We start from the raw sequence: 57,671 nt of genomic DNA, 5'->3' as shown, positions 1-57,671 counted from the left end.
CGCAGCGCCGAATGCTCGCGCTTGGAGTGGACCAGCGGGTAGAACATCTGCGTCGTCCAGCGCTCCGGGCCAAACAGGATGTCGTCCTGCAGGCCGGTCTTGGCCGGATATTTGCGTGTGATATGCGCGGTGCCGAACAGCACGTCCCAGAAGAACAGCAGGTTGCCGAAGTTGCCCTTGTAGTGGCCGATGCCATCTTCGTTGGTGAGCGCGTGGTGCGCCCAGTGCGTGGCCGGCGTCGAGATGGTGCGCTCCAGCACCCACATCAGCGGATGCAGCGCGCGGATGCGGTACAGCGGCGCGTCCCACGCCCAGGCGCAGTGCGCGCCCAGGATGACCGCCAGCTTGATCACCAGGTACGCCGCGTAGACCGGGCCGAAACCAAGATACACCGCCACGCCGCCGATCCACAGGCCGGGCATCATCAGGTAGTAGAAGAAGTTGTTGCGGTAGGTAATGCGCACGCTCATGTAGGCCGCGCTGTGGTGCGCTCGGTGCAGCGGCCATAGCAGCGGCGAGTGCGAGGCGCGGTGCCAGAGGTACTGCGTGAGGTCATCGCCAATCAGCAGCAGGCCGGCCATGGCCCACCACGGCAGGTTGGCCCAGGCATTGTGCTGCGCGGGCATGAGCCAGTTGCACAGCGCGTTGCTGCCCAGCAGTGCGATCGGCTGGGTGATGGCGATCAGGCTGACGAACATCAGCACCTCCAGCCAGGTGTCGTTGGCTGTCGCGTTGTCTCGCACGGTGGTTTGATACCGCCGGGTGATAATCTCCATGGCGGCAAAGCCCAGGATGCAGGCGCCGATCAGGAGGTATTGCAGTTGCGAGCTCATGTGGGGTGTCTCCTCTCGCTCACATGTTTTTATCGTGAGAACGATTTAGGAGTGCCAACATAATGCGTCCAATGCATAATTCTCATTATCTTGATGCATGGAGCGCAATGCAATGGATTTGCACCGCCTGAGCCACGTCGTCGCCCTTGCCGACACCCTGCACTTCGCCCGCGCCGCAGAAGCCGTCCACCGGAGCCAGCCGGCCTTCAGCCGCAGCATCCAGGCCATCGAGAGCGACCTGGGTATCCGCCTGTTCGACCGCGACGTTGGCGATGTCCGCCCCACCCCGGCCGGCGAATTCGTCATCGAGCGGGCGCGCAAGCTGCTGTTCGAGGCACGTTGTCTGCAGCGCGACGTGGATCTTTACCGCGACAGCCAGCTCGGCGACACGGCCTTCGGTGTCGGGCCGCTGCTAACGGCCACCCTGATGCCACGCGCGCTTGTGGCGCTGCGCCGCGAGCACCCGCAGGTGGCGCTGCGCATGGAGGTCGGCAACTCGGTGCAGTTGCTGGAGAGCCTGCGTACCGAGAACATCGAGTTCTTTGCCGCCGATGTGAGCGACATGCCCAGGGATGCCGCGCTGGACATCCAGCTGATCGGGGGGCAACCGGCCAACCTGTATGTGCGGGCAGGCCATCCGCTGGCTGGGCGCGAGCATACGCTGCAGGAAGTCTGGGCGTACGGTCTTGCGGTACCTACGCTGCTGAGCCCCTCAACGGTTGAACTGGCCGCCCTGCTGGGCCTGCCTGAGGGCCAGGAGGCCACCATTGCGCTCGAGTGCGACAACTACGGCATGCTCAAGACAGTCGCGCTCACCACAGATACCGTTCTGGGTGCGACGGACGCGGCGGTACGGGAGGAGCTGGAATCCGGCGCGCTCGTCCGGCTTGTCGTGCAGGGCTGGCTGTCGCCGCCGTCGAGCACGGGCATCGTGCGTTTACGAGGGAGAACCTCGTCTCCGGCAGCCAAGGTAGCCATTGCAGCGATTGTGCGGGCCGCCGGCGAGATCAACGTGTAGGCACCTTACAGCACCCGTCGCATGGTCCGGTGCGGAATACCGACCTCTTGAAGCGGTCAAATAAGCAACGGTGCTCGGAGCCCGGCAAACTTCCGGTTTGGGTCCGTTGCGGACTTCAGCCACTTTGGCGAAGATATCCACCAGCGACCTGATGGAAACTGGCCGCCGGTTCTCATCGATCAGGATGCCCGGCGCGTTACTCTCGTGATTGAGTAGGCCGTGCGACGGAGCGAGCTGGCAGCCTTGCAAGGGGCGGGAGCGCTAGTTGCCGGCGGCTCACCCGGCGGAAGTAAGCCGGTGCGGCCGAGTGTGCGGCGTTGATGACAGGGAGTGATAAGATGATACTCAATCCGGATCACGTTACTATCGCAGTGGCAGACGCCGGCCCGGCGATCGAGTTCTTCGCGCTCCTTGGCTTCAGAAAGGGTCACGTCGCGACGATCGACGGTGGCCTTCCTGCCCGGTACATGGGCATGCCGGACATGAAAGCGCAGCACATCACCCTCGCACTCGAAGGAGCGGATCCTCATTTCGAGATCCAGCTGCTTGAGTTCGTCCCGACCCCAGGGATCGATCCGGGTGCGCACCCGACGAATCTGCGACAACGGGGCTTCAATCACCTCGCGTTCCGCGTCGACGACATTGAGGCGGCCACCGCGCACCTCGTGGCCAACGGCGTAACCGTGCTGAGCGACGAGATGGACTACATCAGCCGAAAGCTGCGGCTCTTCGAAGGTCCCGAGGGCATCACCGTAGAGTTGGTACAGTGGGGCGGCTCAGACGCTTCTGGCTAAGGTCTCCAACTCGCGCCCGCCGTCACCCGAGCTTGTCGTGATGTTATGGCACCCGAGCGAACTTGCGCCGAGCTATGGATCATTTTCGGAAGCCGGCCGTTCTGACAGGCTAACCCGGCTTCAACGTTTTGCGCCGAATTGCTCTGACCGCCTTCTCGGTTCGTTGCGGCGAAAATGCAGACAGGCGACAACGTCTCCGAACACCAGGGTCATCGCAGCGCGCGGACGGCGACAGCAGGTCGATGCTTCGGCGGCTCTCGATTGACAACGGCTTTTGAATTCGTCGTTTCCTGGCTTCGCTGAGCGAGATAGGCGTCACCCCAAACCCACAAGGCGCGGATGACCGGCTCCAACGATTGTCCGTGAGCCGTCAGCGTATATTCGACACGGGGCGGTACTTCCGCAAAGATCGTCCGGCTCACGAGGCCGACTTCCTCGAGCTCACGCAGTTGCCGGGTCAACATGCGCTGCGTGATTTTCGCCAGGCGGCGTCTCAACTCATTGAAGCGTAGTGTTCCCTTCAGGAGATGATAGAGGATGATCGCCTTCCATTTTCCGTCGATCAAATCCAGGGTTGCTTCCACGGGACAGCCGGCTGCGCAATCGTACCTCTTCGCGAACAGGTCTTGCATGGTTCACTCCGTGATACCTAGTCCCAGCACTGTGCGTACTTGCTAGTTATAACTCTAGCGCGCTATCTGAGTCACGCAAGTTAGACAGTCGTTGCTGCGGACTCGATCGGTCGGCACAACGTGCCTACGGTCGACGATGTGCAAGATCTCACGATGAGCCTCGAGACGGATTAGCATCCAGCACTCACCCGATAGTCGAAAGCAGTGCAGAGCTCGATAAGCAGGCCCTGCGCTTTCCAGTTTGTTGCGACCAAAGCCCCCGACGGAGCGACGACCGCGGCGGGCATGAAATCAAGTCGTCGAACGTGGAAACCCTTCAAAGAGGAAAAACTGAAATGCGCATCAACGTGCCCGCATTCATTGTCGCGCTGGCGGCGGCGACCCCCGCCTTCTCGCAACAGCAATCCAACACCGTGACTGCCGAGATATTTGCCAGGTTGCCGCAATCCGTCGGCAACGTCGCATTCACGCCCGACAATCAGGTGATCTTCAGTCATCATCCCTTTTACAGTCCCGACGTGCGCGTGGCGAAGCTCACGTCGCCGACGACCTTTGAGCCGTTCCCAAACGCGGAATGGAACACACCGCTAAAGGGCAGCGACCAGTATCTGGACAATGTGCTGGGGTTGCGGTCCGATGAGAATGGTGTCGTTTGGATGATCGATATGGGCTTCCGCACCCATATCACGCCGAAACTCGTCGGCTGGAATACCCATGCGAACAAGCTCGAACGCATCTACTATATGCCTGAACCTGTGACGCGGTCCGGATCGCAGCCGCAGGACATCGTCATCGACCACAAGAACCGAAAATTCTACATTGCCGACGAAGATATCGGACCAGGCGGTGACGGTTCAAAAGCGGCGATCATCGTTATCGACATGAATACCGGACGCGCCCGGCGCGTTCTTGAAGGTGATAAGTCGACTGTTCCAGAGAACGTGCCGATCACTGTCGACGGCAATGACCTGACGGTTCCCGGCAAGGATGGAAAGCCAACGATCATCAAGGTCGGCTGCGACGGGATCACCATGGATGCGAAAGCCGAATGGCTCTACTACGCGCCGCTGAGCGGCCGTAGCCTGTATCGGATCCGGGTGACCGATTTGAACGATGAAGGCCTTTCGAATGCCCAACTGAGCGCAAAGGTTGAGCGTTACTCGGACAAGCCGAACAACGGCGGGTTGTCGATCGACTTCGCAGGAAACATCTATCTGACGGCGGTCGAGACCAAATCGATCGGTGTAATCACGCCGGATCGCAAATATCGCACGCTCACCAGCGACGCCGAGATGGTCTGGCCCGACGGTATTTCATATTCGCCAGACGGCTATATGTACGTGTCGGCATCGCAGGTTTCCGCCGCCGCCATGTTTCACGGCGGCAAGGCCGAGAACAAGACTCCGTACTTGATATATCGCTTCAAGCCCCTGGCGGTCGGGATCATCTCTCGCTGATACACGGAAGTCTGTCGGCGGCAACAAGCCGCTCGGCCTATATCGGTTACGCGGCTGCGATCGGCGGTATGAACTTTTCGCCGCCGCTTGCTAGGTACCGGTCTTGCGCATCTGCTCGGAGGAATCCGCGCGCAGATTGCGGAAGAACTTCTCGACTTCGCGGGACAGCGTGTCGGCGGTAGCCGTCAGTTCGCTGGAAGCGGTGAGAACGGATGCCGCGGCCGTGTTCGTCGTGCCGATCGCGTCGCTGAGCGAGCTGATATTGACCACCAGCGTTCCGTTGCCCTGCGCCGCCAGTTGCGCGTTCGACGATATTTCGCGGGTTGCCGAATCCTGCTGCTCGATCGCGCTGGCGATGATGGAGGTCACCTCGTTGATCTCGCGCACCGCGTTGCCGATCTCGCGAACCGCTTCGACGGAGGTCTTGGTCGAGGTCTGGATCAAGCCGACGTTCTGGCCGATCTCGGCGGTCGCCTTGGCGGTCTGCTCGGCCAGCGCCTTGACCTCGTGGGCGACGACCGCAAAACCACGTCCGGCGTCGCCGGCGCGCGCGGCTTCGATCGTCGCATTGAGCGCCAGAAGATTGGTTTGCTCGGCGATCGCCTGGATCAGGCTGAGCACGCCGTCGATGCGCTGGGTCGCAGCTGCCAGCCCTTCGATTTCGGCGACCGATTTCTCGGTGCGCTGGCCCGCCTGCTCGACGGCGCTGGCCGACTGGCGCACCTGGCGGCCGATTTCCTCGACCGAGGCCGAGAGCTCCTCGGCGGCGCTGGCGACGGCGGAAACGTTGCTGGAAGCCTGCTCGGTCGCGCCGGAGGCCGCCACCGCGCGCCCGCTGGCGTCAGATGAAACGCTGGCGATGGTCTGGGCGGTGCCGCGCATCGAGGTCGCATTGTCGGTGACCGCGCGCAGTACGCCGCCGATCGCTTCCCGGAACGCGTCGACCGAGGCTTCGATGTGACGGGTGCGCTCCTCGCGCGCCTCGGAATCCTCCAGTACCTGGAAATTGAGGTCGCGGTTGCGCTCCATCGCCTCCTGGAAGATCTTGATCGCACGGGCCAGCGCGCCGATTTCGTCGGCGCGGCCGGTATGCGGAACCTCGACGCCTTCGGCGCCTTCGGCAACCTGCTTGATGGTTGCGGTGATGACGGAAAGCGGCCGCGCGATCGAACGGGCGATGATCAGCACGCCGATGACGACCACCGCCAGCGCCATGACGCCGAGGCAGGTCAGCACAAAGGCCATCGTGTGGTTGGTGTCGGTCTGCTGCGCCAGTCTCTTGCTGCGTTCGGCATAGACCTTGGACAAGGCTTCCAGATCCTTGTTCAGCGCCGTCCGCACTTCGCGGTTGGCGTCATTGTCGCCCCATTCGCGGCCTGCTGCCCCATTGATCTCGACACCGCGGCGAACGAGCTCCTTGCGGAAATCGACGAACTGCTGGATGCGTTTCTTGAAGGTGGCAAACTGCTGGGCGTCGTCAGACTGAACCAGCGCCTCCCAGTTCTTGACGACCTCGAGAATGCGTTCGTTGAACTTGAGCAAGCCGTCGCCGTATTTTTTCACCACTGCCGGCTCGGTCGACATGTAGACGCCGCGCGATTCCATCACGACGGCATAGACCAGCGAATTGATGCGCTCGACGTTGAGCGCCGCGCGGCTGGCGGTCGATACCGCTTCGGTGAGCTCGGCATTCTGGCGGGTGTTGTAGTCGGACAAGGCCGTGATGGCAGCGACGAGCAGGGCGAACAGCGCGAAGATCGAATACAACTTGGCTGCTAGCGAAAACCGGGATGCCATGGCGCCACCAAAAACGAGTACGGGATTTTGCAATTCAGCCGTATCGGCAACCCCGGATGGTTTCCAGCGATTGCCTTCGGCCCAGGCAAATTGTGCTGAAGTTTGATGGAGATTGTCTTAACGCGCGAAGTTCGGGGAGCTGCAACTAATTCAAGATAATCGAGTGATTTCAGCTTGTTACAAAGGTACGGCAAGTTGCATCAGCGGGAAAATTCGGCAGCCTGCTGCGACCGTAACGGGCTCTGCCATGCCACTGCAATTGGAGGTCGCTGTCCTTGCGGCGGACTCGGGAAGGGTGGCCGGCTGCCGCCAGCAAGCGGAAACCTTCTTCCGAAGGAGGCCGGCGTCGGCAAACCAATTGTGATCGAATCAAGCTAGACAGCGGCACGAGGACGGAACGTGTCGATTTCGTCTTGCCCGGCGGCAAGCGCGCAATCCTTAACACCATCGCCGGAATCGTCGCGGGATGCCTGTTGAAGGTGCCGCGCTGGATGATGCGTGAGAGCGGGGACTTAATGGGTCAAAGTGCTGCCTTGCCGGCCAACGTCGATCTCTATCTTCACGTGCGAGTGCTGATCGGCATCATCCTCGGGCTCAGCGTCACGCGGTTGGTCAGCGGCATCGCGGCATTGGTTGCGCATCCCGGTCGCTACCGGATCTGGCCCGTTCATTTGGGTTGGGTCGCTTGGGCGCTCGTGAACGTGGTCACATTCTGGTGGTGGGAATTTCGGCTGAGCCTCATTCCGCACTGGACGTTTGGCCTTTATTTCTTCGTTTGCGTGTACGCATCGATGTACTACTTCCTGAGCGTCCTGCTTTTCCCCCAGGATCTGGAGGAATATACGGGTTATCAGGACTACTTTCTCTCACGTCGCCGCTGGTTCTTTGGTTTTGCCGCCCTTACTGAAGCGCTCGATGTGGTCGACAGTTTGATAAAGGGCGAAGACCACCTGCGATCGCTGGGACTGGAGTATCTGTTGGCGAACGCCGCGTTCATACTGGTATGCGGCATAGCCACGACAACGCGCAATTTGAGATTCCATATGCTGTTCGCATTCGGCGCGGTCATCTATGAGATAAGTTTCTTCACCCGCTATTACGCTACGCTGAACTAGCCGAATTGAAGTCGGGGGTAGCTCGACGATCTCGGCTGTAGCCTTGGCTGTCTACGCGGCATAGATTAGCTGGGCAACGGAGCGGGGACGGGCGCAGGAAAGTCAGCATGGTCTATCGCCAGGTCATCGGCGCCACCTCCTATGTATTCGCCGATTTGCGCGAACTGCTCGCCAAGGCGACGCCGCCGCGGTCCGGCGACCGCCTTGCCGGCGTTGCGGCCGAAAGCGCACAACAAATGATCGCGGCGCGGATGGCGCTCGCCGACGTGCCGCTCAAGCAATTCCTCAACGAGGCGGTGATCCCTTACGAGGATGACGAGGTCACCCGGCTGATCCTCGATACCCATGCGGCGCAGGCTTTTGCGCCGATTTCCACGCTGACCGTCGGCGGCTTCCGCGACTGGCTGTTGTCCGATGCTGCAACCAGCGAAACGCTGGCAAAGGTCTCGCGCGGGATCACGCCGGAAATGGCCGCCGGCGTCTCCAAGCTGATGCGCAACCAGGATCTGATTCTGGGCGCGAAGAAGTGCGCCGTGACGACGGCGTTCCGCAACACCATCGGCCTGAAGGGGCGGATGAGCGTGCGGCTGCAGCCCAACCATCCCTTTGACGACGCCAAGGGCATTACCGCCTCGATCCTCGACGGCATCCTGCTGGGATCGGGCGATGCCTGCATCGGCATCAATCCGGCCAGCGACGATCCGGCCGTGATCGGCGGGCTGCTGCGGCTGCTCGACGGCATCATTTCGCGGCTGCAGATCCCGACGCAGGGCTGCGTGCTCACGCACGTCACCACCACGCTCGGATTGATCGGGCAGGGCGTTCCGGTCGATCTGGTGTTCCAGTCGATCGCGGGCACGGAAGCCGCCAACCGCAGCTTTGGCGTCGATCTCGCGCTGTTGCGCGAGGCGCGTGAGGCCGGGCTGTCGCTTCGCCGCGGCACTGTCGGCGATCATCTGATGTATTTCGAGACCGGGCAGGGCTCGGCGCTGTCGGCCAATGCTCATCACAACGTCGATCAGCAGACCTGCGAAGCGCGGGCCTATGCGGTGGCGCGCGCCTTCGATCCGCTGCTCGTCAACAGCGTCGTCGGCTTCATCGGTCCGGAATATCTGTACGACGGCAAGGAAATCATCCGCGCCGGCCTCGAAGATCACTTTTGCGGGAAGCTGCTCGGCCTGCCGCTCGGTGTCGACGTCTGCTACACTAACCATGCCGAGGCCGATCAGGACGACATGGACAATCTGTTGACGCTGCTGGCTGCCGCCGGTGTGACGTTCATCATGGGGGTGCCGGGCGCCGACGATGTCATGCTGAACTATCAGTCAACCTCGTTCCACGACGCGCTGTATATCCGCGACCTGTTCGGATTGAAGCGGGCGCCGGAGTTCGACGATTGGCTGGTTCGCTCAGGCCTCGCGGACGGCGATTTCCGGCTTGCGGGCAGCGCGGGTCTGCTGCCCGAATTTGCCTCCCGGCTGATCGCCTGAACGCGAGCGCGCCTATTGCCCTCGGACTTGCAGATTTTCCTGCAACCAATTGAACCCACAGTGAGTTAGAGGTGACTGTCACAATATTGAAGAATTTCTGGTCCAGCTTTCAATGTCGTGCTTAAATCCATGTCAGCCTTGAGGAAATTTGATGAGAGCTGAAGGCATCGAAACGGTACGGCGTATCCTGTGCGTCTTCCCGCGCTATACGTCTTCTTTCGGTACATTCGAGCACGCCTATCCCCTGACCGACGGCGTGCAGGCGTTCATGCCGCCGCAGGGCCTGTTGCTGATCGCGGCCTATCTCCCGGAGAACTGGCCGGTCCGCTTCATCGACGAGAACATTCGTCCCGCGACCAACGAAGACTTCGAATGGGCCGAGGCGGTGTTCGTCAGCGGCATGCACATCCAGCGCCAGCAGATGAACGACATCTGCCGGCGCGCCCATGCCTTCGATCTCGCGGTGGCGATCGGCGGGCCGTCGGTGAGCGCGTGCCCGGACTACTATCCCTCGTTCGACTATCTCCATGTCGGCGAACTCGGCGACGCCACCAATGAGCTGATCGCGCGTCTGGCGCGTGATCCGTCGCGCCCCGAACAGCAGGTGGTGCTGACGACCAGCGATCGCCTGCCGATGACCGAGTTTCCGATCCCGGCCTACGAACTGGCGGAGGTCAAGAAATACTTCCTCGGCAGCATCCAGTATTCGAGCGGCTGTCCCTATCAGTGCGAATTCTGCGACATCCCCGGTCTCTACGGCCGCAACCCGCGCCTGAAGTCGCCGGAGCAGATCATCGCCGAGCTCGACAAGCTGCGGGAATGCGGCGTCACGGGGTCGGTCTATTTCGTCGACGACAATTTCATCGGCAACCGCAAGGCCGCACTGGACCTGCTGCCGCATCTGGTCGAGTGGCAGAAGCGCACCGGCTACGTGATGCGGCTGGCCTGCGAGGCGACGCTCAACATTGCGAAGCGGCCCGAGATTCTGGAGAAGATGCGCGAAGCGTTCTTCGTGACGGTGTTCTGCGGTATCGAGACGCCCGATCCCGACGCGCTGAAGGCGATGCACAAGGACCACAACATGATGGTCCCGATCCTGGAAGGCATCCAAACCATCAACTCCTACGGCATGGAAGTCGTCTCCGGCATCATCATGGGGCTCGACACCGACAAGCCGGAAACCGGCGATGCGCTGCTCGCGTTCGTCGAGGAGTCGCAGATTCCGCTGCTGACGATCAATCTGTTGCAGGCGCTGCCGAAGACGCCGCTGTGGGATCGGCTGGCGAAGGAAGGCCGGTTGGTCAACGACGACGACGGCCGCGATTCCAATGTCGAGTTCCTGCTGCCCTATGAGCAGGTCGTCGAGTCCTGGCGCAAATGCATGGAAGTCGCCTACCAGCCGGAAAAGCTGTTCGCGCGCTACCAGTACCAATGCGACTACACCTATGCGCAGCGGATCAAGGTGCCGGTCACGCCCGAGCAGAAGAGTTGGGCCAATATCAAACGCGGCCTGATCATGCTGCGGAATATCTTCTGGAAGGTCGGCGTGCTCGGCGACTACAAAAAAGTGTTCTGGAAGTTCGCGCTGGGACGGCTGCGTCGCGGCGATATCGAGGGCCTGATCGGTCCGGCGATGATCGGGCATCATCTGATCATGTTCGCGCGCGCCGCATCGGTCGGCCAGCAGAACGCGTCGAATTATTCGATCCGGCTGCGCGAAGCCTCGGTCCCTGCCGAGTAAGAGCCCATGAAAACGCCGGTGCCGCCGTCCCGCCCGCTCGAAGCCTTGCGGGAGCTGACGCCGGCGCGCGTCGGGCTTGGCCGCTCCGGCGCGAGCATGCCGACCGACGCGCTGCTTGCCTTCACGCTCGACCACGCGCGTGCGCGCGACGCCGTTCACACAGTTTTCGATGCGCCGCATCTGGTTACCGGATTTGCCGGCCTCGGCCTGCAGGTCGCCGAGGTTTCCAGCCAGGCGCAGAGCCGGCGCGACTATCTGCGCCGTCCCGATCTCGGACGCATGCTGGATGCGGATTCGCGGCGCATGCTGGAAAAGCAAAGCGGCAGCGCGAGCGAGATTGTGATCGTGATCGGCGACGGGCTGTCGCCGGCGGCGGTCAATGTCCACGCCGTCGAGCTGGTTCGCCATCTTGCTCCGCGCCTGACGGAGGCGGGAATCTCGTTGGACCATGTCGTGGTCGCATCGGGCGCGCGGGTGGCGCTGGGCGACGAGATCGGCGCCGTGCTCGGCGCGCGGATGGTGGTGATGCTGATCGGCGAGCGGCCCGGCCTGTCGGCGCCCGACAGCCTCGGCGCGTATCTCACCTTTGCGCCGCGCACCGGCCTCACCGACGAGAAGCGCAATTGCGTGTCCAACATTCACGCTGCGGGGCTGAGCTACGATGAGGCCGCCTTCAAGATCGCCTGGCTGGTGCGCGAAGGCATTGCGCGCCAGGTTACCGGCGTGGCGCTGAAGGACGAGAGCGGAACCGCGCTCATCGCCGCCAGGCCGATCGGCTGACACCGAAGCGGATCGACAATGCGGCCGCTTCGCCGTTGTGAGCCAACTCGCGCCTGATATAACCGAACGAGAGCGGGCAGAGACAGGCTATGGAGCAAGCGGGGGCGGCAAAAGGCGCGGCGGGCAAGCATGCGGGCCCGGACGGGTTCCGTCTGGACATCAATGCGCTCCGGGCGCTTTCGGTGATCGCCGTCGTCGGCTTTCACTTCCAGATACCTGGATTCGCCGGAGGCTTCGTCGGTGTCGACGTCTTCCTGGTGATCACCGGCTACCTCATGACGACGAAGGTGCTGAACGACCTGAAGCTCGGCCGCTTTTCGCTGTGGACTTTCTGGATGATGCGGATGCGCAGGATCTATCCTGCGCTTGCGGTGCTCACCATTGCGTCCGTCGTCGTCGGCTGGTTCGTGACCTTGCCGTCCGAATATCTGCGGCATTTGCTCCAGGCGCTGTCGGCGCTGACGTTCTTGTCGAACTTCGCCTTCAAGAGCGACAGCGGCTATTTCGCCATGGCGGCCCAGACCAAACCACTGCTGCACACCTGGTCGCTGTCGCTGGAGTGGCAGTTCTATTTCTTCATGCCGCTGATCGTTGGGCTGGTCTGGCGGCTTGCCTTGCGCGCCATGTCAGGGATCAAAGCGGTGGTCGTTGCGCTGCAGGTCTTCGCGGCCCTGTCATTGGCGTGGTGTCTGTGGGCAAGCCAGCAAGATGCGACGGGATCGTCCTTCTTCTCCCTGCAGGCAAGAGCCTGGGAGCCGTTGGCTGGCGGATTGATTGCTGCTGCAGAGATACGGCGCCGATCCGAAGGAATCGCCGATCCCTCCTGGCTGCAATCGCCGCTCGTCGCGCTCGCCGGCTGGGCGCTCGTCGCGGGCTGTGTCGTCTATCCCTTGCCCGAAGCGCAATGGCCCGGCGTGCTCACGATCCTGCCGATCCTGGGCTCGGCCATGATCATTGCGGCGCGACGGGGGGCAGGCGAGGGCAGCCTGCTCGGATTATCTCCGGTCCCACGCATCGGCGACTGGTCCTATTCGATTTATCTGTGGCACTGGCCGATCTGGGTGTTCGCGCTGAGCTGGCTGGCGGTGCGCGGTTACGACGTCGGCGGCGCGCAAAAGATAGCGATGGTGCTGGCCTCGCTGGCGCTCGGCGCGCTGTCTTACCGCTACGTCGAGCAACCCGTCAGAATTCGGCGGGAGTTCTGGACGCCGCGCCGGCTGCTGGCGGGTTCAGGCGTCTCGTTCGCATTGTTGGCGAGCTTCGTGTCGCTGGCTTTCCTGAACCATGGTTTTCCGGGCAGGCTGCCGGAATATTTGCTGTCGGCTGAGCTCGCGCGAAGAACCAGCACGCCCCGCGATGAGTGTTTCCGGAACGCAAACTCCACCAAGAAGGCGACCGAAACCTATTGCAGTTTCGGCAGCGCGCAGGCCGTGGGCAGTCCGTCCGCGATCCTGTGGGGAGATTCCTTTGCCAACCAGTATCTCGAACCGGTTTCGTCGGCTGCGCTCGCCAACGGAATCCACGGACTGATCGCGACGCAGAGCGCGTGCAGGGCCTTCGTCGATGATGCGGCGGTCAACGCCGGTGATCAGCCGCCATGCCGGCAATTCAATCGCAGTACGCTGGATTTCGTGTTGGGCCAGGCGCAGCCGAGCATCGTCGTGCTTGGAAGCATCTGGGGAAGTGCGTCTGAGGTTTCCGTTCTGGTGGACAGATTGCTTTCGGCGGGCAAGACCGTCGTCTTTATCCTGCCGTTACTGCACATCGGCTTCGACCTGCCGCAGCGATGGATCGAAAACCAGATGCGCGCCGGCCGTGCCATCGATGAATGGAAGGTCGAGGCCAGCCCTGGGCTCACGATGAGCGCCTTCCGGAACGAGATCGCGCACGTTCTCGATCTGTACCGAGATAATCCGCATCTCGTTGTGGTGGACCCGCTGTCCGTCGTCTGCGAGAACGGCTATTGCTATCTGGTCCGGAGCGGGCAGGCCAATTTCCGCGACACCGCGCACATCTCCAACGTCAATGCGAGCCAATACCGCGGCCTGTTCGACGCCGCTTTCACGGCAGCGCTCCGCGCCGGAACGGAAGCGGAGAAGAAAAAGGACTGAGCGCCGTGTCATTTCAGACGCGGTCTCCTTGCGGGAGCTGTTTCCCGAAAAATTGACCGCTGCGGTGGCGCTGCTCCGATGCGGGGCAGGCGTTGGCGTTAACCGTCAGGGCGGCCTCGCCAGGTGTGGCAAATCAGAGACTTAACGCGCATTTTCGTCACCTTCGTGTCGATTTGCCGGCCCACGCGCGCTTGCCGGATGGGGCTCGGCCCTGTAAAACGGCGCCGATTAATTTACCGCGTGATTTCAATGGCTAGCGCTGATCGGACGGGGCTGGCAAAGCCGCATTCGCGCCATCAAACTGCATAAAACCAAGCTGCACAAACAGACCGACGTGAGAACTGGACAGGGTATGCTCGACAAGAACTCCGAAAGTCACGTCCACGTCGAAGCCATCGAGGAGCCGCCGCCGCCAGGCAAGAGCATCGCCTTCGGACTCGAGCGTATGGGCCTGATCGCGGTCAAGGCGCCGATCCTCTCGATGCTCATTCTCGCGGTGCTGATCGTGGCCGGGATCTTCGGGATCTACCGGATCAAGATCGACGACTCGCTGAGCCAGTTGTTCCGTTCCGATTCCAAGGACTACAAGCAATACGAGGCCGTGACCAAGCGCTTCCCGGCGACCGAATTCGACGTGCTGGTCGTGGTCGAGGGCAAGACGCTGCTGGCCCGCGAGAACCTCGAAAAGATCCGCGACATGGTCACCGACCTGCAACTGGTCGAGGGCGTGCGTGGCCTGGTGTCGCTGTTTTCGGCGCGGCAGGCGCCGGAGCCCGGCAAGCTGCCGGCGGCGCTGTTCCCGCCCGAACTGCCGCAAGGCGCCGCCTACGACAAGTTCGCCGAGACCGTCAAATCCAACGAGATCATTCGCGGCAAGCTGTTGTCGGAGGACGGCACGCTGGCCTTGATCGTGCTGTCGCTCGAACCGAGTGTCGTTTCCTCGAACGATCTCGGTAAAGTGGTCGGCGAAATGCGCAAGATCATGGCCGACGATTTGTCGGGCAGCGGTCTCAACGCCCAGCTCTCCGGCGTTCCCGTGATGCAGCTCGAGATCCGCAACGCGGTCAAGCGCGACGGGCTGACCTACAACATCCTCGGCATTCTGGCCGGCTGCATCATCGCGATCATCTTCTTCCGCAAGATATCGTTCATGGTGGTTGCGGCGTTTCCGCCGATCATCGCGATCCTGCTCGCGCTCGGCGGCCTCGGCTGGGCCGGTTTCAATCTCAACATGTTCCTGAACGTGATGACGCCGCTCATCATGGTGATCAGCTTCTCGGACTCGATGCAGCTGACCTTCGCCGCGCGCGACCGCCTGATCGCAGGCCAGGACAAACTGACCGCGTTCACCAACGCCGTGCTGGTGGTGGGCCCGGCCTGCGTGCTGACCCACGGCACCGCCGGCATCTCGTTCATCGCCCTGCAATTCTCCGATTCCGAACTGATCCGCAAATTCGGCGAGGCCGGATTGGCCGCCACCATCATCGCGCTGATCGCGGTGCTGTCGCTGGTGCCGGTGTTCGGCGTGCTGTTCGTCCGCAACGAGAAGGTCTTCGCCGTAAAATTCCAGAGCGCGGATGCCGGCGTGCAGGCGCTGCGCAATTTCTGCTACTGGATCGCGGTGCGCATGGTCGGCCGCCCCGGGCTGTTCAGCCTGCTCGCGTTGCTGCTCGTCGCCGGCCTCGGCTTCATCTACGCCACGCTGGAGCCGCGCTACCGGCTTGCCGACCAGGTGCCGGACAAACGCCAGGCGGTGGCGGCGTCGAGCCGGCTCGACGCCAAGCTCACCGGCGCCAATCCGATCGACGTCTTGATCGAATTCCCCAAGGGCGCCTCGCTCTATGCGCCGGATACGTTGAAGACGATCGCCGAGGTTCACGCGATGGTCGAGAAATCGGCGGGTGTCGGCAACGTCTGGTCGCTCGAAACCCTGCGCCGCTGGCTTGCCGAGAAGGCCGGCAGCAACGACGTCGAAACGCTGAAGCAATATGTCAGCGTTATCCCTGAGCATCTGGTCCGCCGTTTCATCTCGGCCGATCAGGATGCCGTGGTGGTTTCGGGGCGCGTTCCCGACCTTGATTCCAGCGAAATCCTTCCTGTGATCGACAAGCTCGACAAGGCGCTCGACCAGGTGAGGGCGGAGCATCCCGGCTTCGAGATCGCAGTCACCGGCCTGTCGGCGATCGCGGCGCGCAACAGCGCCAACATGATCTCGAAACTCAACCACGGCCTGACCATCGAATTCCTGCTGGTCGCGATCTTCATCGGCCTGGCATTCCGCTCGGTCGTGGTGATGTTCTCCTGCATCCTGCCCGGCATTTTCCCCGTCGTGGCATCGGGGACGGTGCTGTGGATCTTGGGCGAGGGGCTGCAGTTCGCCAGCGTGGTCGCGCTGACGGTGTCGTTCGGCTTGGGACTCAGCGCCACCATCCACTTCCTCAACCGGCTGCGGCTGGAGAGCAAGCCCGGCGTCACGCCGGAGCTCGCGGTCGAGCGCGCCACCGTGCTGGTCGGTCCGGCGCTGATCCTGACCACGGTGGTGCTGGCCTGCGGCCTCGTCGTCACCGTGTTCTCCGACCTGCCTTCGCTGCGGCTGTTCGGCTGGCTCAGCGCGTTCTCGATGATCGCAGCCCTGGTCGCGGATCTCTTCATCCTGCGGCCGACCTCGATGTTCCTGATCAACCTGTCGGAAAAGATTCGCGGCGTCAGTCACGTCAAGCCTGCGGAATAACGGGCGATACTGAAAACAAGGGCTGCCGGCCAACGGCAGCCGAAGAGGGGCCGAGGAATGACGTCTGCAGGATCAGCTGTTCGCCCTGCGGCCGATGCCGCCGCCTACCGCGCCGTCGAACACATCTATCATTCCTATCTCACCGGGCTGATCCTGATGCTGGCCTCGCGGGCGGGCGCGTCGCGCGCGGCCGAGGTGGTGTTTCGAACCTTCCGGCGGCAGCAACTGGCACGCTTCCTTCCCGGATTGAAGAAGCTCGGCCTCGACCAGCTTCCGCATGCGGTGGCGTGCGCGCAATATCACTATCTGTCGAACCAGGTCGGCGGCGTGAAGGTCGAGTATGTCTACGAGAGCGACACCAAGGCCTGGGTGCGCTATCCGCCGCCGCGCTGGATCTGGTCCGGCACTGCGATCTGCGGCATCCCCTCGGAAGTGTCGCGGGCGATGCTGCGCGGATGGCACGCCAATAACGGCGTCGTGCTCGGCAATCCCAGACTCGGCTTCGTCTGCACGGGGCAGACCGTCGACGGCCAGCCCGGCCTCGAAGGTTACTACAAGGAGTGGGATCACGATCTTGCTCCCGGGGAGCGATTGCAGTTTTCGCCCGGCGAGCGCTGTCCGCCGTTCCAGGCCGATCTCGCGCCGCGGTTGCCCGGGAACACATGGCCGGAGGAACGGCTGCAGAAGGTGCTCCGCAATTATGCGATGGAGTACGTCACCTCGATCGTGCCGGAGACGATCAGCGTGCTCGGCCCGGAGGAGGGCGGCCATCTCGCCGGTGCAGCGGCACGGCTCGTCGGGATGCACACCTTCGACGAGGTAGCTCGGCTATTGGGCGACGTGGAAGCGGGCGCGGCAGGTTTCGCCAAAGCCTTCGCCCGGTTGGCCCGCGGGCAGGACGACGACGCGGAACTGCAGCTGGAAGGTTCGGGCGCAACCGTGCGCCAGACGTCGTGGCGCCTGATGGCGGAGCGTCAAGCGCTGTCGCCTCAAGTGTTCGATGCGTGGAACGAATTGTGGGTGGGGGCAGCACTTGCGCATGACCGCTTCATGCGGGTCGAAGTGACGCATCGCCGTGACCGCGGCGACCCCTGCTGGCGTTGGAAATTCAGCTGATCGAGCTCATAGCGTTTTCAAGCGAAGTGGACGCCGGTTCGCGTCAAGAAAACGTGTCAAAACGAAAGCCTAGTGGCCGTAAAATGAAAAGGCAGCGCCGGGGCGCTGCCATTCACACCGATCAGAGCGCAGGGGTCAGGTCTTCGTCATCGTGATCTTGACGCCGCGGATTTCGCCCTTGGAGTCGATCTGCACGACCTGCTTGTTGCCATTGGTCTTCAAATTCAGGTTTGCGGCAAATCCGGACGCCTCGACGAACACGTCGATCTGGCCGCCGCCGGCCGTGCCCTGCAGGTTGCCGAAGATATTCCGGCTCTTCTCGCTCCAGTTACCGGAGATGCGCTCACCCTGGCTGGTGACGTCGCTGGAGAGATCGAATTTGTAGCTGTCGCTGGCGCAGTGCAGATTTTGCTTCAGGCCGAGCCCGTTGGCATTGACCTTGTAATCGGCCTTGCAACGGATGTTCTCGGTGGTGCCGTTGGAAAGCACGACCGTGCCCGCGCCGCTCCAGTTGCCATCAAAGCCGGCGAACGGGCCTCCCGCCTGGGCATGGCTTGCGGTGACCGACAACATGAGCGCGGCGCCGACGCCAGCAGCTGCGAGAGCCTGACCGAACGAGCTGGAACCAAACAGTTTCATTGTAGTTTTCCCATCAAAATAGACGTTCTTCGCAAAGATACGTCTCGCCGCATCGAAGATTTAGTGTTCCCGCAGTATCTTAGGTTCAAATGACGGGTCGCTGTTTCCGGCGGTATTGGCAGGAACAAAGGCCGCAAGTGGCCGAGTGGAATCGAAACATTCACACCAAATCCGTCTGCGCAGCATCTAGCTTTGCACCGCATTGTCTGCAACAACCAATTGGCGGGAAAGTGTGGCGGAAATACACTTTAGATATCAGGCGGTTATTAAAGGTGCTTAGGTCGCCGAAAAGGTCGCCGTAAATTTGTCCGCATTTGCCATGCTTGTCATCAGTTCGTCGCCGCGTACGCGGCGCCTGCCATCCAAACAAATCCGTTCCGGCGATGCCTCATCGCAAATCGGGGAACAGGATTCTTGCTGCCGAAATGAAGGAACACGATGCGCAAATTTCTCCTCGCACTCACCCTGTTGTCGCTCTCGGCTTCGTCCGGAGCCTTCGCCCAGCAGCAACGCGGCGGCACGGCGGATGAGCAGAAGGCCTGTACCCGTGACGTACAGAAGTTCTGCCGTCCGGTGATCGATCAGGGCGATTTCACCATCCTGGCCTGCCTCAAGGAACACCGTTCCAAGATCAGCGCGGCCTGCGACCAGGTTCTCAAGAACAACGGCCAATAGGCGGCGCTCGCGCCCGTTAACCCTCGCGAAGAGAGCCATTTTCGGCTCTATGACGCGTCACGGGCGGGGCTAAGCAGCCCATATAGCATTGGTTTTGGCGGCGTATTCCCCTATATGGGGCACGCGATCTTCTCGCGTGCGCCGAGCATCGGCGCACGCCGCCAATTCCGAGTGAATGTAGCCAGTTCCTGATGACCAGTGCGAGCGACCTGCGATCCGGAAAGACCCACCGCGACGAGAATTTTCCGGTCGCGTCGTGGATCATTCACCCGCGTCACCGGGCGCTGATTCTCGCATTCTATAATTTCGTCAGGACGGCCGACGACATCGCCGATCACGCGACCCTTAGCGCAGACGAGAAGCTGCGCTATCTCGACCTCTTCGAGGCGGAACTGCTCGGCAAGGGCGATACGCAGCCGGAGGCGGTCAGCCTGCGCCGCGCTTTTGCCGAGCGCGGGATGGCGCCGCGCCATGCGCTCGACGTGCTGGTCGCGTTCCGGATGGACGTCACCAAGCTGCGCTACGAGAACTGGGACGACGTCATCCATTATTGCCGCTATTCGGCCATGCCGGTCGGCCGTTTCATGCTCGACGTCCATGGCGAGAGCACCTCGACCTGGGCCGCGTCGGACGCGCTGTGCGCGGGGCTGCAGATCAACAATCATTTGCAGGATTGCGCCAAGGACTACAAAAACCTCAACCGCGTCTATCTGCCGCGCGACACGCTGGCCGCCAGCGGCGCCACCGTCGAGATGCTGGGCGAGGCGAAATCGCAGCCGGCGCTGCTGCAATGCCTTCAGGCGCTCGCGGTGCGGACCGAGGCGCTGCTCGATGAAAGCAGGTCGCTCAGCGCCGAGGTGAAGGATTTCCGGCTCGGGCTCGAGATTGCCGTGATCCAGGCCTTTGCCGACAAGATCGTCGGCATGCTGAAGGTGCGCGATCCGCTCAGCGAGCGCGTGCATTTGAGCAAGCCCGAATTGCTCGCGCAGAGCATTGGCGGCATCGTCAGCGAAATGATCAGGCGCGCCGCGGGACGCGGTCCCCTGACAAAACCAGCGGCCGGCGCATGACGGTACAGATGGCGGCGGCCAACGCAGATTACGGCACCGCCGCGTCCGGCAGTTCGTTCTATGCCGCGATGCGCATCCTGCCGCGCGACCAGCGCGAGGCGATGTTCCAGATCTACAGCTTCTGCCGGCAGGTCGACGACATCGCCGATTCGCACGGGCCGCGGCCCGAGCGGCTGGCGGCGCTGCAGCAATGGCGCGACGACATCGATGCGCTATATCACGGACATCCCCCGCCGCGCGTGCAGGATTACGCCGCCGCGGTGAAAACCTTCGGCCTCAAGCGCGAGGATTTTCTCGCCATTGTCGACGGCATGGAAATGGACGTGCCACAGGATATTCGTGCGCCGGATCTTGCGACGCTCGATCTCTATTGCGACCGCGTCGCCAGCGCCGTCGGGCGTCTGTCGGTCAGGGTGTTCGGCATGCCCGAGGAAGATGGCATCCTGCTCGCCCACCATCTCGGCCGCGCGCTGCAATTGACCAATATTCTGCGCGACATCGACGAAGATGCCGGCCTCGGCCGCCTCTATCTGCCGCGCGAAGGCCTGCTGCTCGCCGGCATCACCAGCGACAATCCGCAGAAGGTGACTGTCGATCGCGCCCTTCCCAAAGTTTGCCTGCCGCTGGCCGAGCGGGCGAAAAAGCATTTCGAGAAGGCCGACGAGATCATGAAGCGCAATTCGCGGCGTAAGGTGCGCGCGCCGCGGATCATGTCGAAATATTACCGTGCGATCCTGGACTTGCTCCTGGCGCGGGGTTTTGCCGCCCCGCGCGAGCCGGTCAGCGTCCATAAATGGGCGAAGATCGCCATCCTTCTCCGTTACGCGATTATCTGATGCAGAAGAACGCTCATATCATCGGCGCCGGCATTTCCGGCCTTTCGGCCGCCGTGCGGCTGGCCAACGCCAATTACCGGGTGCATGTCCACGAGGCCACGCAGCAGGTCGGCGGCCGTTGCCGGTCCTATTTCGACGCGGCCACCAATCTCACCATCGACAACGGCAACCATTTGCTGTTGTCGGGCAATCGCCATGCGCTGGCCTACGCCCGATCGATCGGCACCGAGGCGGGGCTGGTCGGGCCGAAGGTTGCGCAATTTCCCTTCGTCGACATCATGACCGGCCAGCGCTGGCAGCTCGATCTCGGCGACGGCAAATTGCCGCTATGGGTGTTCGACGAGGCGCGCCGCGTCCCCGATACCAAGCTGCTCGATTATCTTGCATTGGCGCCGCTGGTTTGGGCAGGCACCGGAAAGCTGGTCGGCGACACCATCCCCTGCAAGGGCACGCTGTACCAGCGACTGGTGCAGCCGCTATTGCTGGCCGCGCTCAATGTCGACCCGCCCGAGGGTTCGGCGGGCCTGGCCGGCGCGATCGTGCGGGAAACGCTGCTGGCGGGCGGGCAGGCCTGCCGGCCGCTGATCGCGCGCGATGGCTTGAGCGCGGTTCTGGTCGACCCGGCGATCAAGCTGTTGCAGGACAAGGGTGCCTCGATCCAGCTCGGCCATGAGCTGCGCGAATTCGCAACGACAGGCAGCGCCGTCGGCGAGCTGAAATTCGGCAGCGACAGCATTGCGCTCGGCCCCGACGACGTCGTGGTGCTTGCGGTGCCGCCGCGCCCGGCGGCGGCGCTGTTGCCGGGCCTGAAGACGCCGTCGAAATTCCGCGCCATCGTCAACGCGCATTTCCGCTTCGATCCGCCCCGCGATGCCGTACCCATCCTCGGCGTGGTCGGTGGCCTGGTGGAATGGCTGTTCGCATTTCCGCAGCGGCTGTCGGTCACTATCAGCAATGGCGACCGCCTCGTCGACATGCCGCGCGAAGAACTCGCGCTGGCGATCTGGCGGGACGTCTGCAAGGCCGCAGGCCTGCCCGGCGATTTGCCCTTGCCGCCCTGGCAGATCGTGCGCGAGCGCCGCGCGACGTTCGAGGCCACGCCGGAGCAGAACGCGCTGCGCCCGGGGGCGGTGACATCATTCAAAAACCTGTTTCTCGCCGGCGACTGGACTGATACCGGATTGCCGGCAACCATCGAAGGATCGGTGCGGTCGGGCGACCGCGCCGCCGATCTGGTCCTGGCGAGGCGTTAAGGCCTGACAGGAGTTGCGTGACCGGCTTCACATAGCCCGCGCGCGAATAGAGGGATGCTAGCGATATGCTTTCCATCGACAAAACAATTGCAGGCGAACCCGTCGCGACAGTCGATTCCGTCGCGCTGGAGAAGAGCATCTCGTCGGCGACCGAAGCGCTGCTCGGTTACCGGCAATCCGATGGACACTTTGTGTTCGAGCTGGAAGCCGACAGCACGATCCCGTCGGAATATGTGCTGCTGCGCCACTATCTCGCCGAGCCCGTCGACAGCGCCCTCGAAGCCAAGATCGCGAACTATCTGCGCCGCACGCAAGGCAACCATGGCGGCTGGCCGCTGGTGCATGACGGCCCGTTCGATATGAGCGCCAGCGTCAAATCCTATTTCGCGCTGAAGATGATCGGCGATTCCGTCGATGCGCCGCACATGGCGCGCGCGCGCGAGGCGATCCGCAGCCGCGGCGGCGCTGCCCGCGTCAACGTCTTCACCCGCTTCCTGCTCGCTTTCTACGATGTGCTGAGCTGGCGCGCTGTGCCGGTGCTGCCGATCGAGATCATGCTGCTGCCGATGTGGTCGCCGTTCCATATCAACAAGATTTCCTACTGGGCGCGCACCACGATCGTGCCGCTGATGGTGATGGCGGCGTTGAAACCGTTGGCGAAAAATCCCAAAGGCGTCGGTATCGACGAGTTGTTCCTGCAGGATCCCAAGTCGGTCGGGATGGCGGCAAAGGCGCCGCATCAGAGCTGGGGCTGGTTCGCGCTGTTCAGCACCCTGGATAAGATCCTGCGGGTGATCGAACCGTTGTTTCCAAAGAAGCTGCGCCAGCGTGCGATCGATGCCGCGCTTGCTTTCACCGAAGAGCGGCTGAACGGCGAAGACGGCATGGGCGCGATCTATCCGCCGATGGCCAACATCGTCATGATGTATGAGGCGCTCGGCAAGGGACCGGATTTTCCGCCGCGTGCGGTCACCCGCAGGGGCATCGACAAGCTCTTGGTGATCGGCGAGCACGAGGCCTATTGCCAGCCCTGCGTCTCGCCGGTGTGGGACACCGCACTGACCTGCCACGCGCTGGCGGAGGCTGGTGGCGAAGAGACGCTTGAGAAGATGAAGCAGGGCCTCGACTGGCTGAAGCCAAGGCAGGTGCTCGATCTCAAGGGCGACTGGGCGGTGAAGGCCCCCGATGTCCGTCCGGGCGGCTGGGCGTTCCAGTACAACAACGACTATTATCCCGATCTCGACGACACCGCTGTGGTCGTGATGGCGATGGACCGCACGCGCCGGGCGTCCGGCAGCAAGGAATACGATCAGGCGATCTCGCGTGGCCGCGAGTGGATCGAGGGCCTGCAGAGCCGCGATGGCGGCTGGGCCGCCTTCGACGTCAACAACCTCGAATACTACCTCAACAACATCCCGTTCTCCGACCACGGCGCGCTGCTCGATCCGCCGACCGAAGACGTCACCGCGCGCTGCATCTCGATGCTGGCGCAGCTTGGCGAGACCGCCGAGACCAGCAAGGCGGTGGCGGACGGGATCGCCTATCTGCGCCGCACCCAGCTCGCGGAAGGGTCATGGTACGGCCGCTGGGGCCTCAACTTCATCTACGGTACCTGGTCGGTGCTGTGTGCGCTCAACGCCGCTGGCGTCGATCATCAGGACCCGATGATGCGCAAGGCTGTGGATTGGCTGGTCTCGATCCAGAACAGGGATGGTGGCTGGGGCGAGGATGCCGTCAGCTATCGGCTGGACTACAAGGGATTCGAGGACGCTCCGTCGACCTCCTCGCAAACGGCATGGGCCTTGCTTGGACTGATGGCGGCCGGGGAGGTTGAGAGTCCGGCGGTCGTGCGGGGGGTGGAGTACCTAAAAGCCACACAGACCGACAAAGGGCTCTGGGACGAGGCGCGCTACACGGCTACGGGCTTTCCGCGGGTGTTTTATTTGCGTTATCATGGCTACTCGAAGTTCTTTCCGCTCTGGGCGCTGGCGCGGTACCGAAATTTGAGAAGCACCAACAGCAGGGTGGTAGGGGTCGGGATGTGACTTTGAGGGCGGGGGCCGCCGCGCTCGTGGACAGTTCGGTTGATCGCAATTCGAATGATCCGCGGCCGGTTTTGATCGTAACAGGATTGGTGCAGGAGGCCCGCATTGCGGCCGGGCCCGGCATGATCGTGATCTGTAGTTCCAGCGATCCGCAGCAGCTGCGCGCACTGCTGGCAACGCTGGATTCCACCACTTTCAGGGGTGTCATCTCGTTCGGCGTCGCCGGCGGGCTGGATCCGTCGCTGAAGTCGGGCGACGTGGTGGTGGCGACCGAGGTTCTATCCGGCGATACCCGTTTTCTGGCAGGTCTGGCGCTGAACGAGGAACTGATCGCTCGTGCGGCATTGCGTCGCCGGCGCGTGGTCCGCGGCGGCCTGGCCGGCGTGGAACAGGTGATAGCGGCGACCGCCTGCAAGGCCGCGCTGCATTCGGAGACGGGCGCGGCGGCGGTCGATATGGAAAGCCATATTGCCGCAGCCTATGCGGCCGAGGCCGGCTTGCCGTTCGCGGCGCTGCGGGTCATCTCCGATCCCGCCAGCCGGGCGCTTCCGGCGCTGGCCAAGAGCGCCATCAAGCCGAACGGCGACATCGATCTCGGCAAGGTGCTGCGCGGGGTAGCGCGCAATCCGACGTCGCTGCGCGCGCTGGTCTCGACCGGAATCGATTTCAATCGCGCGCTTCGCTCGCTGCGCGGCTGCCGCGGCTTCCTGCACGGCGAAGAAGGGCTCGCCACCGCGAGCTGATCCGCGCAAGGGGATTTTTTGAAGGGCGTCAAATAAAAAGAAAGGGCCTCGGTTCCCAAGGAACCGAGGCCCTGATCTTTTCACTCCAGGCTGCTCAGGCGGCGGTGGAAGCTTTTTCCTGCTGCTTGGCCGCGGCGGCGGCGGCTTCGTCCTTGCGGATCTCGGACAGGCGCTTCTGCACCTCGGCCGAGAAGATGTACTGCGCAGGACGCTGCTTGCTGAGATCGATCTCGGGCGCCATCGGACCCGTGGTGCGGACGCCGCGCAGCGCGACCCACATTGCCTTCAGCGGGTTCATCAGCGCGGCGTTGGCAGCGGTCGGCTCATAGCCGCAATGCGCCATGCAGTCGGCGCACTTCTCGTACTTGCCGGTGCCGTAGGTGTCCCAGTCCGTCGTCTCCATCAGCTCGTTGAAGGTCTTGGTGTAGCCTTCGCCGAGCAGGTAGCAGGGTTTTTGCCAGCCAAAGATGTTGCGGGCCGGCATGCCCCAGGGCGTGCATTCATAGCTCTGGTTGCCGGCCAGGAAGTCCAGGAACAGGCCGGAATGCATGAAATTCCACTTCTTGCCCTTGCCGAGCGCGAACACGTCGCGGAACAGCTTCTTGGTCTTGGTGCGGTTGAGGAAGTGCTCCTGGTCCGGGGCGCGCTCATAGGCGTAGCCCGGCGACATCGAGACGCCGACACCGAGTTCGGTGGTGAGGTCGAGGAACTTGGCGATTTCTTCCGCCGGATGGCCGTCGAAGATCGTGGCGTTGACGTTGACGGTGAAGCCGCGCGCTTTCGCGGCCTTGATCGCGGAGACGGCGCGGTCGAACACGCCCTTCTGCGACACCGCCTTGTCGTGGTGGTCCTTCAGGCCGTCGAGATGCACCGAGAAGAACAAATAGGGCGAGGGCTCGAACAGATCGAGCTTCTTTTCCAGAAGCAGCGCGTTGGTGCACAGCGAGACGAACTTCTTGCGTTCGACGAGGCCGCGCACGATCTCGCCGATCTCCTTGTGGATCAGCGGTTCGCCGCCGGGGATTGCCACCATCGGCGCGCCGCATTCGTCGGCCGCGTCCCAGCATTCCTGCGCCGACATGCGGCGGTTGAGGATCGCATCGGGATAGTCGATCTTGCCGCAGCCGACACAAGCGAGGTTGCAGCGGAACAACGGCTCGAGCATCAGCACGAGCGGATAGCGCTTCCGGCCAAGCAGCTTCTGCTTGATCAGATAGCCGCCGATACTCAGTTCCTTGAAAAACGGTATTGCCATTTGAGAGATTTTCTTTCTGGACTTGGGTCTGGGCCTTAAGGCCCAGACTTGGAATCGTGAAGTGGATCAACCCGCAGTCAGTTCGGCCGGAAGCCGGAATTCGATATTTTCTTCCCGGCCGGGAAGCACCGACACCTTGACGGGTCCGATACGTCTCAAAGCCTCGATCACGTCATCGACCAAAACTTCGGGCGCCGAGGCGCCCGCCGTAATGCCGACGGCTTTTGCATCCTTCAGCCAATCGGGGTTCAACTCGCTCCCGTCGGCAATGAGATAACTCGCGACACCAACCTCGGTGCCGATTTCGCGAAGCCTGTTTGAGTTGGAACTATTGGCGGCCCCCACCACCAAAATGACGTCCACCAGTTTACTTAGGTCCCTTACCGCAGATTGGCGGTTCTGTGTCGCATAGCAGATATCCCGGATGTCGGGGCCTTGAATATCTGTAAATTTGGCCTGAAGGGCGGCAATTATGTCCTTTGTGTCGTCCACGCTGAGGGTTGTCTGGGTGATATAGGCCAGCGGGGCGTCGGTTGGCAGGGTCAGGGCCGCCACGTCGTCGACGTTCTGGACCAGCAGAACCGGCCCTGGAACCTGGCCCATGGTTCCCTCGACCTCGGGATGGCCGGCATGCCCGATCAGTACCAGGGCACGGCCCTTGGACATATACCGCTTGCCCTGATTGTGGACCTTGGTGACCAGCGGGCAGGTGGCATTGAGGACGGGAAGGCTGCGGGCGGCGGCCTCTTCCTCGACGCTGCGGGCGACGCCATGGGCGCTGAAGACGGTAACCGCCAGCGGCGGAACCTCCGACAGGTCCTCGACGAAGATCGCGCCCTTGGCTTTGAGGCTTTCGACCACGTATTTGTTATGCACGATCTCGTGCCGGACGTAGACCGGCGGACCGTACTTCACGAGCGCACGCTCAACGATTTCGATGGCACGCACGACGCCCGCACAAAATCCGCGGGGCTGCGCTAGATACACTTCCATGGGATGTCCATTACGATAGTTGCACTGGTTCCAAATTCGCAAATTCACCCGAAGGTCTCCGTGCAGCCGGTCACATCCGGATATTTGCAATATCCGCACCAAGACCGGAACCCGTAGGTAATCCCCACCCAAGTAGATGGAAGCGCAGGACTATGTGTCAAAAATTGTGCGGCGAGAAAAGGTGCATCGCGCAATGGTTACCAGACGGTAGGTAATTTGATACCTAAAACGGCACTGCGGGAACTATTGCCGCTCACCGGTTCGTCACTTTATCGCCCATCCGGACGGGCTATACCGGCACCCGAACACCCGTTCCGGTCCGTTTTCGCGGCTTCGCTTGAACCGCCGGGGAAGTAACCAAAACAACATTAGATCGGCCTCGGGAACTCCGCTAGACAGCGGGCGTTTTCGCCCAGCTCTCCTTGAGATTTAGAAAGAAACGAAGTGCTGACCAGTATTGTTGTCGCCATTGTCAGAACCTGTACGCGGTTTGCCACTCTCGTCGTCATTGCCTCGCTGCTTCTGGCAGTCGGAGCGAGCTACTATGCCGCCCGGCATTTCGCCATCAACACCGACATCAACAAGCTGATTTCACCTGACCTCGACTGGCGCAAGCGCGACAATCAGTTCGAGCAAGCGTTCGACCGCGAGAAGCTGATTCTCGCCGTCGTCGAGGCGCCGACGCCCGAGCTCGCCAGCGCCGCGAGCAGGGCGCTGGCTGAAAAACTCGCCGGTGACCAGCATTTCGAATCGGTGCAACCGCTGGGTTCCGGCGAATTCTTCGAAAAGAACGGGCTGTTGTTCCTGCCCGTGGAAGAGGTCGGCAAGGTCGCCGGCCAACTCGAAGCCGCCGCCCCCCTGATCGAGATCATGGCTGGCGATCCCTCGATCCGCGGCCTGACCGGTGCGCTGGAGACCGGGCTTGCCGGCGTCAAGCGAGGGCAGGTCAAGCTCGACAATACCGTACGGCCCTTCAACCTGATCAGCCAGACGGTCGAGGACATCCTGAACAAGGGAACGGCGACGTTCTCCTGGCGCGAACTCGTCAGCGACAAGCCTTTGACCGATTCCGACCGCCGCTCCTTCATCGAGTTCAAGCCGAAGCTCGATTACAACGCGCTCGAACCCGGCAAGGACGCGACCGACGCGATCCGGAAGGCCGCGACCGATCTCAATTTTGCAGACCAATACAACGCGCGGGTGCGGCTGACCGGTCCGGTTCCGATCGCCAACGAGGAATATTCGACCGTGCAGGACGGCGCGATCGTCAACGGCGTCGTCACGGTGCTCATTGTCCTCCTCATTCTCTGGATGGCGCTGCATTCTTCGAAAATCATCTTCGCGGTGTTCGTGAATCTGTTCATCGGCCTTTCGCTCACAACCGCGGTCGGCCTGATGATGGTGGGATCGCTGAATCTATTGTCGATCGCCTTTGCCGTGCTGTTTGTTGGCCTCGGTGTCGATTTCGGCATCCAGTTCAGCGTCCGCTACCGTTCCGAGCGTTTCAAGAACGAAGACCTGGCTCTGGCGCTGGAGAACGCGGCGAGACGCTGCGCGGTGCCGTTATCGCTCGCCGCGATGGCGACCGCCGCCGGCTTCCTGTGTTTCCTGCCGACCGACTACAAGGGCATTTCCGAACTGGGCAAGATTGCCGGCGCCGGCATGCTGATCGCGTTCATCACCAGCATCACGTCCCTGCCTGCCATGCTGAAGCTGCTTCACCCGCCCGGCGAAAGCGAGCCGGTCGGTTACGCGTTTCTGGCGCCCGTCGACGAATTCCTCGAAAGGCATCGCGTCATCATCGTCGTTGGCACGCTGCTTCTTGTCGTGGCCGGCCTGCCGCTGCTCTATTTCATGAAGTTCGACTTCAACCCGATCAACCTGCGCAATCCGAAGGCTGAATCGATCGCGACCTTCCTCGATTTGCGCAAGGACCCCAACACCGGCGCCAACGCCATCAACGTGCTGACCACGTCGGAAGCGGAAGCGAAGAAGATCGAGGCGCGGCTGGAAAAGCTGCCGGAAGTCCTGCGCGTGATGTCGATCGACAGTTTTGTCCCCGAGGATCAGCCGGCAAAGCTGCAGTTGATCGCGAAGGCGGCCAGGGTGGTCGGGCCCGCGCTTAATCCCGATTCGGTCGATGCCGCGCCGACGGATCAGGAGAACGTGGAGGCGCTGAAGAGTTCGGGCGACAGCCTGCGCAGGACCGCCGGCGACGGCAAGGGGCCGGGCGCGGTTGCCGCGCGAAGGCTGGCGGACGCGCTGTCGAAATTGGCCGGCGGCAACCAGGCGACGCGCGACAATGCGCAGAACATTTTCGTCGCCCCGCTCAAGATCGTGTTCGATCAGCTCAAGAACACGATGCAGGCAGGCCCCGTCACGTTGAAGACCCTGCCGCCGGAACTGTTGAACAGCTGGAAGTCGAAGGACGGGTTGATCCGCGTCGAGGCGCTGCCGAAGGGCGATCCCAACGACAACGATAATTTGCGCCGATTTGCCGATGCGGTTTTGGCGGCCGAGCCGAATGCGATCGGCGGGCCGGTGTCGATCCTCAAATCCGGCGACACCATCGTGAAGGCGTTCATCCATGCCGGCATCTGGGCGCTGCTGGTGATCAGCCTGTTGCTTTACCTGACGCTGCGGCGGATCAGCGACGTGCTGATGACGATCGTGCCGCTTTTGGTGGCAGGCGCGGTGACGCTGGAGCTCTGCGTGCTGATCGGGCTGCCGCTCAACTTCGCCAACATCGTCGCATTGCCGCTGCTGCTCGGCGTCGGCGTCGCCTTCAAGATCTATTACGTCACGGCCTGGCGCGAGGGCAGAACCAACCTGCTGCAGTCGAGCCTGACGCGCGCGATCTTTTTCTCGGCGCTGACGACCGCGACCGCCTTCGGAAGCCTGTGGCTATCCAGTCATCCCGGCACCGCCAGCATGGGCAAATTGCTGGCGCTGTCGTTCGTCATCACGCTGGCCGCGGTGCTGCTGTTCCAGCCGGCGCTAATGGGCAAACCGCGCGATGTCGGGAAGTAGGCAGATATCGCCGATATCGGCGGGCTGGCCCGCTGTGGCCGCCGCCTGCTTCTGAGCGGGCGCGGCCTTCGGCGCAGGCGCGGGATTGGCATTGGCTGCTCCCGTGGTCTTCGGCGCCGCCGGCGCGGGTGCCGGTGCTGCGGTTTTCGGCAGCGCGCCCGCCGGTCCCTTCGGCGCACCCTTGGCCATGCTGTTGGCGGGGCTTGAGGGAATCGGCGGCGCGACGCGGGTCCAGGTTTCACCGCCGCACAGGAAACCAAGCACGCAGCCCTGAATCTCCAGCTGGTCGGCGCCGACCGGCTTGATCGTCGAGCTGTAGAGCTGTCCATCCTTGGCGTTGTAGACTTGGCCTTCCCAAGAATCGACGCCGGGCTTCTTCTTCATGTCGATCAGGATCGGCATGGCCAGGGTCGGCCGGCTCTGCTTGGCGACGTCGGGATTGTTCTTGTCCTTGCCGCCCGGTGTCTTTTCCCAGGCAACGACGCCCCACATGTTGCCGTTACATTGGGCGACGCGGATGTTGGCCACGCCATCGGCTACTTTCCAGTCACCTGTGGGGTCGGCGGCCAACGCCGCGCCAAGACCTGTGGCCAAAAGAACTCCAGAATAAACTATTGTACGCGCGACGGTTTTTGGGCAGTGCAACATGGTTCAGACCTATGTTTAAGTAAGATGATCCAATGCGGGGGTCAAAACGCCGCAATGAGTGTTTTCAGTTGACGAAGCAGCCATCAACCGACGTATGTAGCCGATGCCAAGTTCAAACTTAGATGTTTCCGGGCTGTTTGTAGAGCGGCAAGCGCAGCGCAGTTCCATGCATGCGCGCCATCTGAACGAGCAACTCGTCCGCGTGCTGAAGACCATCGGCTACGATGTGGGCTTTCAGAAGGGTCAAGGTCAATACCTGTTCGATCGAGAGGGCGCCCGCTATCTCGATCTACTGAGCGGATTTGGCGTTTTTGCGATCGGCCGCAATCATCCGGCGTTGCGCGAGGCGCTGAAAAGCGTGCTCGACAGCGATTTTCCCAATCTGGTTCAACTTGATGTGTCCACGCTCGCCGGCGTGCTGGCGGAACGCCTGCTGGAACATGTGCCATATCTGGACAAGGTGTTCTTCGCCAATTCCGGCGCCGAGACCGTCGAGGCCGCGATCAAGTTCGCGCGCGGCGCGACCGGCCGCCCCGGCATCGTCTCCTGTTCCCATTCATTCCATGGCCTGTCGTACGGCGCGCTGTCGCTGATGGACGATGCCAACTTCCGCAGCGGATTCGAGCCGCTGCTGCCGGGGTGCACGCAAATCCCTTTTAACGATCTTGCAGCGCTGGAGCAGGCGCTGTCCTCGCGCCAGGTCGCCGCCTTCATCGTCGAGCCGATCCAGGGCAAGGGCGTCAACCTGCCCACCGACGAATTCCTGCCGGGCGCCGCCGCGCTGTGCAAGAAATACGGCTCCATCTTCATTGCCGACGAAATCCAGACCGGCATCGGCCGCACCGGAAAGTTCCTCGCGGTCGAGCACTGGAACGTCGAGCCCGACATGGTGCTGTTGGCGAAGGCGCTGTCGGGCGGTCACGTGCCGGTCGGCGCGCTGCTCACACGCAAGAGTATCTTCGACAAGATCTTCAACCAGATGGACCGCGCGGTCGTGCACGGTTCGACGTTTGCAAAAAACGATCTGGCGATGGCCGCCGGCATCGCAACCCTCGACGTGATCAAAAGCGAAAAGCTGGTCGAGCAGGCCGCCAAGCGCGGCGCCGAACTTCGCCTCGCGCTGACACGGATGGTGCCCGGCTATGAACTGCTGAAGGAAGTGCGCGGCAAGGGATTGATGATCGGCATCGAGTTCGGTCCGCCGAAATCGCTGCGGCTGAAGGCTTCCTGGAATCTGCTGGAGACCGCCAACAAGGGTCTGTTCTGCCAGCTCATCACCGTGCCGCTGTTCAAGGATCACAAGATCCTGACGCAAGTCTCCGGCCACGGCAGCCACACCATCAAGCTGCTGCCGCCGCTCGTGATCACGGAAGAAGACTGCGGCTGGATCGAAAAGTCGTTCGACGACGTCATCGCCGCCAGCCACAAGGTCCCCGGCGCGATCTGGTCGCTCGGCAAGACGCTGGTCGACAACGCGGTGCGGAAGTCGGCGTAGTCGAATGAAGCCCCCGGGCGCTCGTTCGCGCGCCCTGTCGGCTTCACCGGTCCCTGTTTGTTGATCCCGTCATTGTGTTTGAGATCGGGAGGACGGACCATGGCGTGGCGTTCGATGGCGGCCGCTGCCGCTATACTGATGGCCATCGCGAGCGAATCGGCCGCGCAGGAGGGCGCGTTCGATTTCGCCTTGGTCGGCGACATGCCCTACACCAAGGTGCAGGAAATCGAATATCAGCGCGTGCTCACGGCGCTCAACGCCGCCGAGCTTGCATTCGTCGCCCACATCGGGGACTTCCAGTTCGACGCGACGCCGTATAACCGCAATCCCGCGATCGCTTCGATGCCTTGCGTCGATGAAAACTACAAGGCGATCTACGACTCGTTCCAGAACATCCGCCACCCGCTCATCCTGACGCCGGGCGACAACGACTGGTCCGATTGCTGGCCGCTGGAAGCCAGGAAGGTCGATCCGCTCGAGTTGCTTTCGAAGATCCGTATGATGTTCTTTCCGGAAGGCAGAAGTCTCGGGCAGAAACCGATCGCCGTGCGTAACCAGTCTGCCGATCAGAACTTCTCAAAATTCCGCGAGAACCTGCGCTGGTCGATGGGGGGCGTCACGTTCGCCACCGTTCACATCGTCGGCGAGAACGACAATTTTGGCCGCACCCCGGAGATGGATGCCGAGCATCTGGAGCGGAAGGCGGCAAATGTCGCCTGGCTGAAGCAGGCGTTTGCCGAAGCGAAAGCCGCCGGCAGCCGTGGCGTGGTGATCCTGACCCAGGCCAATCCGGGCTTCGAGACTTTCTGGCCGGCGAGCGCCAAGACCCGCTACCTGCTTCGCTTCATTCCGCGTGGGCAGCCCGCGCCGAGCCGGCCGCTGGCATTTGACGACTACGTCCAGACGCTGTCCGAAGAACTGGAAACCTACGACAGGCCGGTCGCCTTCCTGCATGGCGATACCCATATCTTTCGCGTCGACAAGCCGCTCTACAGCAAGAAGACCAATCGCCTGTTCGAGAATTTCACGCGCGTGGAAACCTTCGGATGGCCGGATAGCCATTGGGTCCGAGTCTCGGTCGATCCCGCCGATCCGCAGCTCTTTCGCTTCAAGGCCGAGATCGTGCCGGGGAATGTGGTCAATCGACGCGCCAACTGACCGGTTCGGAAATAAGCCGTAGTTGCGGCAGAGCAGGACGCAACGGCACAAACACATCGGAGAACGAGCAATGGTCAACATCACCGGCGGCTGTCATTGCGGCGCGATCCGCTATCAGGTTGAAGGCGAACCCATCGTTCATGCGCTGTGTCACTGCACGGATTGCAGGCGTCACGCCGGCGCGCCGATGGTCGGCTGGTCGATGTATGCCGAGGATGCGCTCAAGGTGACGAAGGGGACGCCCAAGGTCTACGAATCGTCCGAACATGGCCGGCGACAGTTCTGCGCGAACTGCGGCACGGGCCTGTTCTATATCAATGCAAACATCTTGCCCGGGATCGTCGATATCCAGAGCGCGACCTACGACGATCCCGAGGCCGTTCCGGCCATGGTGCACATCCAGACCGCAGAGCGCATTAGCTGGATGGAGCGCGCGCACGAACTGCCGACCTTCGAGCGCTATCCGCCGCAGACGTAGCGGTTGCTCGGATGTAGCCCCGATGAGCGAAGCGATATCCGGGAGCGTCAAGCGTTGCAGCCCGTTATTCCCGGATGTCGCTTCGCTCATCCGTGCCCATGCGTGATCAGCGGCAGATCGCGCCGCGACATCATCGCAAGGCGCGATAAGTCGTTTGGTTTGATGCCTGTTGTGCGGGAGGGCGGGTGCACACCGTGCGCCCGCGCTTCGCGGAATTATCCCGCTGCGTGTATCGCGCTCTCGAATTTCTCGCCGAAATCCGCAAGCTCATCCTTTGCGAGATCGCTGACCGCCCAGTAGTTCAGCCCGCGGTCGCTCCAGTGCCGGATGTTGAAGCCCTGGATCGTGTCGATCTTCGCGGGCCGCCGTTCGGTGCTCGACGTCTGCGACACGAACAGATTGATGACGTGCTGGCGGCGGCGATAGACCACGGCGCCGATGGCGCGCGCATCGACATAATCGAGCCGGCCGCCGATCAGCGTAAAGCCCTGCGCGGTGAGATCGATCACCGGCGGCGAGACGTCGAGCCTGCCGTTGAACCACGGTTTTACGGTGTGCTGATCGGTGGAGACCACATCGGTGAGATGCCCGGCCTGCAGCGAACGCAAATGCGCCGATACGACCTCCGACTGAATCCGCTCGACATCGCCCTGACGCAGCACGATCGCGACCAGGCCGCTAGCCGCCAAAGCCGATACCGCCGAGCCCATCGCAAAGCCGCGCAGCACGGCGCGGCGATTTGGTGCCTGGCGCGGCTGCGGCAGCGCAGCCTCGATACGCTGACGCAACGCTGCAGGCGCGGCGTAAGCCACGCCGGCTTCCGCAATTGCCTTGCTCATCTCGCGATAATCTCGAAGCGCCGCCACACAGCGCGGGCAGCCGGCGATATGGCTTTCAACCTCGCGCGCGTGCCCGGCATCGAGTTCGCCGTCGATCAATGCGTGAAGCAGGACTTCGGCCTCGTCGCAGGTCATTTCTGTTGCTCCTCTTCCGCAAGCCACGCCGATCGCAGCATGGCGCGGGCGCGCGCCAGACGTGACATCACGGTACCAACAGGCACTTCGGCGACGTCGGCAATCTCGCGGTACGACAGGTTTTGAATTTCGCGCAGCACAAACGTCTCGCGGAACGGTTCGGCCAGCGCCGCCACCATCCGGCGGATGGTATCGGCGTCCCAACGGCGCTGTAGCTGTGCCTCCGGGGTTTCCTGGGTCTCATGCCACAGCGGCGTCTGCTCGGCGCTTTCAGGCACGTCCTCGATCGCGCTGGTCGGCGTGGTGGCGCGACGCGCATATTCGGCACGGCAGACATTGCGCAGGATCGCAAACAGCCACGGCTTCATCGCCGGCCCGCGATAACTGCCGAAATGCCTGAACGCCCGCAGGTAACATTCCTGCACCGCATCCTCGGCGTCATCCGCGTTGCGAAGCAGGTAGCGCGCCAGCGTATAGGCGTCGTCCAGATAGGGCAGCGCGGCCTCGCGAAACCGCCGCGCCTTTTCGGGATCGTCGTCGGATGCTTTGATCGGCATCGTCTTTCGTCCGGCTGCTGCAGAACAGGATTCCGCCCGGCCGGGTTCGATCCACCGGCCGGGCAGGGTTGTGATGCCTTGGTTTGGTGCGCTACTCAACCTTGATCGTTCCGGTCATCTCTCAATCGCCCGATTGGGCTTCCGAACACCTGATCACCCCGGGATTCGGTTTATTCCCGCCGTCCCACACATTTGGCGGCTGGCCGGCTAACGCAATCGTGATCAACCGTGGCGACCAGCCGTACGGAGGCGGGAATAACCGCCGCTCCCATCCGATCAATGCCATGTCGAAACAAGCCAAGCCGCCTTCCGGCGTGGGCCATTGGAAAGGAAAGTCTCCATGTTGAACATGTCGCGTCGTGATGTCGTTGTGAGCGCGGGACTTGCAGCCGCGCTAGGCCTGAATTCCCGTCTCTCCATTGTGGGGACTGCGCTCGCCCAGCCCGCCCCGGACGCAGGCAAGGGCTTTCACAAGTACAAGATCGGGTCCGTGGAGGTCACGGCCCTCTATGACGGCATTTGGAAGAAACCGCACGACGCCGCCTTCATCAAGAACGCCAGCATCGACGAGACCAAGGCCGCGCTGGCGAAGGCCGGCATGACCACCGACTATGTGCCGATTCCCCTGACCGTCATTGTGCTGAAGATCGGCGACAGGCTGATCATGGTTGACTCCGGCTCCGGCGTCGGTCAGTGGCAGCCGACCGCGGTTAGCCTGCCCGATAATCTGAAGGGCGCAGGGATCGATCCCGCCAAGATCAGCACCGTGCTGATCTCGCACTTCCATCCCGACCACATCTTCGGTTTGATGGAGAAAGGCACTAACGCCCCCAATTATCCCAACGCTGAACTGATCGTCAGTGCCGCCGAGTACCGTTGGTGGACCGAACCGGGGCGCGTGGAGAAGCTGCCCGAGGCGCGCAAGCCGCTCGGCACCCGCATTCAATCGGCTTTCCCCAACTGGAAGAATTTCCGGCTGGTCGAAGGTGAAACGGAAGTGGTGCCCGGCGTTCGGCTTGTGAATGCGCCAGGGCACACGCCGGGTCATTCAGCGTTCCTGCTTGCGTCGGGCAATCAGCAGCTGATGATTTCCAACGACGTTGCCTACGTTCCGGCGCTGCTCGCGCCGCATCCGGAGTGGCAGGGCGCCTACGATCAAGACGGACCGCTTGCCGTGGAAACCCGCCGCAAGCTGATCGATCGCGTCATCGCCGACAAGATGGCGATCTGCGGCGCGCATTTTCCATTCCCCGGCGCCGGCAGCTTCGCCAAGGACGGCACGGGTTATGCGTTCACGCCCGTGCAGGCATAGCCCACACCGCGCTTCTTTCCTCACAACAACACAGGATAACCCCCATGCGTCCAACTCGAAACCAAGCCCGCTACGCGCTGCTTCTGGCGCTTGGCCTTGCCGGTGCGCCGGCCACCGCGATCGTCGGATCAATCCAGGCGCTCGCCGTCGATACGATGAACTCGTCAGATGCACCCGATCTCTCCTCCGTCAGGGCCAGGATCAAGGCCGCGGACTATCAGGGCGCGCTCGCCGAACTGAAGGTTCTTGCCGACACCCGCCAGCACGCCGACGTCTATAGCCTCATGGGCTTCAGCCTGCGCAAGATCGGCGACTACCCGACGGCGCTCACCTTCTACAAGAAGGCGCTGGACTTTAATGCCGACCACAGGGGCGCCCGCGAATATCTGGGCGAACTCTATGTGGACATGGGCGACCTGCCAAAGGCCCGCGAGCAGCTGGCGGTCCTGACGAAGTTGTGCCCGCAGGGTTGCGAGGAACGCGAGGACCTGGAGAAGGTTCTTGCGACGAAGGCGGCGAAGGTCAACTGATGCCCGTGCCTCGCGCAACTGGAGATGCCCTGGCGGATGCCGGCCTGCTTGCGGGCCGGCTTCTGCTGGTATTCATTTTCCTGCACGAGGGCTGGAGCATTTTGGGCAACTATGCCGGCGCGGCTGCCTACATGCAGAAATCCGGTGTGCCGTCATTGCTGCTGCCGCTCGTCATTGCCCTCCAGCTCGGCGGCGGCGCGTTGATCGCCGCAGGAATCCTGACGCGTTTCGCGGCGCTCCCGCTTGCGGCGTTCTGTGTGCTTACCGCCGTGCTGTTCCACTGGCAGTTCGCCGATCGCAATCAGTTGCTGCATTTCCAGAAGGATCTGGCGATCGCGGGCGGATTCCTCGTTCTCGCCTGCTGTGGGCCGGGAAACTGGTCAATTGGCCGCTACCTCACGCGGTCGGGAAATGAGCTACTTCGCGCCCTGCAAGATCATCGCCGCGGTCTTTTCCGCGATCATCGTGGACGATGACGTCTTCGTGAGAATCGCAAGCCGGAAGTCTGCCTCAGCGAACAACCGCCGATTTAGGCCACTGTGGCGCTTCCCATATCGTGTTCCAATCGCTGAACTCGCCGCACCTGTTTTCTCTGACCTCAACGCGGACAACCACGAAGGTTGCGGCCTGGCTGATCCAGCCTTCGGTAAAGCCCGGCCGATAGGTGTGGCGCAGCTGATAGCTGGGGCAGGTGTCCGTTCCAGTTACGGCCTCAAATACTCCGACATCTCCCTTCCAGGTGATCATGCCCGGTCTGGGTGTGGTGCCGAAGCCGTCCTTTAGCGCGAGAAATGGAAGTTCTATCAGCTTTGGCTTTTGCAAAACCGAAAGGTCGAACAGCTGATGCGATCCAATGACCCCAAATCGACAGAAGACGATTGCAAGACGGCGCTTTTCAACGCTGGTGAAACGAACCGCGATCTCCTTGATGCCATCTTTGTAAAGGCAGCCCGATTGTTCGGCCGCCAGCGCGAGCCGTCTCGGCACCAAAGCAGGATCCGAAACATCAAATTCTGTTCGTCCATTGGCGAGGCTGTGCCATTCCGGACGCGCATCCCGCGGATCGTCGGCTGCCGAGCGGTCCTCTCCCAGTGCGGTTGCAATCGACCCGCAGAGTAAAGTCGCGGCCAGGATAGCCCGACACATGATTGGAATGGGGAAGCGCATGAATTCGTCCTGGTACAACAGCCCGCAACCTCAACAAATCAGGTCCCGCTGCAGGCCAGATTTGAGCGAACCAACTAAGCAATCCAAGCTTTCTTGCGTGGCTCCGGGTGTCAATGGCTCCCTCGTGTCGCAGGATGCTTATGCCTCCACGCTGGGATCGGAGTTAAGGATTCGTTATCATCCGACGATGTTTTCTCGGACGGCGGAGCAGGGACGTATGCCACCCATAACTTATTGTGACGACGAGATGATGGCCTATCGGTCGGCGAGAAAGATATTTCAACCCGGCGAAGGTGTCGTCTTCGACGAGGGATATCGGCTCGCGCACCTTCCTCTCGTCAATGCCGGACATCCTGCCGTCATAAGCGAGGTCGACGGTCGCGATTATCGAAACGGCACCTACGAGAAGACGCGCTATGCGCTCGTGATGCCAATTTCCGCGGACGCCTTTCTCGAATCCGATGAGGTTCAGGCGCTTGAACTGGCCATGAAGTCATCGAGTTTCGCGCCAAAGATTGCGTGGGAAATCTGCGAGCGGCGCCGCTTGCAGTTGCATGCGACGCTTGCAAGCGGCGTTCCGGAGACCGATCTCGATCGTTATGCGGCGACGGTTCAAGATCTGCTGGATCAGATCGGTTCGATATCCGTTTGCTTGAAAGGGCCGTTTCAGGGCACCAGGAACACGGGTCGCATCTATTTTCCGGTCTACCCGCAGAAGATTGGGGGTGAGGACGCATTTGCCTTGGTGCAAAAGCGCCTTGGCGTGCCGCCGACGAAACTCTACCTCGTCGGGTATTATCATATGCGCAATGAACTCGATCCGCTGGAAACAAGGGAGCTGGCGGAACTTATCGATCAGTGGCGGGACCGAATTGTCGTCAAGACAACTGTTCCTTTCCTGGAATTGCATGCCACCAACGACGATCTTGCGCTTTCCGCGCGGACGCACGCGAAAATTTCAGCCGGAGGGCGCCCCGGGTAAAGCGCCGTCAAGAAGCAGAAGAATGTTAGCCGGATGGGCGTTCGTCATGGGAGCGACTATCGCGCATCCTCCAGGATCATCCCGGCGGCTTTCTCCGCAATCATCGCCGTCGGCGTGTTGGTGTTGCCCGACGTGATCGTCGGCATCACCGAAGCATCCGCAACGCGCAAGCCAGCGAGCCCAAAGAAGCGCAGGCGTTCGTCGACCACGGCAAGCCGATCGCTCGCCGTCCCCATCTTCGCGGTCCCCACCGGATGGAAAATCGTGGTGCCGATATCGCCGGCGGCTTTCGCCAGCGAGGCGTCGTCGTCGCCGACGCTGGGACCGGGCAGGTATTCCTGCGGGCGATATTTTTCGAGCCGCTTCTGCTTCATCAGCCGCCGCGTGGTGCGGATGGCGTCCGCCGCCACCTGGCGGTCGTCATCGGTCGAGAGATAATTCGGCGCGATCGAGGGCGCTTCGTCCGGCTTCGCCGAGCGGATGCGCACCGTGCCGCGCGACGTCGGCCGCAGATTGCAGGCGCTCACCGTGATCGCGGGAAAGCGGTGCAGGGGATCGCCGAACTTGTCGAGCGACAGCGGCTGCACGTGGAACTGGATGTTGGCGCGCTCGCGATGTGGATCGGAGCGGGTGAAGATGCCGAGCTGGGACGGCGCCATGGTCAGCGGGCCGCGGCGGCGGAAGGCATAATCGAGCCCCATCATGCCGCGCCGGACCAGATTGTAATAGGTCTCGTTCAGCGTGCGGATGCCCTCGACCTTGTAGATCGCGCGCTGCTGCAGATGGTCCTGCAGATTGCGGCCGACGCCCGGTTTGTCGAGCATCACGTCGATGCCGAGTGGCGACAGCCAGTCGGCAGGGCCGATGCCGGATCGGTGCAGCACCTGCGTCGAGCCGATGGAGCCCGCACACAGAACGACTTCGCCCTTGGTGCGCGCCTCGATCACTTCATTGCCTTGCATGAAGCGCACGCCCACGGCGCGGCCGTTCTCGATGATGAGCCGGTCGACCAGCACGTTCTTTTCCAGCCGCAGGTTGCCGCGGTTCAGTACCGGCTTGAGAAAGCCGCGCGCCGAAGACCAGCGCCGGCCGCGCTTCTGGTTGACGTGGAAATAGCTGGTGCCTTCATTGTCGCCGGTGTTGAAATCGGCAATGCGCTTGATGCCCATTTCCACGGCAGCGTCGCCGACTGCGTCCAGAACCTCCCACGACAGCCGCGGCGCCTCGATGCGCCAGCCGCCGCCGGTGCCGTGATGTTCGCTCTCGCCCAGGAAATGGTCTTCGAGCCGTTTGAACAGCGGCTTTACGTCGTCATAGCCCCAGCCGGTCAGGCCGAGCTGCCGCCAGTGATCGTAATCGGCGGATTGCCCGCGCATCGAGATCATGGCGTTGATGGCGGAGGAGCCGCCGATCACCTTGCCGCGGGGGTAGGCGAGCGCCCGGCCGTTGAGCCCGGGCTCCGGCTCGGTCTTGAACATCCAGTCCGAACGAGGATTGCCGATCGCAAAGAGGTAGCCGACCGGGATGTGAAACCAGATCCAGTTGTCGTTGCCGCCGGCCTCCAGGATCAGCACGCGGTTTTTGGGATCGGCCGAGAGCCGGTTCGCCATGATGCAGCCGGCTGTCCCTGCGCCAACCACGATATAATCGAAATCACCTTCAAGCCTTCGCGCCATTTTCCTAGCTTCCACCCGATCTCGACAGTCAGGCCCGGCCTTGTGCCCGGCACCACGTCTTTTCTGTTCTATTAGTCAGACGTGGATGGCCGGACAAGCCCGGCCATGGCCGCCGGAAAGGGCCGCTCCTCGCGCTGGCGTTGGTTGGACCGCCACTTGCATGCTACAGGGGTAGAACCTTTCAGCCCGGAAAGCCCATCATCTCCATGCCCATCGTCAACCGCGTCGCCGAATTGCAACCCGACATCCAGGCCTGGCGCCGGGATATTCATGAACACCCGGAACTGCTCTACGAGGTGCACCGCACTGCGGCATTGGTGGCGGACCGGTTGCGGGAGTTCGGCTGCGACGAGGTTATTAGCGGGATCGGCCGCACCGGCGTCGTCGGCGTCATCAAGGGCAACAGGCCCGCCGGCAAGGGAGACGTGAAGGTCATCGGGCTGCGGGCGGATATGGACGCACTGCCGATCGAGGAGGCGACCAATCTGCCCTACGCCTCCAGGACGAAGGGCTTGATGCACGCCTGCGGCCACGATGGCCACACCGCCATGCTGCTGGGTGCGGCGCGTTATCTCGCCGAGACCCGTAATTTCGCCGGCGATGCGGTCGTGATCTTCCAGCCGGCCGAAGAGGGCGGCGCGGGCGCGGTTGCGATGATCAAGGACGGGCTGATGGATCGCTTCGGTATCGAGCAGGTCTACGGCATGCATAACGGTCCGGGCATTCCAGTCGGCGCGTTCGCGCTGCGGCCCGGTCCGATCATGGCCGGAGGCGATGCCGTCGTCATCAAGATCGAGGGGCTCGGCGGCCACGCCGCGCGTCCGCACAAATGCATCGATTCCGTCCTGGTCGGCGCGCAGTTGATCACGGCACTGCAGTCGATCGTGTCGCGCAGCGTCGATCCGCTGGATTCGGCGGTTATTTCGATATGCGAATTTCACGCCGGCAACGCCCGCAATGTGATCCCGCAAACCGCTGAGCTGGCGGGCACCGTCCGTACCCTGAACGGCGAAGTGCGGAAAATGGTGGAAAGGCGGATCCGCGAGGTCGTCGCCGGCGTGGCGCAGATCACGGGCGCCAGGATCGATCTGACGTACGATCGCGGCTATCCGGTAACGGTCAACCATGCCGAGCAGACGGATGTCGCGACGCGGGCGGCCAGAGACATCGCCGGCGATGCCAACGTGCATGTAATGCCACCGCTGATGGCCGGCGAAGATTTCGCCTTCATGCTGGAGCAGCGGCCGGGTGCGCTGATCTTCTGCGGCAATGGCGACAGCGCAGGGCTTCATCACCCCGCCTACAATTTCAACGACGAGGCGATCGTGTTCGGCACCTCCTACTGGATCAAGCTGGTCGAGAACACGTTGGCTGCGTGAGGCCGTTCACCGACATTTCAACGCCGCCCAACGTGAGTCGTCTTGACGGCCGGACGCCACGCGACCAGCTTCACGCCAAGGCAGCATTGGAGCGTGCATCATGGACGCCATCGCCTTGGTCGTTTTTGTCGCTTCGATCTATCCTGTCGGCCGAATTGCTGAGCGCCGGGGACGCAGCTTCAAAGTGTGGGCATGGGTTGCGGTGTTTATCGGTCCGTTCGCGCTTCCGCTGGTGTTCTTGTTCCCGAGCTTGCGCGGCGAGAATGTCGGCCATGCCTAAGGGCAGCAAACGCCAAAAGCGTTGAAACACCATCTAACCGGGTCGCTGCCGAACGATGCGGCCTTCATTTCGGGGCTCGCGAAGGCTTCGCCGGCCTTTCCAGCGTCGCTCGGCCAAGCTCGGGGATGGGATGGGGCTCTGCGGCAGAGTGCTGGGTGGACCGCCACTTGCATGCTACAGAGGCCTTAGTGTTTCCAACCTTTGAGGCCAGAGAATTCCCATGCCCATCGTCAACCGCGTCGCCGATCTGCAACCCGATATTCAGGCCTGGCGCCGCGATATCCATGAAAATCCTGAATTACTGTACGACGTCCATCGCACTGCAGCATTCGTGGCAGACCGCTTGCGCGAATTCGGTTGCGACGAGGTGACGACCGGCCTCGGCCGCACCGGCGTCGTCGGCGTCATCAAGGGCAAGCAGCCCGGCAGTGGCGAGATCAAGGTGATCGGGCTTCGCGCCGACATGGACGCGCTGCCGATCGAGGAGGCGACCAATCTGCCCCATGCCTCCAAGACGCCGGGCCTGATGCATGCCTGCGGCCATGATGGCCACACCGCGATGCTTTTGGGTGCAGCGCGGTATCTCGCCGAGACCAGAAATTTCGCGGGCGACGCGGTCGTGATCTTCCAGCCGGCCGAGGAGGGCGGTGCCGGCGCCGCCGCCATGATCAAGGACGGGCTGATGGACCGGTTCGGCATCGAGCAGGTCTACGGCATGCATAATGGCCCGGGGATTCCGGTCGGCTCCTTTGCTATCCGCCCCGGTCCTGTCATGGCCGCGACCGACTCGATCGACATCAAGATCGAAGGGCTTGGCGGCCACGCCGCGCGCCCGAACAAGTGCATCGATTCCGTGCTCGTCGGTTCGCAGGTGATCACCGCCCTGCAGTCGATCGTCTCGCGGACCCTCGATCCCCTGGACTCCGCGGTGATCTCGATCTGCGAGTTCCACGCCGGCAACGCCCGCAACGTGATCCCGCAGACAGCTGAACTCAGAGGCACGGTGCGGACGCTAACGCCGGAAGTGCGCGAATTAGTTGAGAAGCGGGTCCGCGAGATATGTGAGGGCGTGGCCAAAATGACCGGCGCCAAAATCGATCTCATTTACGAGCGCGGTTATCCCGTGACCCAAAACCACGCCGAGCAAACCGAGTTTGCAACGTCGGTGGCCAGGGAAGTGGCCGGTGCCCAGAACGTCCACGACATGCCGCCGTTGATGGGCGCGGAAGATTTTTCCTACATGCTGGAGGCGCGGCCGGGCGCCTTCATCTTCTGCGGCAACGGCGACAGCGCCGGGCTCCATCACCCCGCCTATGATTTCAACGACGAGGCGATCGTGTACGGCACCTCGTACTGGATCAAGCTGGTCGAGAACAAGCTGGCGGCGGCGTGAGGCTGCTCCAACGCCCTCAAGCTTTGATCGCACGTTAATTCGAATACATGCCAAGGAAGGCCCGTATCTCCAGTACGGGCTTTCTTTATTTGCTGCTCAACCGCGACGTGAAGATGCGGTTCTTAATATCTAAGCGTGGTGGTCACGCCGAATACGGCAGCATCGCCGATCCGTGACAGACCGCTCGGATCGTTGGGGTTCGGGATGCCGCCGGATGGACGGAACACATACTGAAAATACGGCGCCAGCAGCCAGCCGGGCTTGAGGTGGGCCTCGTAGATCAGTTCGAGCAGTGTCTCATTGCTACGCACCGGGGTCGGCAGGCCGGCGAAAAACTGGCTGTCGCGATCGAGATTTCGAGCGGCACCGGAAATCCGCATGTAGGCCATCGCCATCCCGAACCGGTCAACGGGGCGCCCGGGGACCAGGCCGCTGACGCCGATGCCGCCGTCGATATAGAGGTCGATGAGGTTTCGTTCTGGTGGGCTGTAGGCGATCCGCGCGAACGCCGTCACCCCTGGCAATGACGCTGACACGCCCTTCTCGGTTACCGAGGGCGGCCGGTAGAGCGTCTGCTCGACGACGGCAAAGATTCCGAAATTGCCGCGAAGTTTTGCGGCAATGCCGGAGCCATTGGGATCGGCGATCGAGACGCCTTGCGCGGTAAAGCGCTGATCGTCGAACCGTCCGGTATGATACCAGCCTCCGGGCGTGAAATTGCCGGCCAGCGGCCCTCGGCCGAAGTCGATATCGTAGCTCCAGCGCACCTGTCCGATAAGCCACGGCGGGTCGTTGACCCGAAACGCCAGGCCGTGATTGTCGCGAAGCTGCGGGTCGCCGTCGCCCGGCCGCGCCGCATTGCCGTTGAACACGGCGCCGAAAACCGTGATCTGGTCCGACAGCGTGGCCTTGACGCGAATGCCGGGCACCGCGATCGGCGGCGCCGGTCCGCCGGACGGAAGGTTGTTGGCCTTGTTGGCCGGCCAACCGAATGTGCCGTTGATGAAGAGATCGTCGGTCTGGCTGTCGAAGAATTCGACGTCGGCCGCCTGCTGCCCGATCCTGAAGTTGAGCGCGTTGTTGTAGAAGCCTTGCTCAAAATACGCATTGTAGAGGCGCGCCTCGGGCAGGGCCTCGATCTCGCTGATGGTGGCGAGGTTGTGGACATAGTTGCGCGACAGGCCACGGCCGTAGATGCCGAGCGCGTTGACGTAGAACCTGCCGCCGGTCCAGCCGACCAGTTTCTCCAGATCGCCATCGACGGAGAAATCGAACCGGCCGAAATGGATCGCGCCGCGGCTCGATCCTCCCGAAACGTTGGTGATGTTGTCGCCGATCCAGGTGGCGCCGAAATTCAATCCCTTGGCCGCAAGCCCGTCATGCCATTCGTTGAGCCATTTCGGGGCCAGCCATTCGGCCGCATTTTCGTCCTTGGCGCCGGCGGACGCGCCGGTGCTCGTTCCGCCGCCCACGAGAAACGCTGCCGCTACCGCCAATCCACGCAACACCAGCATCCGCGGTAGTCCTGCCCCGTGACCAAGCCCTAGCTACCTGATGATCCCGATGCGCTTCATGATGAAATAAGCGGCAAGCGACGACAGTACCAACAGCAGTGAGGCCCACAGGAAGGCCGTTTCGAGATCGGTGAAGGGCAGGCCCTTGGTGTTCATGCCGAAAATGCCGGTGATGAGGGTCGGCGGCATCAGCAGCGCCGTCAGCACCGAGAGCACTCTGATATTGTCGTTGCCCTGCTCCTCGATCTTCAGGTGAAGCTCTTCCTGCAGCAGCCGGCTGCGCTCGCGCATCTCGACGATGGTGTGATCGAGGCCATCGAGACGCTGCGCGAGCTTGCCGGCGCGGAGCCGCAAGGCGGGCTTCAGATCGTCGAGATGCTTCTGCTCGAACCGGTGGAACACGATCCGCAGGCCTGACAATTGCCGATGCAGGCGGCCGCAGGTGCGCCGCAGGCGGCCGAGGTTTTGGCGCAGGTCCGCCGCGCTGTCCGACAACACCTTTTCCTCGACCTCATCGAGGGCCTGCGCCACGCGATCGGCGATGCCATCCATGGTGTCGGCGACATGTTCGACGATTGTCTCCAGCAGCGCAGCGGCGCTTTCGATTCTGCGGCCCGCCTCGAGCGCGCGGCGGGTGGCGTCGACCGCGCACAGCGCATGATGGCGGCCGCTGACCAGGATCTGCTCGGTCATGACGAAGCGGAGATATCCGGTATCCTCGGTCGCCTCGCCGACGTCGCGCAACAGATCGGAGATCACGCCGTAGACGCAGTCGTCGACGGTATGAAGCTGCTGGTAAGTGTCCTTTGACAGCAGCAGCGCGCGTGCCTGGGCTGGCACCTGGAAGTTGGCGGAGGTCAGCCACTGCAGCGCGCGGGCATCGGCGAGGTTGAAGTGCAGCCAGAGCAGCCCGTCACGGGAAAACGGAATCGGCTGGTCGACGGCGAGCATTTCCGGAACGCCGTCCGAATGGATGCGAAACGCCCAGACGAGGCCCGGGATCAGCGACGCCGCGCCGTCCCGGGGCGGAGAAAGCGCGGCGTGCGGTTGATCCTGCACCTCAGTTCTCGGCGGGTTTGTCGTTGTCAGAACAGATTCGAGAACAGCACGTAGAGGCCTGCCGACAGGCAGATCGCAGCCGGCAGCGTCAGCACCCATGCCATCAGGAGATTGCGAATGGTTGCCATCTGCAGGCCCGAACCGTTGGCTGCCATAGTGCCGGCGACGCCGGATGACAGCACATGCGTGGTGGAAACCGGCAGGCCGAACACGTCGGCGGCGCCGATCGTGGCGGCGGCAACCAGTTCGGCGGACGCGCCCTGCGCATAGGTCAGATGCGACTTGCCGATCTTCTCGCCGACGGTGACGACGATGCGCTTCCAGCCGATCATGGTGCCCAGCCCGAGCGCGATCGCCACCGCGATCTTGACCCAGAGCGGGATGAACTTGGTGGCTGAGTCGAGCGAGCCCTTGTACGCCTTGAGGGTATCGACCTCTTCCTTCTTCAGGTCGTTTTCCTTGTCCTTCATCAGGAAGCGGATCGCTTCCGAAGTCAGGTACATGTCGTTGCGGGTGTTGCCGACGGCTTCCGCCGGCACCTTGTTCAGCGAGCCGTATTTCTGGACCTGCTCGCCGACGTCCTTCACCAGCACGGCCAGCGAGGGATAGGTGCCTTCGCTGATCTGGCGGGTGGCGACGTATTGCGTCACCGCCGGCCTGGGATCGCCGATGATGCTGTGGCCGGCGCCCTTGGCGGCGACCACCTTGGAGGCGGCCTCCGAGGTCTTCTGGAACTGCGCCACCTGGGATTCCGGCAGCGCGCGGTTCAACGCGTAGGCGGTCGGCACCGTACCGATCAGGATCAGCATGATCAGGCCCATGCCCTTCTGGCCGTCGTTGGAGCCGTGGGCGAAGCTGACGCCGGTGCAGGTCGCGATCAGGATGCTGCGGATCCACAGCGGCGGCGGCTTGTTGCCTTCAGGCGCGGCATACAGGGCCGGATTGCGAACGATGAACTTCAACACCAGCAGCAGGATCGCCGCCATGCAGAAGCCGAACAGCGGCGAGAGCAGCAGCGCGTAGCCGATCTCGGTCGCCTTGGTCCAGTCGACGCCCGAGGTGCCGTCGCGGCCGCGCATCAGCGCATTGGCAATGCCGACGCCGATGATCGAGCCGATCAACGTGTGCGAAGAGGACGCCGGCAGGCCGAAATACCAGGTACCGAGGTTCCAGATGATGGCGGCGATCAGTAGCGCGAACACCATCGCGAAGCCGGCGCTGCTTCCGACCTGCAGGATCAATTCCACCGGCAGCAGCGAGACGATGCCGAAGGCGACCGCGCCCGAGGACAGCAGCACGCCGAGGAAATTGAAAAAGCCCGACCACATCACGGCGAATTCCGCCGGCAGCGAATGGGTGTAGATCACGGTCGCGACCGCGTTGGCGGTGTCGTGGAAACCGTTGACGAATTCGAAGCCGAGCGCGATCAGGAGCGCCACGAACAGCAGGATGTAGGGCAGGAAAGCGGTGACCCGCATGCCGGTCGCGTCGATGTCGGCGTAGATGCTGTAGGCGACGTACAGCAGCCCGGCGGCGAGGATGCCGAAGAACAGGATCATGGTCAGCGGATTGAAACCCTTGTCGAGGTTCGGCCGCGAGGCTGGCTGGATCGGCGCTGCGTCGCCGATCGATGAATCGAGTGTAATATCGGTCATTCTGACCCCCGTCGTAATATGCTGAGAGGGCGGCATCTTTGACCGAGGGACTTGAAGGTTAGATGACAGTCAGCGGTTGGCTCGGGTAGCGGGGAGGCGATGCAATGTGCGCCGGCGCGGGCGTATGCCTTGGCGTCGGATACTCCCCCTTGGAATCGTTGGGGATTGGCGAGGAGGGCCGCGCGATTGGGCCGCTCCCATCCTTTGAATGAGAGCTGAGCTATTTCGGTCGCGCGCGGCTGAGCGGTTGCACGCCGCCTCTGTTGCCGGAGGGCTTTGCGGCGGAAGAGTTAGGTCGCGCGCTGCACGGCGCCGGGGCTGAAGGGGTACCGCGCAGCGCGTCGACCTTATGGGAGCGTCAGGCGTGACCAGACGTCCCACATTCCCTTGAGAATGCGATTGTGTCTTCAATCAATTAATGGTTGCAAATGCGATTGTCAATTTTTCCCGCTATATTTCACCAGAAATTGCGGCTGCCGGGTTGGCGGAATTCAGGCCGCATGTGCCGATTTTCGCAGCATGTCGGCGGCGATTTTGAGGTCTTGAACGAAGCGTTGGTATTCCCGCGCCTTGGCATCGGCATCGGGCAACCGCAACAGATAGGACGGGTGCACCGTCACCAGCGCCCTGGAGCCGTCGTCGAGATCGATCGGGCGGCCCCGGTTCTTGTTGATCGGCGTGATTTTCCCGACCACGCTTTGCGCCGCGGTGGCGCCCATGGCCACCACCAGAGCGGGTTTGATCGCGGCCAGTTCGCGTTCATACCACTGCCGGCACGCCTTGATCTCCGGCGTGTTCGGCTTCTGGTGCAGGCGGATCTTGCCGCGCGGCACGAACTTGAAATGCTTGACCGCATTGGTGACGTAGACTGTGCGGCGGTCTATGCCGGCTTCTTGCAGCGCGCGGTCGAGCATTTGCCCCGCGGGCCCGACGAACGGTTTGCCGGCGAGGTCTTCCTTGTCGCCGGGCTGCTCGCCGACCAGCATGATCCGCGCGGTTGGCGGGCCTTCGCCGAACACGGTCTGGGTCGCATTCTTGTAGAGAGGACAGGCGCGGCAATCGGCGGCTTCCTCGTGCAGCGTCTCTATATCGTCTTTGCGGGCCATTTTGTTTGCTTCGGGCGGTTCCAGCCGTTTCTGAGGCTTGTGCGGTTCGGTCGCCGCATTCGCGATCATGGTGCTCGCGGTACGTTCGGCGCTTTCGATCAGCGGTTTAATCAATGAAGCCTCCGGCAGGTTCCGCCAGTATTTGCGGGGCATCTCCTTCTGCATGGCCTGCACCTTCACCCGGGCAGGATTGAAAATGCTGGCGTAGTAACGCCGCCAGGTTTCCTCCAGCCGGTCCGCGGTCGGGGCTTCGCTCCTGGCCACGCCTGGCGTGATCGAGACGGCATGGCCGTCCCAATGCGCGCAGGCGTCCGGCGTCAGGATCGACCAGGGCATGTCGGCGAAACGGCGCGCAAAGAACGGCGCGGCCAGTTCGACGATGTGGTGCTCCGGTTCGAACCAGGCCACGAAGTGCGAGTTCTGTTCGCGGCCGACTTCGCGAAAGCGGACAAAGGCGTGCATCTTGTGCTCGTCGCGGCGCACGGCCTTCGCCATCGCGGCGAGCTCGGCCACGCCATGATCGGTTGCGATATCAATGAGATCGTGATGAATTCGCAACCGCCACAGCAGGCGATAGAGCAGGGCGAACCGCTCGGGATTGCGATGCAGGATCGCGACTTCTGCCAGTTCGACGAATTTGGCCGGTACGTTGAACGTGCCGGGCGGCTCGAGCGGGGGCACCGTCGGCTCGAACAATTCGGGCGCATCATCAGCCACGCGCCAGTTCACGTCGGACGGTTTCACATCGTTCAGCGCCAGCGCGCGGGCGGCTTTGCGCCAGCCGTCGAAGTCGGTTTCGTTGTCGAGGGTGATGTGGTGCATGGTGCTTTCTCCGTCATTGCGAGCGAAGCGAAGCAATCCATTTCTTCGCTTGTTGAGACATGGATTGCTTCGTCGCTTCGCTCCTCGCAATGACGCTGCGGGTTTAGAATCCAAATCCCAGTTGTGTCGCCTTCGGCTTGAACCGCTCCACCAGCCCCGCGTCATCGAGCAGATGCGGCGATGGCCGGTGATCGCTGAGCACGACGAACGGCAGCGCCTTCTTCCGCGGGATATGCAGCCGCGACAGATCAGCGACGCGGATCGAGGTCAGGCGGCGCGTGGCGATGATGCGGTCGACGGCCTTGTTGCCGAAGCCCGGCACCCGCAACAATTCTTCCCGGCTGGCGGTTGCGACATCGAGCGGGAAGCGGTCGCGGTGGCGCAGCGCCCAGGCCAGTTTTGGATCGATGTCGAGCGGCAGCATGCCTTTCGCCTCGTCGACGATCTCGCCAGCGTCAAAGCCGTAAAACCGCATCAGCCAGTCGGCCTGATAGAGCCGGTGCTCGCGAATGAGCGGCGGCGGTACCAGCGGCAGCGCGCGGCTGGCATCCGGGATCGGGCTGAAGGCTGAATAATAGACGCGCTTGAGCCGGTAGGAGCCGTAGAGATTGGCGCTGGTGTCGAGGATGGTTTTGTCATTGGCCGCATCCGCCCCGATGATCATCTGCGTGCTCTGGCCGGCAGGCGCAAAGCGCGGCGGCTTTGCCTTCGTTGCGGCCTGATTGTTCGCTTTCGCCTCATCGAGCTTCAGCCGCAACCGGCCCATGGTGCGGCGGATCGCGCGCACATCCTTTTCCGGAGCGAATTTGGCGAGGCTGTTCTCCAGCGGCATCTCGATGTTGATGGAAAGACGGTCGGCATATTTGCCGGCTTCCGCGATCAGCGCATCGTCGGCCTCGGGGATGGTCTTGAGATGAATGTAGCCGCGGAAGTGATGCTCCTCGCGCAGTTTCCGCGCGACGCTCACCACCTGCTCCATGGTGTAGTCGGCGCTGCGGATGATGCCGGAGGAGAGAAACAATCCTTCGATGTAGTTGCGACGATAGAAGTCGATCGTCAGCTTCACCACCTCGTCGACGGTGAAGCGCGCCCGCGGCACGTTCGAAGAAGTGCGGTTGACGCAATATAAGCAATCGTAATTGCAGGCATTGGTGAGCAACACCTTCAACAGCGAGATGCAGCGTCCGTCGGGCGCGTAGGAATGGCAGATGCCCATGCCCGGCGCGGTCGAGCCGAGGCTCTTGCCGTCGCTGGAATCCCGCTTTTCTGTCCCTGAGGAAGCGCAGGAAGCATCGTATTTCGCCGCATCCGCCAGGATTTCCAGCTTACGTTGCACATCCATCGTTGAATCCCTTTGATTCCATTCATGAATCGCCAAAGCGTCGATCCCGATTGACTCTGCCCTGCCGGTTAGCTTTATATTAGAACATATCATGAACAAATGAGCCAGCCGCGGGTTCACTAGGAAAAAGCGGTAAAGGCCAAAATTTCGAAGGAGCGGCGCATGAGCACCGCACGCACAAGCGCGCTTGCGAATTTGCGAGGGCGCATCGAACGCCTCGAGACGCATGGCGATGCGCATGACCTCAACAAGGTCGCGCTCGGCCATGCGGCAGCGGATGCGACGCTTTGCGGCGGGCTTGCGGCAGCAGTGGTGCATGAAGTGTTCGCCGAGGGCCATCAGAGCGCGGCGGCCACGGGATTCATCGCGGGGCTCGCGGGCAGGGTGTCGCCGCGCCGGCCGCTGGTCTGGGTGCGGCAGGATTTTTCGGAAATCGAATCCGGCGCGCTATCGATGAGCGGGCTTTGCGAACTCGGTCTCGATCCGCGGCTGCTGGTGACCGTGCGCGCGCCTGACACCGACGCCGCGTTGCGGACCGCCGCCGACGCGCTGGCCTGCGATGCGCTCGGCGTCGTCGTGCTGGAAGTCTGGGGGCAGGCGCGCCAGCTCGATCTCGTCGCCAGCCGCAAACTTACATTGGCCGCGGCAGCCTCCGGCGTCACCGCACTTGTACTGCGGATGGCCGCGGAGCCGCGCCCCTCGACCGCGGAGACAAGGTGGATCGTGCGCGCGGCGCATTCGCCGCCGTCAGCGCCGTGGACCGCGTGGGGCGCGCCCGTCTTCGACGCGCAACTGGTTCGTAACCGTCATGGCCCGGTCGGCCGCTGGATCATGGAATGGAATTGTGATGAGTGCCTGTTCAGTGAACCGTCGGCGTATTCTCAGCCTGTGGCTGCCACGCCTGCCCATCGACCGCATCAAGCGCAAGCTTTTACAGAACGGCGACGCGCTGGATAAAACACCCAGCGTCGTTGTCGTCAAACAAAACAACGCGCTGCAGATCTACGCGCTCGACGATATGGCCGTGCGCTCCGGTCTCTCGATCGGCCTGCCGCTCGCCAATGCCCGCGCGATCTGCCCCGAACTGACGGTGTTCGACGCCGACGAGGTCGCCGACCGCAAGACGCTCGATGACATCGCCGACTGGTGCGACCGATTCACGCCGCTGGTGGCGTTCGATCCGCCGCATGGGCTCTATCTCGACATCACCGGCTGCGCCCATCTGTTCGGCGGCGAGCGTGCGCTGCTGCAGATCTTATGCAGTGCGCTGAGCCGGCGCGGCTTTGCCGTCAGCGCTGCGATCGCGAGTACTTCGATCTGCGCTCGCACGCTGACGCGGCAGACTTCCGGAAAGATTATCGCCGAGGGCGAGGAGGCCGCGGCCGTCAGCCCGCTGCCGGTATCCGCGCTAGGCGCGGGAGAAGTTATTACCGGTGGCCTGCGCCGCGCGGGCCTGAAGACCATCGGCGACGTCGCCGCGCGCGGCCGCCACGAGATCACGGCGCGGTTCGGCGCCGGCTTCACGACGCTGTTGGAGCAGGCGCTGGGCGAGGGCGATGCGCCGATCAGCCCGCGAAAGCTGTTGCCGGATTACATCGTGGAAAAGCGCTTTCCCGAACCGGTCGCCACCGACACCGTGATCGCGATCAACCTGTCCGCGCTCGCTCGAATGCTGGTCACGGCGATGGACAGACAGGGCAAGGGTGCGCGGCGGCTGGAAGCAAGCTTTTTCCGCACCGACGGCGCGGTGCGCACGATCTCGGTCGAGACCGGACGTCCCGTGACGAAGCCAGAGGTGATCGACCGCCTGTTCCGCGAACGGCTCGATGCGCTGAACGATCCCCTCGATCCCGGCTTCGGCTTCGATCTCATCAGGCTCTCTGCCAGCCGCACCGAGATCGTGGTGCAGCAGCAGCGCGATCTGGACGCCAATGTCCATGACAATGATGAACTGGCCGCGCTGATCGATCGCATCGCCGCGCGCATCGGCGGCAAGCGCGTGGTCGTGCATCTGCCGCAGGACACGCATATCCCCGAACGCGCGGTGATGGCTGTAGCCGCACAACATCATCTGGCGGCCGCCGCGCAGGCCGCATGGCCGGAGCGCATCGAAAGCGAGCCGCCGCTGCGGCCGCTGCGGCTGTTCGACAGGTCGGAGCCCATCAACGTGCCGTTTGCAACCGTGCCCGACGGCCCGCCGCATCAGTTCACCTGGCGGCGCGTCACCCATGCGGTGGTGCGGGTGGAGGGGCCCGAGCGCATCGCGATGGAATGGTGGAAGCAGAACGGCGATGGCCCGACACGGGATTATTTCCGCATCGAGGACGAGGCGGGACTTCGTTTCTGGATCTTTCGTGACGGGCTCTATGAAAGCGAGCTGGCCGACGAAGAGGGCGAGCCCGCGCCGGTCAGATGGTTCGTGCACGGGCTGTTCGCATGAAAAGCCCCTTCGATAATTATGCCGAAATCGGCATCACCACCAATTTCTCGTTCCTGCGCGGCGGCTCCGATCCGCGCGCCTATGTGCATCAGGCAAGCGAACTCGGCATCCCCGCCATCGGAATTGCCGACCACAACACGCTGGCCGGCGTGGTGCGCGCCTGGAAGGAACTGGATAACCCCGAGGTCAAGCATAAGCCAAAACTCCTGATCGGCACGCGGCTCGTCTTCATCGATGGTACGCCTGACATCCTGATCTATCCACGCGACCGCGCCGCCTATGGCCGGCTGTGCCAGTTGCTCACCCGCGGCAAACGCGGCGACGACATCACGCGGATCGAGAAGGGCGAATGCCATCTGGGGTTCGATGACCTGCTTGAATTCGCCGAAGGCCAGCTTCTGGTGCTGGCATTGCCGCATCGTTTCGACGCGGCGGAGGCGCAAACAATCCTGGCGCGTCTGAAGAACAGCCGCGCCGATAGCGTCTGGCTCGCCGCGAGCCTGCTTTACCGCGGCGACGACAGGCGCCGGCTGGCCCGGCTGCATCGCTTGGCGCTTGCGGCAAAAGTCCCGCTGCTGGCGACCAACGATGTGCTGTACCACCATCCTGCCCGCCGCCCGCTGCAGGACGTGCTGACCTGTATCAGAGAGAAGACCACCATCGACGCGATCGGCCGCCGGCTCGAGGCCAATGCCGAGCGATACCTGAAGCCGGCCCGCGAAATGGCGCGGCTGTTCCGCGATATTCCCGAGGCGATCACGGAAACCATGCGCTTTGCCGGCCGTATCAGCTTCTCGCTCGATCAGCTCAAATATCAGTATCCGGACGAGCCGGTGCCGCCGGGCAAGACCGCGCAGCAGCATCTGGAAGACCTGACCTGGGCCGGCGTCGACAGATATTTCGGCGGAGAAGTCTCTGACACGCTGCGCGCCACCTTGCGCAAGGAACTCGCGCTGATCGCCGAGCTCAAATACGCGCATTATTTTCTCACCGTGCACGACATCGTCCATTACGCGCGCAGCCAGAACATCCTGTGCCAGGGCCGGGGTTCGGCGGCGAATTCCGCCGTCTGCTACGTGCTCGGCATCACCTCGGTCGACCCGACCAAGGTTGATTTGCTGTTCGAGCGCTTCATTTCCAAGGAGCGGCTGGAGCCGCCCGACATCGACGTCGATTTCGAACATTCGCGGCGCGAGGAGGTGATGCAATATGTCTATCGCCGCTATGGCCGCCACCGCGCCGCTATTATCGCGACCGTCATCCATTATCGTCCGCGCAGCGCGATCCGCGACGTCGGCAAGGCGCTGGGGCTGACGGAGGACGTCACCGCGGCGCTTGCCGATACGGTGTGGGGAAGCTGGGGCAAGGGCCTCAACGAGATGCAGGTTCGTCAGGCCGGGCTCGATCCCCAGAATGCGATGGTCGAGCTCGCGGTCGAACTCGCCACCGAATTGATCGAATTCCCGCGCCATCTGTCGCAGCATGTCGGCGGCTATGTGCTGACGCAGGACCGGCTCGATACCTATGTGCCGATCGGCAACGCGGCAATGGACGATCGCACCTTCATCGAATGGGACAAGGACGACGTCGACGCGCTTAGCATGATGAAGGTCGACGTGCTGGCCTTGGGCATGCTGACCTGCATCCGCAAATGTTTTGATCTCATTGCCGACCACAAGGGCGAGCGCTGGGAGCTCGCCACCGTCGAGCAGGACGACAAGAATGTGTACGACATGCTGTGCCGTGGGGAATCGCTCGGCGTATTCCAGGTCGAAAGCCGCGCGCAGATGAACATGCTGCCGCGCCTGAAGCCGCGCACCTTCTACGACCTCGTCATCGAGGTCGCGATCGTGCGGCCCGGGCCGATCCAGGGCGACATGGTGCATCCGTACCTGCGCCGGCGAAACAAGATCGAGCAGGTGAGCTATCCCTCGCCGGCGCCAGAGCATGGCGAGCCGGATGAGCTTTACAAGGTGCTGCACAAGACGCTCGGCGTGCCGCTGTTCCAGGAGCAGGCGATGCGGATCGCGATCGAGGCGGCCAGGTTCACATCCGAAGAAGCCAACGGCTTGCGCCGCGCGATGGCGACGTTTCGCAACGTCGGCACCATCGGCAAGTTCGAGGACAAGATGATCGGCAACATGATCGCGCGCGGCTACGCGCCGGAATTCGCCAAAAGCTGCTTTGACCAGATCAAGGGTTTTGGCTCCTACGGTTTTCCGGAAAGCCACGCCGCCAGTTTTGCGCAGCTCGTCTATATCTCGTCATGGCTGAAGCACTATCACCCGGACGCCTTCTGCTGCGGATTGCTCAATTCGCAGCCGATGGGTTTCTACGCGCCGGCTCAGATCGTCGGCGACGCCCGCACTAACGGCGTCGAGGTGCGCGAGATCGACGTGTCCCATAGCTTCGCGCAGAACACGCTGGAGCAGGGGCAGGGGAAATACTGCGCGGTGCGGCTCGGCTTCCGACAGATCGACGGGTTTAGCTGGGTTGATGAGGATGAGGAGAGGCTGAAGCAACTTCAACTGTCATTCCGGAGGGCGCGAAGCGCGAGCTACGATGCGCAATCGCGCATCGGAGAATCTGTTCCTCAGCGCATGAGCGGCTTGATGGATTCTCGGATGCGCAATTGCGCATCGGAGAATGACAATGTCGAGAAAGCAACCGATTGGGCTGACCGCATCGTCGCCGCCCGCACGCGCCGTCCCTTCACCTCACTGGAAGAATTCGCCCGCGACACCGGCCTGCCAAAGCGCGCGCTGATCCTGCTCGCCGATGCCGATGCCTTCCGCTCCATCGGGCTCGACCGCCGCGCGGCGCTGTGGGCGGTGCGGCGGCTGCCCGACGACGTGCCGCTGCCGCTGTTTCAGGCGGCGGTCGCCCGCGAGCAGCCCGACGAGAACGCAAGGCCGCTGCCTGAGATGCCGCTGCCGGAGCAGGTGGTCGCCGATTACCAGACGGTGCGGCTATCGCTGAAGGGCCACCCGATGGAATTTTTGCGCGAGAGGTTCACGAAGGAGCGCGTTGTCGCCTGCAAGGACGTCAACCACAAGAACGACAGGCACCGCGTCCGTTGCGCCGGCGTGGTGCTGGTTCGCCAGCGGCCCGGCAGCGCCAAGGGCGTCGTCTTCATGACACTGGAAGACGAGACCGGGATCGCCAACATCGTGGTGTGGCCCAAGGTGATGGAGCAGTACCGGAAAGAGGTGATGGGCGCCCGCCTCATCCTGGTCGAAGGCTATATTCAGAGCAGCCCGGAACACGTCACGCATCTGGTGGCGCAGCGGATGTTCGACCGCTCCCACGACCTGATCGGCCTCGCCAATGATGCGCCGGGCCGCAAGCATCCCGTGCCGGCTGGCCCCGCGCTGGTCGAGCCGCTCAACGACGACCGTCGCGATCACGTCGATAGCCCCGCGCAAAAAATCCGCCACCCGCGCGACGTCCGCATCCTGCCGCCGTCACGGGATTTTCACTGAGCTAATCTCTTCTGCGGTTGCTATCGGAGAGCTGATGCTGCTTTCACGATGCACTCGCCCTTTGAGTT

The 57,671-nt window shown here is 62.6% G+C and carries 47 protein-coding genes (2 of these 47 running past the window's edge); 30 read left to right on the top strand and 17 right to left on the bottom strand.

What is annotated here, in order from left to right; all coding sequences use genetic code 11:
- Window positions 1–833 carry the 5' portion of a sterol desaturase family protein gene (locus ACVWVY_RS35755; RefSeq protein ID WP_456630798.1) on the bottom strand. 64 nt of this gene lie to the left of the window's left edge, so only the first 833 of its 897 coding nucleotides appear in the window; its start codon is at window positions 831–833; the stop codon falls past the left edge of the window.
- A 112-nt stretch (window positions 834–945) separates the two neighbouring features.
- Between ACVWVY_RS35755 and ACVWVY_RS35750 the strand changes: the two genes are divergently transcribed.
- Together ACVWVY_RS35750 and ACVWVY_RS35745 are read left to right on the top strand one after the other, a co-directional pair.
- Window positions 946–1,851, top strand: coding sequence for a LysR family transcriptional regulator (locus ACVWVY_RS35750; RefSeq protein WP_456630797.1), 906 nt, complete (start codon window positions 946–948; stop codon window positions 1,849–1,851).
- Window positions 1,852–2,189: 338 nt separating this feature from the next.
- Window positions 2,190–2,645 carry a VOC family protein gene (locus tag ACVWVY_RS35745; RefSeq protein WP_456630796.1) on the top strand — a complete coding sequence of 152 codons (456 nt, stop codon included), beginning with the start codon at window positions 2,190–2,192 and terminating at the stop codon, window positions 2,643–2,645.
- Between the two features lie 209 nt (window positions 2,646–2,854).
- Here ACVWVY_RS35745 and ACVWVY_RS35740 read toward each other — a convergent pair whose 3' ends face one another.
- Window positions 2,855–3,277 carry a winged helix-turn-helix transcriptional regulator gene (locus ACVWVY_RS35740; protein WP_456630795.1) on the bottom strand — a complete coding sequence of 141 codons (423 nt, stop codon included), beginning with the start codon at window positions 3,275–3,277 and terminating at the stop codon, window positions 2,855–2,857.
- A gap of 305 nt (window positions 3,278–3,582) precedes the next feature.
- On the opposite strand from ACVWVY_RS35740, the gene ACVWVY_RS35735 reads away from it, so the two are divergent.
- Complete coding sequence (locus ACVWVY_RS35735) at window positions 3,583–4,734, top strand: L-dopachrome tautomerase-related protein (protein ID WP_456630794.1); 1,152 nt, start codon at window positions 3,583–3,585, stop codon at window positions 4,732–4,734.
- Window positions 4,735–4,824: 90 nt separating this feature from the next.
- On the opposite strand, the gene ACVWVY_RS35730 is transcribed toward ACVWVY_RS35735, so the two are convergent.
- Window positions 4,825–6,531, bottom strand: a complete 1,707-nt coding sequence (locus ACVWVY_RS35730) for a methyl-accepting chemotaxis protein (RefSeq protein ID WP_456630793.1) — start codon at window positions 6,529–6,531, stop codon at window positions 4,825–4,827.
- Window positions 6,532–6,944: 413 nt separating this feature from the next.
- Here ACVWVY_RS35730 and ACVWVY_RS35725 point away from each other — a divergent pair, with 413 nt between their 5' ends.
- The 7 genes from ACVWVY_RS35725 to ACVWVY_RS35695 all read left to right on the top strand — a co-directional run bounded on the left by ACVWVY_RS35725 (window position 6,945) and on the right by ACVWVY_RS35695 (window position 17,615).
- Window positions 6,945–7,646: a hypothetical protein gene (locus ACVWVY_RS35725; RefSeq protein WP_456630792.1), complete on the top strand. Its 702-nt coding sequence runs from the start codon at window positions 6,945–6,947 to the stop codon at window positions 7,644–7,646.
- A 107-nt stretch (window positions 7,647–7,753) separates the two neighbouring features.
- The gene (locus tag ACVWVY_RS35720) at window positions 7,754–9,136 is read left to right on the top strand and encodes an ethanolamine ammonia-lyase subunit EutB (protein WP_456630791.1); all 1,383 of its coding nucleotides are present in this window, start codon (window positions 7,754–7,756) and stop codon (window positions 9,134–9,136) included.
- Window positions 9,137–9,287: 151 nt separating this feature from the next.
- The gene (locus tag ACVWVY_RS35715; RefSeq protein WP_456630790.1) at window positions 9,288–10,877 is read left to right on the top strand and encodes a B12-binding domain-containing radical SAM protein; all 1,590 of its coding nucleotides are present in this window, start codon (window positions 9,288–9,290) and stop codon (window positions 10,875–10,877) included.
- A 6-nt stretch (window positions 10,878–10,883) separates the two neighbouring features.
- A complete protein-coding gene (gene eutC / locus ACVWVY_RS35710) occupies window positions 10,884–11,657 on the top strand; it encodes an ethanolamine ammonia-lyase subunit EutC (protein WP_456630789.1) in 774 nt (257 codons plus the stop codon).
- A gap of 89 nt (window positions 11,658–11,746) precedes the next feature.
- A complete protein-coding gene (locus ACVWVY_RS35705; protein WP_456630788.1) occupies window positions 11,747–13,768 on the top strand; it encodes an acyltransferase family protein in 2,022 nt (673 codons plus the stop codon).
- 352 nt (window positions 13,769–14,120) lie between these two features.
- Window positions 14,121–16,499: an efflux RND transporter permease subunit gene (locus ACVWVY_RS35700; protein WP_456630787.1), complete on the top strand. Its 2,379-nt coding sequence runs from the start codon at window positions 14,121–14,123 to the stop codon at window positions 16,497–16,499.
- A 57-nt stretch (window positions 16,500–16,556) separates the two neighbouring features.
- Window positions 16,557–17,615: a hypothetical protein gene (locus ACVWVY_RS35695; protein ID WP_456630786.1), complete on the top strand. Its 1,059-nt coding sequence runs from the start codon at window positions 16,557–16,559 to the stop codon at window positions 17,613–17,615.
- A 135-nt stretch (window positions 17,616–17,750) separates the two neighbouring features.
- Here ACVWVY_RS35695 and ACVWVY_RS35690 read toward each other — a convergent pair whose 3' ends face one another.
- Window positions 17,751–18,254: a hypothetical protein gene (locus tag ACVWVY_RS35690; protein WP_456630785.1), complete on the bottom strand. Its 504-nt coding sequence runs from the start codon at window positions 18,252–18,254 to the stop codon at window positions 17,751–17,753.
- Between the two features lie 438 nt (window positions 18,255–18,692).
- Between ACVWVY_RS35690 and ACVWVY_RS35685 the strand changes: the two genes are divergently transcribed.
- From ACVWVY_RS35685 to ACVWVY_RS35660, 6 genes are all read left to right on the top strand, one after another.
- Entirely contained in the window at window positions 18,693–18,929 is a 237-nt protein-coding gene (locus tag ACVWVY_RS35685) for a hypothetical protein (protein WP_456630784.1), read from the top strand.
- A gap of 191 nt (window positions 18,930–19,120) precedes the next feature.
- Window positions 19,121–19,999 (top strand): squalene synthase HpnC, encoded by an 879-nt coding sequence (gene hpnC / locus ACVWVY_RS35680; RefSeq protein ID WP_456630783.1) that lies wholly within the window; start codon window positions 19,121–19,123, stop codon window positions 19,997–19,999.
- Window positions 19,996–20,835, top strand: a complete 840-nt coding sequence (gene hpnD, locus ACVWVY_RS35675) for a presqualene diphosphate synthase HpnD (protein WP_456630782.1) — start codon at window positions 19,996–19,998, stop codon at window positions 20,833–20,835. Before hpnC ends, hpnD begins: the two co-directional genes overlap by 4 nt.
- Entirely contained in the window at window positions 20,835–22,088 is a 1,254-nt protein-coding gene (hpnE, locus tag ACVWVY_RS35670; protein ID WP_456630781.1) for a hydroxysqualene dehydroxylase HpnE, read from the top strand. Before hpnD ends, hpnE begins: the two co-directional genes overlap by 1 nt.
- Window positions 22,089–22,153: 65 nt before the next feature.
- The gene (gene shc / locus ACVWVY_RS35665) at window positions 22,154–24,133 is read left to right on the top strand and encodes a squalene--hopene cyclase (protein ID WP_456630780.1); all 1,980 of its coding nucleotides are present in this window, start codon (window positions 22,154–22,156) and stop codon (window positions 24,131–24,133) included.
- Between the two features lie 26 nt (window positions 24,134–24,159).
- Entirely contained in the window at window positions 24,160–24,876 is a 717-nt protein-coding gene (locus ACVWVY_RS35660; RefSeq protein WP_456630779.1) for a phosphorylase, read from the top strand.
- A 94-nt stretch (window positions 24,877–24,970) separates the two neighbouring features.
- On the opposite strand, the gene hpnH is transcribed toward ACVWVY_RS35660, so the two are convergent.
- Together hpnH and ispH are read right to left on the bottom strand one after the other, a co-directional pair.
- On the bottom strand, window positions 24,971–26,131 hold the full coding sequence (gene hpnH / locus ACVWVY_RS35655) for an adenosyl-hopene transferase HpnH (protein WP_456630778.1): 1,161 nt from the start codon (window positions 26,129–26,131) through the stop codon (window positions 24,971–24,973).
- 66 nt (window positions 26,132–26,197) lie between these two features.
- A complete protein-coding gene (ispH, locus tag ACVWVY_RS35650) occupies window positions 26,198–27,124 on the bottom strand; it encodes a 4-hydroxy-3-methylbut-2-enyl diphosphate reductase (protein ID WP_456632393.1) in 927 nt (308 codons plus the stop codon).
- A 444-nt stretch (window positions 27,125–27,568) separates the two neighbouring features.
- Between ispH and hpnN the strand changes: the two genes are divergently transcribed.
- Entirely contained in the window at window positions 27,569–30,154 is a 2,586-nt protein-coding gene (gene hpnN / locus ACVWVY_RS35645) for a hopanoid transporter HpnN (RefSeq protein ID WP_456630777.1), read from the top strand.
- On the opposite strand, the gene ACVWVY_RS35640 is transcribed toward hpnN, so the two are convergent.
- Entirely contained in the window at window positions 30,122–30,802 is a 681-nt protein-coding gene (locus ACVWVY_RS35640) for a DUF2147 domain-containing protein (RefSeq protein ID WP_456630776.1), read from the bottom strand. The genes hpnN and ACVWVY_RS35640 overlap by 33 nt on opposite strands.
- 103 nt (window positions 30,803–30,905) lie before the next feature.
- Here ACVWVY_RS35640 and hpnO point away from each other — a divergent pair, with 103 nt between their 5' ends.
- The 3 genes from hpnO (at window position 30,906) to ACVWVY_RS35625 (ending at window position 33,933) form a co-directional block, all read left to right on the top strand.
- Window positions 30,906–32,297: an aminobacteriohopanetriol synthase HpnO gene (gene hpnO, locus ACVWVY_RS35635; protein WP_456630775.1), complete on the top strand. Its 1,392-nt coding sequence runs from the start codon at window positions 30,906–30,908 to the stop codon at window positions 32,295–32,297.
- Window positions 32,298–32,396: 99 nt separating this feature from the next.
- Window positions 32,397–33,455 carry a hypothetical protein gene (locus ACVWVY_RS35630; RefSeq protein ID WP_456630774.1) on the top strand — a complete coding sequence of 353 codons (1,059 nt, stop codon included), beginning with the start codon at window positions 32,397–32,399 and terminating at the stop codon, window positions 33,453–33,455.
- A gap of 70 nt (window positions 33,456–33,525) precedes the next feature.
- The gene (locus tag ACVWVY_RS35625; protein WP_456630773.1) at window positions 33,526–33,933 is read left to right on the top strand and encodes a GFA family protein; all 408 of its coding nucleotides are present in this window, start codon (window positions 33,526–33,528) and stop codon (window positions 33,931–33,933) included.
- Between the two features lie 215 nt (window positions 33,934–34,148).
- Here ACVWVY_RS35625 and ACVWVY_RS35620 read toward each other — a convergent pair whose 3' ends face one another.
- Window positions 34,149–34,907 carry an anti-sigma factor family protein gene (locus ACVWVY_RS35620; RefSeq protein ID WP_456630772.1) on the bottom strand — a complete coding sequence of 253 codons (759 nt, stop codon included), beginning with the start codon at window positions 34,905–34,907 and terminating at the stop codon, window positions 34,149–34,151.
- The gene (locus ACVWVY_RS35615) at window positions 34,904–35,464 is read right to left on the bottom strand and encodes a sigma-70 family RNA polymerase sigma factor (RefSeq protein WP_456630771.1); all 561 of its coding nucleotides are present in this window, start codon (window positions 35,462–35,464) and stop codon (window positions 34,904–34,906) included. Before ACVWVY_RS35615 ends, ACVWVY_RS35620 begins: the two co-directional genes overlap by 4 nt.
- Window positions 35,465–35,804: 340 nt before the next feature.
- On the opposite strand from ACVWVY_RS35615, the gene ACVWVY_RS35610 reads away from it, so the two are divergent.
- The 3 genes from ACVWVY_RS35610 to ACVWVY_RS35600 are packed head-to-tail and all read left to right on the top strand — an operon-like array spanning window position 35,805 to window position 37,782.
- The gene (locus tag ACVWVY_RS35610) at window positions 35,805–36,776 is read left to right on the top strand and encodes an MBL fold metallo-hydrolase (RefSeq protein WP_456630770.1); all 972 of its coding nucleotides are present in this window, start codon (window positions 35,805–35,807) and stop codon (window positions 36,774–36,776) included.
- Window positions 36,777–36,820: 44 nt separating this feature from the next.
- Window positions 36,821–37,306, top strand: coding sequence for a tetratricopeptide repeat protein (locus tag ACVWVY_RS35605; protein WP_456630769.1), 486 nt, complete (start codon window positions 36,821–36,823; stop codon window positions 37,304–37,306).
- A complete protein-coding gene (locus tag ACVWVY_RS35600; RefSeq protein ID WP_456630768.1) occupies window positions 37,306–37,782 on the top strand; it encodes a DoxX family protein in 477 nt (158 codons plus the stop codon). The genes ACVWVY_RS35605 and ACVWVY_RS35600 overlap by 1 nt, the downstream gene beginning before the upstream one ends.
- 34 nt (window positions 37,783–37,816) lie before the next feature.
- Here ACVWVY_RS35600 and ACVWVY_RS35595 read toward each other — a convergent pair whose 3' ends face one another.
- On the bottom strand, window positions 37,817–38,473 hold the full coding sequence (locus ACVWVY_RS35595; RefSeq protein WP_456630767.1) for a hypothetical protein: 657 nt from the start codon (window positions 38,471–38,473) through the stop codon (window positions 37,817–37,819).
- Between ACVWVY_RS35595 and ACVWVY_RS35590 the strand changes: the two genes are divergently transcribed.
- A complete protein-coding gene (locus tag ACVWVY_RS35590; RefSeq protein ID WP_456630766.1) occupies window positions 38,472–39,455 on the top strand; it encodes a hypothetical protein in 984 nt (327 codons plus the stop codon). The two genes, ACVWVY_RS35595 and ACVWVY_RS35590, sit on opposite strands and share 2 nt — an antisense overlap.
- A 56-nt stretch (window positions 39,456–39,511) precedes the next feature.
- On the opposite strand, the gene ACVWVY_RS35585 is transcribed toward ACVWVY_RS35590, so the two are convergent.
- Entirely contained in the window at window positions 39,512–41,131 is a 1,620-nt protein-coding gene (locus ACVWVY_RS35585) for a GMC family oxidoreductase (RefSeq protein WP_456630765.1), read from the bottom strand.
- Between the two features lie 206 nt (window positions 41,132–41,337).
- Here ACVWVY_RS35585 and ACVWVY_RS35580 point away from each other — a divergent pair, with 206 nt between their 5' ends.
- The 3 genes from ACVWVY_RS35580 (at window position 41,338) to ACVWVY_RS35570 (ending at window position 44,183) form a co-directional block, all read left to right on the top strand.
- The gene (locus ACVWVY_RS35580; RefSeq protein WP_456630764.1) at window positions 41,338–42,510 is read left to right on the top strand and encodes a M20 aminoacylase family protein; all 1,173 of its coding nucleotides are present in this window, start codon (window positions 41,338–41,340) and stop codon (window positions 42,508–42,510) included.
- 100 nt (window positions 42,511–42,610) lie between these two features.
- Window positions 42,611–42,790, top strand: a complete 180-nt coding sequence (locus tag ACVWVY_RS35575; protein WP_456630763.1) for a hypothetical protein — start codon at window positions 42,611–42,613, stop codon at window positions 42,788–42,790.
- Between the two features lie 220 nt (window positions 42,791–43,010).
- Window positions 43,011–44,183, top strand: coding sequence for a M20 aminoacylase family protein (locus ACVWVY_RS35570; protein ID WP_456630762.1), 1,173 nt, complete (start codon window positions 43,011–43,013; stop codon window positions 44,181–44,183).
- Between the two features lie 122 nt (window positions 44,184–44,305).
- Here ACVWVY_RS35570 and ACVWVY_RS35565 read toward each other — a convergent pair whose 3' ends face one another.
- The 5 genes from ACVWVY_RS35565 to ACVWVY_RS35545 form a co-directional block, all read right to left on the bottom strand.
- Window positions 44,306–45,697: a carbohydrate porin gene (locus tag ACVWVY_RS35565; protein WP_456630761.1), complete on the bottom strand. Its 1,392-nt coding sequence runs from the start codon at window positions 45,695–45,697 to the stop codon at window positions 44,306–44,308.
- Window positions 45,698–45,730: 33 nt separating this feature from the next.
- Entirely contained in the window at window positions 45,731–46,756 is a 1,026-nt protein-coding gene (locus tag ACVWVY_RS35560; RefSeq protein WP_456630760.1) for a transporter, read from the bottom strand.
- Window positions 46,757–46,782: 26 nt separating this feature from the next.
- Complete coding sequence (locus ACVWVY_RS35555) at window positions 46,783–48,411, bottom strand: inorganic phosphate transporter (RefSeq protein WP_456630759.1); 1,629 nt, start codon at window positions 48,409–48,411, stop codon at window positions 46,783–46,785.
- A 491-nt stretch (window positions 48,412–48,902) separates the two neighbouring features.
- Entirely contained in the window at window positions 48,903–50,339 is a 1,437-nt protein-coding gene (locus tag ACVWVY_RS35550) for a UdgX family uracil-DNA binding protein (protein WP_456630758.1), read from the bottom strand.
- Between the two features lie 103 nt (window positions 50,340–50,442).
- Window positions 50,443–51,681: a putative DNA modification/repair radical SAM protein gene (locus ACVWVY_RS35545; RefSeq protein WP_456630757.1), complete on the bottom strand. Its 1,239-nt coding sequence runs from the start codon at window positions 51,679–51,681 to the stop codon at window positions 50,443–50,445.
- 162 nt (window positions 51,682–51,843) lie between these two features.
- Here ACVWVY_RS35545 and ACVWVY_RS35540 point away from each other — a divergent pair, with 162 nt between their 5' ends.
- The 3 genes from ACVWVY_RS35540 to ACVWVY_RS35530 are packed head-to-tail and all read left to right on the top strand — an operon-like array spanning window position 51,844 to window position 57,603.
- The gene (locus tag ACVWVY_RS35540; protein ID WP_456630756.1) at window positions 51,844–52,638 is read left to right on the top strand and encodes an ImuA family protein; all 795 of its coding nucleotides are present in this window, start codon (window positions 51,844–51,846) and stop codon (window positions 52,636–52,638) included.
- On the top strand, window positions 52,529–54,121 hold the full coding sequence (locus tag ACVWVY_RS35535) for a Y-family DNA polymerase (RefSeq protein ID WP_456630755.1): 1,593 nt from the start codon (window positions 52,529–52,531) through the stop codon (window positions 54,119–54,121). The genes ACVWVY_RS35540 and ACVWVY_RS35535 overlap by 110 nt, the downstream gene beginning before the upstream one ends.
- Window positions 54,118–57,603 (top strand): error-prone DNA polymerase, encoded by a 3,486-nt coding sequence (locus ACVWVY_RS35530; RefSeq protein ID WP_456630754.1) that lies wholly within the window; start codon window positions 54,118–54,120, stop codon window positions 57,601–57,603. Before ACVWVY_RS35535 ends, ACVWVY_RS35530 begins: the two co-directional genes overlap by 4 nt.
- 43 nt (window positions 57,604–57,646) lie before the next feature.
- Here ACVWVY_RS35530 and ACVWVY_RS35525 read toward each other — a convergent pair whose 3' ends face one another.
- A protein-coding gene (locus tag ACVWVY_RS35525; RefSeq protein ID WP_456630753.1) for an NAD(P)/FAD-dependent oxidoreductase crosses the window boundary here: on the bottom strand, window positions 57,647–57,671 show its 3' end. It continues 1,208 nt past the right edge of the window; only the last 25 of its 1,233 coding nucleotides appear in the window; its start codon lies off the right edge, out of view; the stop codon is at window positions 57,647–57,649.

Source organism: Bradyrhizobium sp. URHC0002, from assembly GCF_054059515.1.
This window is presented reverse-complemented; position numbering and strand designations above follow the sequence as displayed.

Bases quoted from the DNA above. Each gene is read 5' to 3' on its own strand.
- ACVWVY_RS35750 (WP_456630797.1), top strand. From the start codon at position 946: ATGGATTTGCACCGCCTGAGCCACGTCGTCGCCCTTGCCGACACCCTG.
- ACVWVY_RS35745 (WP_456630796.1), top strand. From the start codon at position 2,190: ATGATACTCAATCCGGATCACGTTACTATCGCAGTGGCAGACGCCGGC.
- ACVWVY_RS35740 (WP_456630795.1), bottom strand. From the start codon at position 3,277: ATGCAAGACCTGTTCGCGAAGAGGTACGATTGCGCAGCCGGCTGTCCC.
- ACVWVY_RS35730 (WP_456630793.1), bottom strand. From the start codon at position 6,531: ATGGCATCCCGGTTTTCGCTAGCAGCCAAGTTGTATTCGATCTTCGCG.
- ACVWVY_RS35720 (WP_456630791.1), top strand. From the start codon at position 7,754: ATGGTCTATCGCCAGGTCATCGGCGCCACCTCCTATGTATTCGCCGAT.
- ACVWVY_RS35715 (WP_456630790.1), top strand. From the start codon at position 9,288: ATGAGAGCTGAAGGCATCGAAACGGTACGGCGTATCCTGTGCGTCTTC.
- eutC (WP_456630789.1), top strand. From the start codon at position 10,884: ATGAAAACGCCGGTGCCGCCGTCCCGCCCGCTCGAAGCCTTGCGGGAG.
- ACVWVY_RS35705 (WP_456630788.1), top strand. From the start codon at position 11,747: ATGGAGCAAGCGGGGGCGGCAAAAGGCGCGGCGGGCAAGCATGCGGGC.
- ACVWVY_RS35700 (WP_456630787.1), top strand. From the start codon at position 14,121: ATGCTCGACAAGAACTCCGAAAGTCACGTCCACGTCGAAGCCATCGAG.
- ACVWVY_RS35695 (WP_456630786.1), top strand. From the start codon at position 16,557: ATGACGTCTGCAGGATCAGCTGTTCGCCCTGCGGCCGATGCCGCCGCC.
- ACVWVY_RS35690 (WP_456630785.1), bottom strand. From the start codon at position 18,254: ATGAAACTGTTTGGTTCCAGCTCGTTCGGTCAGGCTCTCGCAGCTGCT.
- ACVWVY_RS35685 (WP_456630784.1), top strand. From the start codon at position 18,693: ATGCGCAAATTTCTCCTCGCACTCACCCTGTTGTCGCTCTCGGCTTCG.
- hpnC (WP_456630783.1), top strand. From the start codon at position 19,121: ATGACCAGTGCGAGCGACCTGCGATCCGGAAAGACCCACCGCGACGAG.
- hpnD (WP_456630782.1), top strand. From the start codon at position 19,996: ATGACGGTACAGATGGCGGCGGCCAACGCAGATTACGGCACCGCCGCG.
- hpnE (WP_456630781.1), top strand. From the start codon at position 20,835: ATGCAGAAGAACGCTCATATCATCGGCGCCGGCATTTCCGGCCTTTCG.
- shc (WP_456630780.1), top strand. From the start codon at position 22,154: ATGCTTTCCATCGACAAAACAATTGCAGGCGAACCCGTCGCGACAGTC.
- hpnH (WP_456630778.1), bottom strand. From the start codon at position 26,131: ATGGCAATACCGTTTTTCAAGGAACTGAGTATCGGCGGCTATCTGATC.
- ispH (WP_456632393.1), bottom strand. From the start codon at position 27,124: ATGGAAGTGTATCTAGCGCAGCCCCGCGGATTTTGTGCGGGCGTCGTG.
- ACVWVY_RS35640 (WP_456630776.1), bottom strand. From the start codon at position 30,802: ATGTTGCACTGCCCAAAAACCGTCGCGCGTACAATAGTTTATTCTGGA.
- hpnO (WP_456630775.1), top strand. From the start codon at position 30,906: ATGCCAAGTTCAAACTTAGATGTTTCCGGGCTGTTTGTAGAGCGGCAA.
- ACVWVY_RS35630 (WP_456630774.1), top strand. From the start codon at position 32,397: ATGGCGTGGCGTTCGATGGCGGCCGCTGCCGCTATACTGATGGCCATC.
- ACVWVY_RS35625 (WP_456630773.1), top strand. From the start codon at position 33,526: ATGGTCAACATCACCGGCGGCTGTCATTGCGGCGCGATCCGCTATCAG.
- ACVWVY_RS35620 (WP_456630772.1), bottom strand. From the start codon at position 34,907: ATGACCTGCGACGAGGCCGAAGTCCTGCTTCACGCATTGATCGACGGC.
- ACVWVY_RS35615 (WP_456630771.1), bottom strand. From the start codon at position 35,464: ATGCCGATCAAAGCATCCGACGACGATCCCGAAAAGGCGCGGCGGTTT.
- ACVWVY_RS35610 (WP_456630770.1), top strand. From the start codon at position 35,805: ATGTTGAACATGTCGCGTCGTGATGTCGTTGTGAGCGCGGGACTTGCA.
- ACVWVY_RS35605 (WP_456630769.1), top strand. From the start codon at position 36,821: ATGCGTCCAACTCGAAACCAAGCCCGCTACGCGCTGCTTCTGGCGCTT.
- ACVWVY_RS35600 (WP_456630768.1), top strand. From the start codon at position 37,306: ATGCCCGTGCCTCGCGCAACTGGAGATGCCCTGGCGGATGCCGGCCTG.
- ACVWVY_RS35590 (WP_456630766.1), top strand. From the start codon at position 38,472: ATGAATTCGTCCTGGTACAACAGCCCGCAACCTCAACAAATCAGGTCC.
- ACVWVY_RS35595 (WP_456630767.1), bottom strand. From the start codon at position 38,473: ATGCGCTTCCCCATTCCAATCATGTGTCGGGCTATCCTGGCCGCGACT.
- ACVWVY_RS35585 (WP_456630765.1), bottom strand. From the start codon at position 41,131: ATGGCGCGAAGGCTTGAAGGTGATTTCGATTATATCGTGGTTGGCGCA.
- ACVWVY_RS35580 (WP_456630764.1), top strand. From the start codon at position 41,338: ATGCCCATCGTCAACCGCGTCGCCGAATTGCAACCCGACATCCAGGCC.
- ACVWVY_RS35575 (WP_456630763.1), top strand. From the start codon at position 42,611: ATGGACGCCATCGCCTTGGTCGTTTTTGTCGCTTCGATCTATCCTGTC.
- ACVWVY_RS35570 (WP_456630762.1), top strand. From the start codon at position 43,011: ATGCCCATCGTCAACCGCGTCGCCGATCTGCAACCCGATATTCAGGCC.
- ACVWVY_RS35565 (WP_456630761.1), bottom strand. From the start codon at position 45,697: ATGCTGGTGTTGCGTGGATTGGCGGTAGCGGCAGCGTTTCTCGTGGGC.
- ACVWVY_RS35555 (WP_456630759.1), bottom strand. From the start codon at position 48,411: ATGACCGATATTACACTCGATTCATCGATCGGCGACGCAGCGCCGATC.
- ACVWVY_RS35550 (WP_456630758.1), bottom strand. From the start codon at position 50,339: ATGCACCACATCACCCTCGACAACGAAACCGACTTCGACGGCTGGCGC.
- ACVWVY_RS35545 (WP_456630757.1), bottom strand. From the start codon at position 51,681: ATGGATGTGCAACGTAAGCTGGAAATCCTGGCGGATGCGGCGAAATAC.
- ACVWVY_RS35540 (WP_456630756.1), top strand. From the start codon at position 51,844: ATGAGCACCGCACGCACAAGCGCGCTTGCGAATTTGCGAGGGCGCATC.
- ACVWVY_RS35535 (WP_456630755.1), top strand. From the start codon at position 52,529: ATGAGTGCCTGTTCAGTGAACCGTCGGCGTATTCTCAGCCTGTGGCTG.
- ACVWVY_RS35530 (WP_456630754.1), top strand. From the start codon at position 54,118: ATGAAAAGCCCCTTCGATAATTATGCCGAAATCGGCATCACCACCAAT.